Source organism: Legionella sp. W05-934-2 (genome assembly GCF_964199965.1).
Lineage (GTDB): Bacteria > Pseudomonadota > Gammaproteobacteria > Legionellales > Legionellaceae > JAFIFT01.
Window position 1 is genome coordinate 1 of record NZ_CAXMZT010000003.1, and the last position, 57,671, is coordinate 57,671.

The following is a 57,671-nucleotide window of genomic DNA, read 5'->3' on the forward strand; positions in this document are numbered from 1 at the left end:
GCAACAGCGTAAGCAACAAGAGCAACAGCGTAAGCAACAAGAAGAGCAACAGCGTAAGCAACAAGAAGAGCAACAGCGTAAGCAACAAGAGCAACAGCGTAAGCAAGAAGAGCAACAGCGTAAGCAAGAAGAGCAACAGCGTAAGCAGATTGAACAGAAACTTAACCTGGAAAAAGAAAGAATAGAAGAAATTCTCAATCAGTTTGAAAATGCGATCCGCGATGATGTTGGTAAATTTGTACCGGATGCAAAAAATGCGGCGGGTGAAGTGCTTAAGAAGTTCAGACAAAATGCTAAGACGTATTTCAATGAACATCGCAAAGAAACAGCTGAAACATTCATCAAAAATTGCCAAACCGCTGTGAACACCCATGCAAAAGAATTGCAGCGCGATGTGAGTCTTTGGACTTATACCAAAAATATTTTAAAACAATTGATTAATGCGGTAATGTGGGTTTTTGGTATGGGATCTGGATTTTTCAAACTAGAACAATCGGCTGGGGTGATCGCTTCCGAAAAAGCCGAACAAGCCATTTCAAACGAGATTAATCCGAAAAACGCCAAATTATGAACTGGTCATCATAGGCGGTGCATAAGCGTCGTCTTTGGTGTTTTGTGATTCTGGTGCGGTTTTTCCATCCAACAACATTGAGGTAGTAACTGCCAAGGTATTGTTGGCAATATGTGAAGCAATAGCCGCCGGTAGTCCAAAATAAAGGGCTAATAATCCTAAATTTAGTCCAGACAGCGTACATAGCACACCTTGCACATAAGAGCCACTGTGATTATTGCCAATATGAGCGAGCCCAAACGCGACCGATGTGATTAGAATCGAAATTAAAGCAGCAGCGCTTAATCCAGAGGCAATCAATACCGTTGCAGTTGAAGGAATCAGCATTGGAATCAAAAGCAACAATGTCGGTTGCATAAAGCCACGAAACATCAATTCTTCCAAAATCGGGGCAAATAAAGACACATCCAAAGGGTCAAAATCGAATGTTTGAGGATTCGCTTTGTTAACATGGGTGTTAATAGGGAGAGACCTTTGCAAAACTTGAGCAATCGGAATCTTGATGAAAAAACTAGCGACACCCATGAATAGACCAACATGAAAATATGGAACGGCTACTGTACTAGAGACAATTACCAACCCCATAACCATAAAATAGGACAACGGATCATGGGTTTTATCCTTATTTTTTTGCGTTTGATTTGCAATCGTTTGGCCACTAGGGATAATCGCTGTGTTCGCAAGCTGTGCCGATGGATCAAAAAAACTCAATCCGGTAATGAAGGGATATTTTTTTTTATGGAAAGGAAGCGGGTTGGTAGATACATCATTACAAATCGATCGGTTGCTGCGCTCAACGGTTGATGCCATAATCCAACTTCCTCTATTTTAAACCCATGATAGAGATAGATTATCAAAAGCAATTAGCCTAACAGGCTATTGCTTTCGACCTAATACAGGGCGATTAATTTGAAATCAATATAGTATCTGCTTGGCAACTAATTGTCAATTAATAACCCAGATAGTCAAATCCGCAAAACAATTGGCTATTTTTATCCTTTTACGGCCTCGCCTGTGTGTATTTTAAAATTCAGCACAGCGTCAGCAAGGACTGCGTCAAACCAGCTTTTTGAATGTTCACATAATTATTAGCGAACGCTTCCCCAACTTTTTATCCTGGCTTTGCCACGTAAATCCGTTGGGAGATTATCATAGGCACGCCGGGCATCTTCATAATTGGGATAGCTACCATAAACTCCCACATAGCCCTCGCCTGAACGCACCGCGGCTGTCCGGTTATTTTTGGGCGCATGCATCAGCTCTTTTGCCACTTGCGAGGCTTTGCTTCCCCGGGAAATTTCAATGGTATAGCCGCCCGACTGCTGACGATTGACCCATTGCTCGTCTCGGGATTGCGGTGATTGGGGTGAGCGGTACCTGCCGACGTGATACGAATTCGGGACACTAATTGATTGCCCCTGATTATCGCCATAATCCCTTTGATAATAACCTTGCTGACCGTCATAATAATTGCCACCATCCGAGCCGTAATAACTATCATACTCGTCATAGGTATATCCTTGGTAGGGAATATAACTGGTAGAACGGTAATAAGACGTTGTCGAACAAGAGCAAAGCAATACTAACAAAAAGGGTATGAGATATTTCATGACTATCTCCTTAATTATTATTATCTTTCCTGAAAGCTAGGTGTTGGGCCAAGGCCCAACCTACAATTTTTATGTTTCCCCAAAAACCGCTCATTCCCGTAGGTTGGGCCTTGGCCCAACAATTGATTATTTCCATTTCACCCTTATTTAATTTAAGTATAGATACCAAACCACCATTTTTGCCACTAAGATCATTTAACGCCCCTTGAGCGGCTGACCGGTTTGCAGTAAAGTGATAACTTTAGACGAGAATCATGCTATGTGGACAGCCCGACGCTCCGGCCAACTCTATCAGCGAGGTCAACATGACCATCGAACCCCTTTTGAACGGGATAGGACGCGCGTAATACATTGTCCGGCTTTTCGTCGTTTACAACGTAAAACGCAAATTTTAGGGACTGATGAAGGCGATTTTCATCGCACTCGGCTTACCCATTCGTTAGAAGTCGCGTCCATTGGCCGAAGTGTGGTGCGCCACTTAAAGCATATCCACCCTGCTGAACATAATAATTGGCTTCCCTGTGATGACATCATCAGCGTGATTTGTTTACTCCATGATATCGGTCATCCGCCCTTTGGCCATGGCGGCGAAGTCGCACTCAATTACATGATGAGTGATTTTGGTGGCTTTGAAGGCAACGGTCAAACCTTGCGGCTGTTATCAAAAATAGAAACCAGTTATGGCAAATTTGGCTTAGACCTGACACGCCGAGCATTGCTAGGCATTCTCAAATACCCTGTTCCATTAAGCCAGGTTGTGGCAAAACAATTGCCGCCCAAAATAGCTAACTTCCATAAGAGCATTCGTATCAATGACTGGCTACCGCCCAAAGGGTATTTCGATTGTGAACAAGCGGTGGTTGACTGGATTCTGGACCCTTTATCCGACGAGGAAAAAACACTGTTTCAATCACTGTCAATTGCCCCAAGCGAGCACCAACATGGTAAAGCAGCCTTTCGTAATTTTGATTGTTCGGTAATGGATATTGCCGATGATATTGCTTATGGTGTCCACGATCTAGAAGATGCTATTTATTTACGATTAATCAGTCGTGAGCAATTTGAAGACGATCCATTAATGGATGCACTCGCTGAAACAAGCTTAGCCCATCCTGATTATGCCCTTTTAGATCATTTATTTAGCCAAGAAGCCTTTGAACGCAAGCAAGCCATTGGTGAGATGGTTAACTATTTTATCACAGCCAGCCAAATAAAAATTACCGATGAAACGTTTAAACAACCCATGTTACGGCACCAAGCCAAGCTCGAACCTCAAGCAAGGGTGTTGCTGGATAACTTAATCGATTTTATTTACAAACATGTGATCGATTCCCAGGAAGCGAGAACCTTTGAATACGGTGGTCAAACCGTTATTTTACGCTTGTTTGAAGCGATTGCTTCTAACCCAACCAGCCTGCTCGATCAAAAAAACCGTGTTATCTTTAAACAAAATGCGGAAATCGATGAAGCGGCTGCCATGCGCACCGTTTGTGATTATATCGCCAATATGACAGACGAATATGCCTATCGCATGCATGAACGACTATTTGGCTTTAATACACGAACGATTTTTGAAAGATTATAAGAAATGGCGTCCCCAAGGGGATTCGAACCCCTGTTACCGCCGTGAAAGGGCGATGTCCTAGGCCTCTAGACGATGGGGACCTAGATAAAATTTTCTTGCGAATTGTCCACCCAAAATGGCGTCCCCAAGGGGATTCGAACCCCTGTTACCGCCGTGAAAGGGCGATGTCCTAGGCCTCTAGACGATGGGGACCTAGATAAACAACTCACAATAGGGTAACTCTGGTGGAGCTAGGCGGGATCGAACCGCCGACCTCTTGCATGCCATGCAAGCGCTCTCCCAGCTGAGCTATAACCCCTAAAGCGAGTGCAAGTTTACTGAGGAAGCGCACTGATGTCAAGGGATTTGAGAAAATCCATAAAGCGAATACACGAATAATACTTGGCTTTTACGTGAACGTTTGCGTGACCGTATGCGTTACCGAACAGATCCATGGCAATCAAAAATTAGTGGTTAAAAATAATAATAAAAAGTGATAGTTTGCTCCAAGTGTCCGTGCGATTTCCAACTCTATAATAGGGTCTTATTGTAGGAATAAACTAGTTCGGAAACGGAGACGGAAACGCAAACGTTCACGTATTCTCTATGAAAGGATTAAATAGATCATAACGCACTGTTTTCCCTGACCATGAACAAGTCGGAGGCAATAAAGGGGGTAGATGAACTGGCCATTTAACCACCACACGAGGACAAGGAATACTTAAAGCACACTCAATCAACTCTCTGGCATCAGCATCCGGACCAATCATCGTTTGCAAAGCCTGCAAATCTTTTTTCACCAACGCTGATTTCTGCCGTTGCGGATGCATCGGATCAATATAGATGAGGTCAATGTTTTGAGCCACATCTTTCAAAAGATCTTTCGCTTCACCCGGAATTAACTCCACTGACAAGTGTTGCTTATCTTCCGGGGACTGTCGTGAAATACCATCTAAAAGCAATGCCTGCATAACGGGATTTCGTTCAAATAAGATGACCTTTGCACCAAAACTGGCTAATAATGCCGCATCACGGCCCCAACCAGCAGTGGCGTCGATGACTGTCATCCCAGGCTTTATTTTACAGGCTTTGATGATGTCTTGGCGCTTACCTTGCGCTGTTCGTTTGCGCCAGGTTTTCCAACTAAAATCAACTTGCATGGGCTTAAATGATGCTAATTTTAGCCATAACCCCTGAGCGGTGACTTGCAGTTGATTGTTGGCTTTATTATCGATATTGAGCTTTAATTGCCGAGCGAGAGAGACGGCCTGACTTTGGTGGGATTCATCAATGCAGGCAATGGCAATCTCATCCCTCATCTTCAAAGTTTCACTTAAGGCAACAAACTAATATCAGCAACTTGCTGTAAATTAAGCTGCAACTGTCTTAATAAAGCCAAACGGTTTTGCTTAACGGCTTCTTCGTCGACCATGACCATCACCTGATCAAAAAACGTATCCACCGGTTCTTTTAAGGCAGCTAGATGAGACAAAGCCGTCTCATAATCTTTGTCACGATTGGCTTTCTGGCATTCCAATTGGGTCACTTGTAATTGTTGCCATAGCTGTTTTTCAGCCGGCTCGACGAGTTGCTTTTCATTGATATTTTCCTGATTCACGCTCGCCTGTTTGAGAATATTGCCAACCCGCTTACTAGCACTTGCCAATGATTCACAGGCCGGTGATTGAACAAAGGTAACGAGTGCGGCCATTCGTTGGCCAACGTCATAAACATCATCATTGGAAACAGCCAAGACCGCATCCACTTGATGGGGTGTTACATGCTGTGCGACCAAATGGGATTGCAATCTGTCGAGGATAAAGGGTTTGAGTTGGTCCAGCTGAGATTCTTTGCTATCGATTGTGTTTTCAAAGGATGCTTTGGCGTCGCTTATCAGTTCATTGAGCGAGAAATGAATGGGTTGTGCCAACAGCATGCGTACAATGGCTAAAGCATGGCGGCGGCATTTAAAGGGATCTTTCATCCCAGTTGGTTTTTTGCCTTGCAAAAAGATACCCACCAAGGTATCCATTCTATCCGCCAGTGATAGCAACCATCCTAAGGAAGACTGCGGTAAATCATCGGCAGCAAAGCGGGGGAAGTATTGTTCATGCAATGCTAAAGCAACCGCTTCCTCTTCACCGTCATGCTGAGCATAATAATACCCCATCAAGCCTTGCAACTCCGGAAATTCACCAACCATACCTGTCATGAGATCGCATTTGCTTAATGCGGCAACGCGCATAACCTGCTCGGCTGATAGACCCAATCGGGGTGCATAAATTGACATCACTTTTGCAATGCGCTCGGCCTTATCCTTCAAGGTGCCCATTTGTTGTTGAAAAACCACATGCCCCGTCATGGCAATATGGTCTTGCAAACAATGCTTTTTATCTTGTTCAAAAAAGAATGCCGCATCGCTTAAGCGAGCACGCATGACTTTTTCGTTGCCTTCTATCACCCGCTTTGGATCCTGGCTTTCAATATTACTAATAAAGATAAATTGATTGATAAGCTCACCGGATTCTTTTTTGAGCGCAAAACTTTTTTGATGGGATTGCATCGATGCAATTAATGCCTCGGCTGGCACCTCGAGAAAACGCTGGTCGAAATTAGCACATAAGGCAACCGGCCACTCCACAATTGAGGTCACTTCATCAAGCAATGATTGAGGCATCACTGCATTGGCATGGTGTTTCTTGGCTAACGCGTGAATTTGTTCATGAATCATGTGTTGACGTTTAGCAAAATCAACCACCACAAACGCTTGATGTAACTGGGCTTCATAGGTTTCAGGTGATTGAATTTCAATGGCTTGCGGCGCATGGAAACGATGGCCATGGCTAAACTTATCCGCGTTCACACCAAATAATTGGCAAGGAATAACGCGGCCTCCATACATCATCAGTAACCAATGAACGGGCCGAACAAACGAGTCATCCCCTGCTCCCCAGCGCATGGGCTTGGCAATCGGTAGTTGACTGAGTGCTTCCTCAAATAAAGCCGGCATCACTTCCTGGACGGGTTTGCCTTTGATCGTTTGGTTAAATACCAACCAACTACCCTTATCCGTCTCCAACGTTTCAAGGTCAGAGGGGCTAACACCGCATGATTGCGCAAACCCGATTAATGCTTTACTGGGATGGCCCGATTCATCATAAGCCGCCGCCAACGCTGGTCCGCGTCGTTGGTTGGTTTGCTCTGGTTGCTCCGCCGCAAGCTGCTTAATGTATATCGCCAGCCGTCTGGGTGATGCATAGGCTAAGACCGCTTGGTGTACTAATTGATGCTTTTGCAATAGCCCTGAAATGGCCGCTTGCAAGGCATCCGAAAGTGATTTAACCGCCGCTGAGGGCAACTCTTCGCACCCGAGTTCAAATAAAAAATCTTGCATCATTGTTCCTCTTTTGTGCGAAGTAGGGGAAATCCTAACGCCTCTCGGGACTCATAATAGGCTTGGGCCACTGCTCGGGATAACTGCCGAACGCGTAAAATAAATCGTTGCCTTTCCGTTACTGAAATCGCGTGCCGCGCATCTAATAGGTTGAATGTATGGGAGGCTTTCATCACCATTTCATAGGCAGGCAATGGCAATTTGACCTCAATCAGACGATTGACTTCCTGCTCGTAAAAATCAAACTGCTTGAACAGTTCATCAACGTTTGCGTGTTCAAAATTATATGTGGACATTTCCACTTCGTTTTGATGAAACACATCACCGTAAGTAATCACACCCTGCTCGGTTTCACACCAAGGTAAATCAAAGATATTATCCACATTCAACACATACATGGCAATCCGCTCAAGCCCATAGGTTAACTCACCCATAATCGGCTTACAGGTCAACCCCCCTGCTTGTTGAAAATAGGTGAATTGGCTAATCTCCATGCCGTTTTGCCACACTTCCCAGCCCAAGCCCCAAGCGCCCAACGTCGGCGATTCCCAGTTATCTTCGACAAAACGAATATCATCGGTTAAGGGATCGGTGCCTAAGGCTATCAAAGAATTCAAATAACGCTGTTGAATATCAATGGGAGAGGGTTTCATCACCACTTGCAATTGGTAGTAGTGTTGCAAGCGATTGGGGTTTTCACCATAGCGACCATCTGTCGGCCTGCGCGAGGGTTGCACATAAACCGAATACCAAGGCTCCGGACCAATCGCTTTCAAAAACGTCGCCGGATGAAATGTCCCGGCCCCTACTTCCATATCAAGCGGTTGGAGCACAACACAGCCTTGATCCGCCCAAAATTGTTGCAGCGTTAAAACGATATCTTGAAATGACGTGATTTTCTTTCGTGTCATGAGCCTAAGCCAGTCCGAGTAATTAAGATGGGTAGGATAGAATCTGCTCGCAAAAAAATCAATCCTTCAGCGGATAATTCCTACCTCATCACCATGAAAAAGTCTAATTATCTCTTACGTGAATGTTTGCGTTACCATAACCATTACCGAACTTAAGCAGGTCAGCTGAAACTTTGAAGTCATTTGGGCGTATTGCGGTAACGGTTACGGTAACGCAAACGTTCACGAATATTACATTTTTGGCCCTGGCATCAAGGATTATATCGGCCAATCGGTTTCATGATACGCACTTTCCCAAAAAAGCCACTCTAATTGGCTTGATTTAATAAACGCCTCAACCATTTGCTTAGCTGTTTTATCGGACGCCTCTGCTCCCAGCTCATTAGCAATATTAACCGCACATTGGACGGATTCTTCGAATGCCTCGCCCGAATATAACTGGATCCAATCCGCATAAGGGTGATTGGGGTGAAGTGCTGCTAGCATTTGCTTGCCTACTTCATGGTAGATATAAAAACAGGGCAAAAGGCCTGCGACCGCTTCCTCAATGGACGATATGCTCGCCATGCGCAGGAGGTAATTGGTATACATAAAGCACGCTGGACTGGGATTTTTCCTCGATAAAAGGTTACTATTTAGCCCCTGATAATGGTTGATATAGCCAACGTGAAGGTCGCGCTCAGCCTGGATAGCGCCCAGGGCAAATTGAATAAACTGGGTCGCATGAGGGTGATGTTGGAGCCTTGCAGCAGCCATGGAGAGCGCCCGCGAATAGTCACCTAAATAGAGCGCATCTTGGATGATATACACCATAAATGTCTGTTGCGATAATGTGCCAGCTTTTAGTTCAAGATTAAATGGATGGCAGTAAATTGCTTCTAAAATGGGCTGGGTTGCTTGAAGCATTTGGTTAATGATCATGACATCGATTTCCTAAAAAATAAAAGTGATCAATGGGGCCATTGCCTTTGCCAAGAGAATAATCTTTTCCCGATTCAATCGCTCGACTAATATAGTGTTTAGCGGTCTTAACCGCATCTATCAAAGTTAGGCCTTGTGCTAAATAAGAGGCAATGGCAGAAGACAAGCTGCATCCTGTCCCATGGGTATTTTTTGTTTCCACCCGTTTCTCTTCAAACCAATGACATTGATTGGCTTTAACGTCATAAAGCACATCGGGGGCAACGGATGCATTAAGATGGCCTCCTTTGATGAGAACATGGATGTCATAGGCTTTGCCGAGTTCAACTGCAGCAGCTTGCATTACCGCTTTATTGGTAATTTCGTATTGTAACAATTGTTCTGCTTCAAAGAGATTGGGGGTTATTAAATGCACTAAGGGGAATAAATCCTCTTTTAGCATTGTCATCGTCTCCATGTGCAATAACAACGACCCATCCTTGGCTACCATCACGGGATCAAACACCACCGGATTTGGCTTAAAACTGGCTAGCGTCTTACAAATCACCTTGATAATCCGCTGATCATGGAGCATGCCAATTTTAACCGCATTGATAGTCACATCGGTAAACACCGATTCGAGTTGTTGTTGGACAAAATCCGCGCTTACCGCTTCAATGGTTTGTACCCCTTGGGTGTTCTGAGCAACGAGTGCTGTCACCACGGCCGCCGCATAGCCTCCTGTGGCAGAAATGGCTTTGATATCGGCATGAATCCCAGCCCCGCCTGAAGGGTCTGTCCCGGCAATGCTTAAGACACAAGCTAAATTAGATTGCTTCATAATCTTCTCGCTTTGGAAATTGTGATAATGCATCAACAAAATGCATTTTAAAGGAACCAGGTCCCATGGCATGTTTCGCCGCTAATTCACCACAGACACCATAAAAATTGATAGCAGCACGAGCGGCAACATGGGGATCGCTTTCCACCCCATGAAATGCCGCGATGACTGCGGTCAATAAACACCCTGAGCCGGTGATGAAGGGCATAATCGGTACCCCGCGTTCACATCGGTTAACCTTATCGTTTGTAACAATCACATCGGTTTTGCCAGTGATAGCCACCGTTGCCTGTAATTTCGTTGACAGCCCGTGAGCTGAATCAATGACATCACTGCCGTTTAGGGTGGAATCCACCCCTTTGGTGGTTTGCATCTTCCCGCATAAGGCTAATATCTCACTGGCGTTACCGCGAATAGTGGCAAATTGATATTGTTCCAACAAACTTAAGCACGTTGTTGTTCGATATTGACTGGCTCCTGCTCCCACGGGATCAAAAATCAGGGGTTTATTCATCTCATTAGCCGCCCTACAGGCGGCTTCACATAACCGAATAAAGGGTTCATCTAACGTCCCGAGGTTTATCACCACACACTGTGCTATCCGGACCAAGTCGCGCACTTCCTCCATTGCATGCGTCATGATGGGAGATGCGCCCACACTTAGTAGGCCATTGGCTATAAAATCCATGGTGACGTAATTGGTCAGGTTTAAAACCAAAGGCCGTTGTTGTTTGATTGCTTCCACCAGGGTAGCTATTTGCTTATACATGGTCTTTTCCTTTTCGTATTTGTTGAATCAATTGGCTAGCCGCTCGCGAAGGGCTCGGATGGTCATGAAGCGCGCTGACTACAGCAATGCCGGCAGCGCCTTGTTTTATGACCTCGCAGGCATTGTCATGGGTAATACCCCCAATAGCGACCACGGGATGGTGGCTTTTTTGCACGACTTCTTTTAACCCCGCTAAACCCCAAATGGTTTGACAATCAGTTTTTGTTTGACTGGGAAAAACGGCACTGGCAGCCACATAATCAAGCGCTTCCAATTGATTGGCAACGTTTAGTTGTGCCAACGATTCAATGGAATAGCCAATTAATTTATCTGATCCAAGTAACGCGCGTGCCCGTGCTGGACTGCAATCCGATTGGCCAATATGTACCCCATCCGCATCGATTTCTGCCGCTAATGCCACATAATCATTGATGATCAAAGGAACGGAATAAGGCGAAAGGAACTGTTTGATGGCGATCGCTGTTTTGCGAATGACAGGCAATGGATTGGTCTTATCACGATACTGAACAGCGGTCACACCCCCTTCAATAACTTGGCCAAGAAAATCGAGGTAGGCCGGCAGGGAGTCGTGTTGGTAGTTAGTGACTAAGCATAGCGCTAGTGAGTCTATCATGGTCTTTCTCCTTTTGAAGAAGGAGAAAGTTTAGCAATAGGGCTTAAAGCCACATCACTAAACTCACGCTCCCTCCGCAGGCATTACCCAGTGCAGGTTCTAAGGGTTTTTCTCAGCTTCGCATGCGCAAAGCACCCCTGGTGATTTTGCCGAGATTGTAAGAGCTTCGAGATGGGATGTCAATTACACCCCCAAGAACTTCAAGGCCCAAATTATCCTTACGTAAACGTTTGCGTTACTGTAACCGTTACCGAACCTAGCCAGGTCAACCAACACTCTGAAAAATTTGAGTATTTTTCGGTAACGAAGACGGTAACGCAAACGTTCACGAGTAGATTGCTCTTTATTTCCTTATTAAAAGAACTAAAATAGGTGTGAATATAAAGTTAAATTAATAGCAACTTGATGGTATTATTGTCGACGGTCCCTCCTCTCCCGACGTGCCGCGACTCGTTCGCGGCATCCAGAAATGCATACTAGGACACCAATGGTTCTGGTAAAACGGTACATCGTCCTGGATACCGCGCATAAAGCGCGGTACGTCGGGGGTTTAAATTTCGCTTAGATTGCTGAGAAACAAGTGATGGCAAGTCGGGAGTGGGGAGAACAAATGATAATCTATACTCCTATATAATAAAATTTTTAGTGTTCTAAAACCATGACCTACCAAATCAATGTAATCGGCGCTGGTCGCTTGGGGCAGCACTGGCTGGCTGCGCTTTCTTCCCAAGACGACATCCATATTCAACAAGTTGTCAGTCGTCACCTGGCTGCATCGGAAAGCAATTGGCCGGTGGTTGATTCGATTGATAAGCTAAAATCGGCAGATATCACCTTTCTTTGCGTGGAAGATGACGAGATTGCTTCCGCCATTGAGGCCCTAGCACGCCACTCAAAAATCCCCCATCAATCCATTTTTGTTCATTGCGCGGGCAGCTTAAGCAGCGATATATTATCGCCATTAGCCAATCTTGGCGCACTGGTTGCCAGTGTTCATCCATTAAGAGCGTTTACCCGACAAATCGATGCCAACGCGTTCCACCGCTGTCCTGTGAGCCTTGAAGGGGATCCCTTAGCGATTAATCAACTCATCCCCCTTTTACAAAATTTGGGGGCACAGCCTTTTGTCATCGATAAATATCAGAAAATGCTTTATCACAGTGCATGCACCCTCGCAAGCAATGGCCTTGTTGGCTTAGCCCATGCAGCCAATAAGCTATTTCAAACCTGTCGAATCGACAATCGCTTAGCCAATCATTTAACCTTATCCTTGATGTCAGCGAGTTTAAACAACTGTCATCACAATAACCATTTGCTCGATGCATTAACGGGGCCTATTGTTCGAGGAGATAAGCACACCGTCCAATCACACCTAGAGACCCTTGCTTCTCATCCGGATATCCTAATGCTTTACCGGCAACTAAGTGAACAACTATTATCTTTAATCAATGCACAGGATTCATTAGAAAACTGGCTTGAAAAGGACGTTAACAAATCATCCTAACAGATTTAGGATTTACGCAAAAAAGCCAAGGTCGAGGCATAAAAAGTTTTTAATGAGGGAGTTTAGATACACTAAATGACCGAATTGGAAACTATTTATAACGAAGAGATTGGCGTTTTGCGTAAATCCTGGGATTTTTACTTTTCAACCCCGGGGCTGTATAATCATTGGTTTCATAACCATGAGAAACCCTGGTGTTCTCTCACAAAGGCTGTAGTGAAATGACCAAGCTCATCGATATCCCTGTTGTTATTGAAAGTGGCAGAAAATACCAAACCGAGCAGGGGTTTTCTGCGATCAAAGATGGGGTAAAAACTTCCCACCAAGCCCATGAACGCTTACCTAAACCCAAATGGCTGAGGGTGATAGGTCATACCAGTGAAAAATATAAAATGGTCAAAGCGGAAGTCGACAAACATCGATTAGCCACCGTGTGCGAGGAAGCCAAATGTCCTAACATCGGTGAATGTTGGTCGCATGGAACCGCTACAATCATGTTAATGGGGGCTGTTTGTACCCGAGCGTGCCGATTTTGCTCCGTGGATACCGGCAATCCGCGTGGATGGCTTGATAAAGATGAGCCTGAAAAAGCAGCGCATTCTGTTGAGGTGATGAATTTAGATTATGTGGTGCTAACGTCGGTGAATCGAGACGATCTTCCCGATGGCGGTGCCCAACATTATGCCGACGCCATCCGAGCGATTAAAAATCGCTGCCCCAAAACCAAGGTGGAAGCCTTAACCCCCGATTTTCAAGGGGACGAAAAAGCGGTTGCCACCCTGCTCGATAGTGGTGTGGATGTGTTTGCCCAAAACGTTGAAACCGTGGAGCGATTAACCCACCCCGTTCGCGACAACCGTGCTGGCTACTGGCAAACCATCAATGTGTTAGCCTATGCCAAACGCTATCGCCCCGATGTACTGACCAAAACCAGTTTGATGCTGGGGCTTGGTGAAACCGATGAAGAAATTGTGGCTTGCATGCACGATCTTCGCGCCAATGATATCGATATCCTAACATTAGGCCAATACCTTCAACCCACCCGCAACCACCTACCCGTTGTTCGCTATGTCACCCCCGAACAATTCAAGCAATTCCGAGAAATTGGCCTTGCTATGGGATTTTTTGAGGTAGCATCCGGCCCACTCGTGCGTTCAAGTTACCGGGCTGACAGGGTATTTAAGAAGAACAATTTGGACTTATAACGACCGCATAAAAGCCAATTCATTGTTATTCGCTGATAAATTGGGTATATTGGATCAGTTATTAACTTATTTCTTCGGGAGTAACTCTATGAATAAATTGATAGGCTTAGCCGCAGGCGCCACATTAGCATTATCCTCATCGGCTTTTGCTTTTACCCCTATGTATCTAACCACCCACAACAATACCAGTGTCGAATCAAATGCTTGGGTCAATGGTCAACCATCCCCCTACCCAACCAAACCAAATTCAACCAAACAAGTGGTTTGGGGGCTTGTTCAACTAGCTTGCGCGCCGATTATTGTCAATGGGACATGTTCAGCGGATGTTAAAATGGAAACAAACACAGCTCACCCTGTGACGCTAGGCAGGCTTACGATGGATCTTCGATCCGGTGTTATCACCCCAGCCGTTGTGGCAGCAAATGGATATCGTTTGACTGTTAATGGTCCTGGTGAAGTGACATTGACAAAGGACTAAGTCAGTCGATTGCTTAGTTCCCCGTATTACGGCTTCGCCTAATACGGGCTAAGATATTATGAGACGCAATAAATTAGACCACACAAAAATAGTAACCCGCATTAGCAAAGCGTAATGCGGGTACCAATCTTATATCATCACATAGATTGAGAGGGACTAGAATGCTGCTCATCTTCCGCTTCTTCATCACCCGACTCGTTGCTTTGAGATGATGTTTCTAATTCGGTTGGCGTAGCATCCATAGGTAGAACATCTTGTTGCTCTTCACCGGAAAATTCTGATGTTTGCATACTCTCTGGACTGTTTCCAACCGCATCATTGACCATTGATAGGTATAATGTATAAGCCACTTCAGGAGTGCAAAGATCACTTTGCATCAACATACCCATCGTGCTTTGAGAACTGACAAACGCTACTGTGACAACATGAAAGTGATCATCATGCGGATCAAAAACATGGACATGACTGCCATGATTAACTTGTGCCCCACTGGCAAAAAACGATTGTTTGCTAACTGCCGCAGGTGGCTGAGTTGGTTGTGTTGAAAACATAGAACTTAATGAACTACCCATTTGAATACTCCTTTAGTTAAAAAAACTTGGCCATTATTGGGAATATCCATCGGACTGTCAATAGCGTATATTTGCGGTACCAGTGTCTGCATAGGAAAGAAAATTTTTACTTTTACGGTAACGCAGACGGTAACGCTAACGTTCACGAATTTAGTAATCGATATGCACGTGAACTCATCAAGAACGTTGATTGGTATAGATTGCTTCGCTTTGCTCGCAAAGACGGAGCTTCTAAAAAATTGTCTGTACAAATTTGGACGCAGGTAAAAACCCACATTTAAATTGAAAAAAAAGCCGCAAAAGCGGCTTTTTTTAAACAACAGCTTGAATTACTTCTTCATGGCTGGCTTTTCATCAACGCCATCCATTTTCCAAACGATTTGGCCGCCGAGTAAGTGGGCATGGGCATCTGCTCGACCATTAACATTGAACGTACTCGTTCCAATAAACTGCGTCTTGTTGATAGGTGGCTTATTAGCTGCCCATAGGTAGGTATAACCCACGTCAACACCAATATCAGGACGTGCTTGATAATGACCGCCCACAGAAAGAGCCCAACGATCGTCATCAGGCAAGCGGACTGTTCTGAACGCATCCCTTGTTGGCGTTTGGTCATAGCCACCACCAAAGGTTACCATCAACTTCTCATTGACTTTGACGTTAGCACCCAGTGCGCCCCGCCATGCATTGCGATAGTTTTCGCTCGAGCTGGAGTTAGCGACTACATTAAACACTTGCCCTGCTGGAGCAGTTGAAACACCCGATGCGGCCACATTTTTAAGTTGGATTGTTCGTAGGACATTCCATCCGGTGAACACAACTGAGCCTAGTAAAGCAACACGCTCATTAACATCTTGATAAGCACTCAAAGTCACAACTTCTGGAAATTCAATCCGATTACTTTGCAAGTTATTGACTCTGAAAGTACCATTTGCCCAGGTTGCAGCAGCAAGAACATTCGTTGCGGTATTTGCCAAAGGACCTCTTAATTCACTATACCCATTAAATTTGTGTTTGACCTTTGATTCATAGTTTAAACCCACTCTGGTGTGATTATCATTAAAGACAAGCATACCACCCGCATGAAAGCCAACCCCTGTGGAATGGCCTTTATTATAACTCAAAGAATCTAAGCCTGTAGGGTTATTGATGCCAGTTTGTAACGTAGAAATGAAACTGGCCAACGCTGGTGAACCAAGATATTGATTAAATTTAACTTTCGCATATTGCAAATCGATCCCTGCGCCTAAAAAGAAATGCTCCGTCAGTTTACCACCAATTGAAGGTGATAGATTCACGACTAGCAACTCGCTCTTTTCCGCGGCATAGCGAACGGGAGTGGTTGAATCCCATAAGGTAGATAAACCAAAGGGGGAAACCAAGCTTAGACCAAAGGTCACTGTGTCGGTTAAAGGACGCGCATAATGGAAGGATGGAACAAAAGCATTCTCAGCGCCATCAATATTATTGAATGTCTGACGATAGGTGAGGACGGTGCCTGGAACTGCAGGATTTGGAGTCGTATAAACCGTCCTACCCGACACTTTCGACGTAGGAAACACACCCACCCCACCAAACACCGCCTGCTGATCGTGGATCAAGGCCAAACCAGCTGGGTTGAACCAAGCCGTTGAGGCGTCTCGGGCTTCTGCTGCCACACCGGCGCCGAAGTTTCCGACGGAGTAGCCATTGCTTTCGGTGTACAATGAAAATCCACCCGCTTGGGCGGTTGTGCTCGCAATTACAGCAAGGACCGCTGAACTGACTAGTGTACGAATGGGTTTATACATGTGTTTCACACTAAACTCCTGTTAAAAATTATGTCTGACGTGTTTAAGACGAACTAATCCATCATAAAATAATTTAATAGGAATTCAAATGAAAAATAATAAAAATACCTTTATTTTCTAATTACATAGGCATTTATTTTTCACTAAGATACATCCAAAGCCACCATGGATTATTTTGAGCCAGATATACCATCCCCCCCCTACCTGGCATTCTTCTATTGAGCTGGCCACAGCAAACATGGTATTTTTAACCCTTTTGAGGTTAGCGAGTCATCCATGCCTTTTATTGTTTGTAAATTTGGCGGCACCTCCGTGTCAACAGCTGAAAATTGGCACAATATTGCCACGATTTGCCGCCAACATCATGGTCAAAATCACCAAGTGATCGTTGTCTGCTCGGCATATAGCCAGGTCTCCAACTTGCTGGAAAAAGCCATTGAAGCAGCCCTTGTAAACCAATATCAGTCGATTGTTGAGGACATCAAACAAAAATATCAATCGCTACTCGCGGACTTATCCTTAGAGTCATCCCTTCTTTCCACTTGGTATGAGCAGTTGGAAAAATGGCTGCAAGGCATTGCCCTCTTAGGAGAAGCCTCACCCAAAACCCATGCCAACATTCTCGCTCTGGGTGAGCTGATGATGTCACAATTAGGACAAGCCTTTCTTAGCAAACAAGGCTTAGACTCTGACTGGTTGGATGCTCGCCAGCTATTAACCACACGTCATCAGCCTGGTGGTCATGCGATCAACTACTTGGCAGCTCGTTGCCAGGCCGAACCCAATCCAACGCTCATCAAAAAATTAACAGATGACGGCAAGCAAGTGTATGTCACCCAAGGGTTTATTGCCCATAATGAAGAAGGCGAAACGGTGCTCTTAGGGCGAGGTGGCTCCGATACTTCCGGTGGCCTAATCGCTGCAACAGTCGAAGCAAAAGCCTGTGAAATATGGACGGATGTGCCGGGGATTTATACGGCCAACCCGTATGAGTTGCCTAACGCACGTCTATTGAAGCAATTAAATTATGATGAAGCCCAAGAAATTGCCACCATGGGGGCTAAAGTGTTGCATCCTAATTGCATTCCCCCCGTGCGTGCTGCCAACATCCCGTTATCGGTGAAATATACCCGACTACCGGAGCATCCTGGAACCAAAATTGGCCTTGAAACGGATGAATATGCCCCGCCGATTAAATCGATTCAATTGAAAAACAACGTTATGCTCCTGTCCATTGATACCTTAACCATGTGGCAACAAGTTGGATTTTTAGCCGATGTATTCCAAGCCTTCAAAACCTACGGGTTTTCGGTCGATCTGCTCTCTTCGTCTGAATTTAATGTCACCGTGTCGTTGGATAACAGCGCCAAATTGCAAGACCCACGCGCATTAAAACAATTGGTGAATGCGTTAAAACAATTTGGTCATGTGCGCATCATTGAACCCTGCTCAGCGGTGAGTTTAGTAGGCCATCGCATCCGCACGGTTTTGCCCCAATTGGGGCCAACATTAGCCCTTTTTGATGCCCAACAAATTTATATGATGTCGCTCGCTTCCAATGATTTGAATTTAACCTTTGTGGTGGATGAATCACAAGCGACGAAGTTATGTCAAAAATTGCATGCGTTACTCATCGAAAACAACCCGCAAAGTTATTACTACTCGAAAAGTTGGCGAGAAGAATTTGGTGAGGTGGAATCCTTGCCAACGCCCTGGTGGGAGGAAAAAAAAGCTGCTTTGTTAAAACTGGCGAAAACCCAATCCCCGGCATATGTGTATGATTTAGAAACAATCGCTCAACAAGCGAGCAAACTAAAACAACTGACTGCCATTGATACGCTATATTATGCCATCAAAGCCAATCCCAATCCGGCAATCTTGAAGCAATTAGCCAGCCAAGGGGTCCGCTTTGAGTGTGTATCAAAAGCTGAGATTGACCATGTGCGTAAGACATTGCCCAAATTAGCCGCTGACCACATCCTTTTTACCCCCAATTTTGCAGCAAAGCAAGAATATGACTATGCCTTAAATTTGGGGTGCCATGTCACCATTGATAATGCCTACCCCCTCCTCCAATGGCCGGATCTATTTAGCCAGAAAGCCATCCTCCTTCGCATCGACCCAGGCAGTGGGGCTGGCCACCATAAATATGTTTGTACCGGTGGCAATGAATCGAAATTTGGCATTGTCCAAGACCAATTGACCCAACTCAAAGACCATTGCCAACAACACCACATCACCATTAAAGGCTTACACGTTCATTCTGGCAGTGGCATATTAACCCCCGAACTCTGGCAAAAAACTGCTTTGATGCTAGCAGAAATCGCTCAGCAATTGCCCGATGTCAGCGTGATTAATTGCGGTGGCGGTTTAGGAATTGTGGAAAAACCCGGGCAAACACCGCTTGATTTAGTTGCCTTAAATGAGGCGTTATTAGCCATCAAAGCCCAGTACCCTCACTTGCAGTTTTGGCTAGAACCCGGTCGCTACTTTGTCGCGGAAAGTGGAGTGATTCTTGCCAAAGTGACCCAACTCAAACAAAAAGGCGATGTTCGCTTTATCGGCATTGAAACTGGGATGAATTCGCTGATACGTCCTGCTTTGTATGGGGCGTATCACCCGATTTTCAATTTAACGAAGTTAGATAAACCGATTGCCTTGATGGCAAATATCGTTGGCCCGATTTGTGAATCGGGCGATACGTTAGGGTATGATCGGGGAATGCCCACCACCGAAGAAGGCGATGTTATCCTCATTGCCAACACTGGCGCTTATGGATATTGCATGGGTTCACACTACAATTTGCGCCCACCAGCTCATGAGTTAACGTTATGACCATCCTGGATGCCAAGCAACGGCAAGACGCCACCGATCCGACCCGATCCTTTTTGGTGCAAGCGCCTGCAGGCTCCGGCAAAACAGAAATGCTCTCCCAACGGTTTTTGCGCCTATTATCAACGGTCAACGCCCCTGAGCAAATCATTGCCCTCACCTTTACCCGAAAAGCCGCCAGTGAGATGCGCGAACGGATTATCCTTGCCCTCAAACGGGTTGCTGCTGGACAAGAGCCGCAATCGTCTCACCAACAACAAACCCATGATTTTGCAAAAGCAGTCCTTGCCCAAGATGCGCGTTGTCAATGGCAAATACTCAATCAACCCGCTCGCTTAAAAATCATGACCTTGGATGCCTTATGCCAATCCATTTGCCAAGCCATGCCCATCCAAGAAAAAGCCATACCGTTTGCTAACATCACCGAAAATGCCGACTGGTATTGCCGACAGGCCGCCCGGCAATGCATTGAATATGCGTTGAAGGAGTCACACTGGCAAACACCCATGTCGGGGTTATTATTGCATCTGGATAACCGCGTGGATAAGCTCATTGACTTATTTGCTGATATGCTCATGCAGCGTGAACAATGGATGCATTTGGTTTTAAGCGCTCAATCCGCGCCCAAAGAAGCCTTTGAGGAAGCGTTAGCCTTAATTGAACGGCACACCATTGATCGCTTTATCGATGTGACACCTGTCGAAATCCGAAGCCGACTACAACAATTAGCCCAACAAGCGGCATGCGTGGATGATAAAATCAATTCGCCCCGCGAGCCGTTAAGATTCTGGTCTGAGTTTAGCCATTTAGACAAGACCATATTACATGGCCTCGCTTCCTTATTGCTTACCGGAAAAGACGAACTTCGCAAGCAATTTGACCACCATGTGGGGGTGAGCAAAACAAGTTGCCATAATGAAAGTCTGTACCAACAAATCAAAGAAGACTCGATGAGTTTGCTAGAAACATTGGCTGAAAACCCCGATTTTGTTGATGCATTGATTCGAGTGAAAAATTTACCACCCAGTCAATACGATGATAATCAATGGACCATTTTAGCGTATTTATTGCAACTGTTACCGCTTTTAGCCGCCCACTTGCAAGTGTTGTTTGAAGAAGATGAAGTCCTTGATTTTACGGCAGTCTCCCAACAAGCCATTAGCGCCTTAGGCGATGAGCAAACACCAACCGATCTCGCCCTTTATTGGGACAATTCCATTCATCACTTACTCATTGACGAATTCCAAGATACCTCAATCCAACAATATCAGTTAATCGAAAAACTGGTGGCTGGATGGCAGCAGAACGATGGCAAGACATTATTTTGTGTGGGCGATCCCATGCAATCGATTTATCGCTTTCGCCAAGCCGAAGTCGGTTTATTTTTAAGAGCTCGCTATCATGGCATAGGTCCGGTGAAATTGGACTATTTACAATTAAAAATGAATTTTCGCTCCTGCGAACAAATTGTCAGCTGGTTTAACCAAGCATTTACCCCCATTTTTCCTGCCCAAGAAGACATTGAATTAGGCGCGATTAGTTTTTCCAATTCAGAGCCCGCCTTGCCTGCCATAGAAGATAGCTTCATTCAAGCCGCTTCCTATGATGACAAAGTGCAGGAGGCCGAAGCAATCGTTGAAAATATCGAGCTGTTACTTAAGACCTATCCCCAAGATACCATTGCCTTATTGGCACGTTCACGCAACCATCTTCGCCCCATATTGGCGTTATTAAGAGAGCAACGCATCCCTTTTCAAGGCGTCGATATGGACTTATTGACCACCCTACCCCACATCCAAGATGTTTGGAGCCTAACGACCGCTTTGCTCAATCCCGCGAATCGGCTCAGTTGGTTTGCATTGATGCGCGGACCGTTTTGTGGGATTAAACTCGATGATTTATTACAAATCGGCAAAGCATCGCGGCATCGCCCTATTTATGAGGTGCTTGCCAATTTAGAGGATTTAAACGAAATCTTGACCGAAGACGGGGTTAAGCGCGCTCGTTATTTTTTCCAAATCATGAGCCAAGCACTCCGGCAGCGTTATCATAAACCCTTATCCTTATGGATCTGGGAAACTTTTCACGCATTTCAAGGACCGTCGCTTTTCCAAGCCAACGAAATTGCAGATTTGGAACAATATTGGCAATTGTTAACCAAGCACGATAAAGCCGGTACCATTGATGATGTCAATTATTTTCGCAAGCAACTGGATGCCCTATATGCCCAACAAAGCCAAGCCTGCCCATTGCAAGTGATGACTATCCATAAGTCCAAAGGATTAGAGTTTGATACGGTTATTTTACCGCAACTCAGTGCCACCAATGCCAACCATGACCGTCCATTACTAAGATGGCTGAAATTGCCGCGTGAACAGCAAGCCCCTTTATTTTTATTGGCCCCAATCAAAGCCTCCGATCAGGAGCGCTGCCCACTGTATGATTTTCTTTCCAACCTGGATCAAGAGAAAGAACACTTTGAAAAGCAGCGATTATTGTACGTGGCTATAACCCGTTCGAAAAAGCGTTTATGTTTATCCGGCATTAAAAAGGTGGCAAACTCAAGTTTTCAGTCCTTGCTGAAACATATCGATTTTGAGCCATGCGAAAACCAAGAAAATAGACAACACCAAACACCGCCGTTAACGCTTTATCGAATTGACGATACATTAGTCGAGAACTACCGTCCAAAGACCGTGATTTTCCAGTCGTCTTTTCAAGCCAAGGATCGGTTGGATAATTATGCGTCTGTCGTTGGCTCCGTCGTGCACTTGCTTTTGCAACAAGCAGTCGATAATCACTGTCAACATTTAGAGCAATTAAATTGGGGGCCAGCGCATCATGCCATTCAACAACAAGTCGTCCATCTGCCTTTGCAGCAATCCATTGAGAAGCAATGCCTGTCACTGATTACTCAGTTTTATGCCTGCCCAACGGCGCAATGGCTGATTAAACCCCGACAAAAAGCCTATGCCGAATATCCCCTCCTCGTTCAATCTGACGAAAAACCCAAACAGCAAATTATCGACTTGTTTTTTTATGACGAGGATCAAGGTTGGTGGGTGATTGATTATAAAACGTCAAGCTTTGAAGACAACAAACACACCGATTATGTTAACCAGGTCAATGGCTATGCACATGCGTTAAAACAGTTATTATCCCTTGAACAAATCCGCTGCGGGGTTTATTATCTTGGCGACAACAAATGGATGCATTGGGTAAATTAGATACATTTGAGCGAGTCAACTGGGTACTGCGGACTAGTCCTGCGTGAGGGACAGCTTTTTAAACAAATGTTATTAGTATTATAGTTATGACCTTAATGTGTAATCCGACGTCCCGCGGCTTGTCCCTGAGGGATAGACACTTTTTAAAACAGAGTATTCGCATAATATATTGGCATAATGTTTAACCCGACGTCCCGCGGCTTGTCCGCGGGATCCAGGGATTTCGACCGATATGTTGTTATTTAGTACAGACAGAGATCTCTGGATACCGCAGACAAGCCGCGGTACGTCGGCGTTTGAGGATAAGTCTAAGATTCAACAAAAGTATCCATCCCTCAGGGACAAGCCGCGGGACGTCGGCAGTTGAGGATAAGTCTAAGCTTATAAAAAGTGTCTACCCCCTGGAGCAAGCTGCGGCTGGTCGGGGAAGAGCGATTATCATCAATGCCACCATCAAGTTGTTTTATTTATGATTAACAAAAATCCAAAATGATATTTTTTAAGCGAACATATTATGAATGACACCATAAATCACACGATTGAATCATTAGTCATACCCAGCCAACAGCAGACTTTGAAAGAACTGGGTGTAACCTGCCAAGTAAATTTGCAAAACGACATCATTAAGATTGAGCTAAATGCTGGGTTTCCGTTATCGTTGATTGAGACCGAAATTGATGCAGCAATTGGTGGCATTGCTCGAGAATTAGGGCAGCATGGGCAAATCAAATTAATGTACACCAGCCAGATTCGCCCCCATTTATGCCAATTACCAGGCCAAATGTTAAAAGGCGTGAAAAACACCATCGCTGTAGCCTCAGGCAAAGGCGGTGTCGGTAAATCAACGGTCAGTGTCAATCTTGCTTGTGCATTAGCCAAACGTGGTGCTCGTGTGGGGATTTTAGATGCGGATATTTATGGGCCAAGCTTACCCACGATGCTCGGAGGACGTCAACCGGTCACATTGGATGGTGACTTCTATCAGCCCATTGTGGCTCATGGGGTGCAAGCCATGTCGATGGGTTATTTAAGCCATGATGAACAAGCGTTGATATGGCGTGGACCGATGCTAGCCAAGGCCTTGGTTCAGATGCTAAATATCACCCAGTGGGATAACCTCGATTATCTTATCATTGATTTACCTCCCGGAACGGGCGATATTCAATTAAGTCTTGTTCAAAAAATCCCCTTAGCAGGGGCTATCGTGGTGAGCACACCACAGAACGTCGCTCTTGCCGATGCGCAAAAGGCCTTGAATATGTTTACAAAAACTAATATCCCGCTCTTAGGGGTTGTGGAAAATATGAGTATCCATACTTGCTCAGCATGCGGTCACCAAGAGGCCATTTTTGGTGAGCAGGGATTGGGTGAATTAAGCCAACAATACCAAGTGCCCATTTTAGCAAAGCTGCCTTTAGACAAATCCATTCAATCCGATTGTGACAAGGGTCATCCCACTGCTTTAAAGGAAAACCCTTTAGCCGACCAATTTTTGGCGTTGGCCACCAACGTTTGCCTGCAATTAAGCCGACGTCCCTTAGGCTACCAAGATAGAATGCCGCCTGTGGTTCAAGGTTAACTTCTTGGAATTGACATTTAGAAAATTAAGCATCGAAGTAGATTCTAAGATCGTACTGGATTGCTTCGCCGCCGCTACGCGCCGGCTCGCAACGACGACGAAGTTTGCTCGGGACGTTTTTCAAGGTCCGTATAAAAGCTCACAACGACGGGAATAAATATCGCCTTCGAAATAAGGATTTACCTGCTTCCTAAAGGATTTAACCTTGCTGGTTGCGTTGGCGCTCTCGCTTGTCATATTTTTGTTGACGACGCTTATCAATCACTGACTGCACTTCCGAGCCAATGTGAGGCTCGCCGCGCTGTTGTGCCAATTCACTTTGCCGTTGACGCTCAGCAAACCGCTTCTTTTGCTCATCGGTCAAGGCGTCAAAGCAGTATGGGCAAGACACGCCCGCTTCATAGAATTCGCTTTGCTTTTGTTCTTCAGTGATAGGTCGCCGACAAGCGTGGCATTGATCATAGTGCCCTTTTTGCAAGTGATGATTCACCGCCACGCGGTCATCAAAGACAAAACATTCCCCTTCCCATAGGGACTCTTCAGGAGGCACTTCCTCGAGGTATTTTAAAATACCGCCTTCGAGGTGGTACACTTCATCAAAACCTAACTGTTTTAAATAGGCGGTGGATTTTTCACATCGAATTCCCCCCGTGCAAAACATCGCCACTTTTTTTTGCTTTTCCGGGTTCAATTGTTGTTTTGCATAGTCTGGGAACTCACGAAAGGAATTAGTATTCGGGTTGATAGCATGCTTAAACGTCCCTATTTGAACTTCATAATCATTCCGTGTATCAATCACAGTGACATCCGGAGACGATATCAGTGCGTTCCACTCAGTGGGTTTGACATAAGTACCCACACTATGATTTGGATCGATATTCTCAACCCCCATGGTGACAATTTCTTTTTTCAACTTCACCTTGGAGCGTAAAAAGGGCATTTTTTCATTAAAGGATTCTTTACTCTGAATTTGTTTAAATTCAGGATACTGTTTTAGCCACGCATACAGTGCGTCAATGGCATCTCGTGTTCCCGCAACCGTTCCATTGATGCCTTCACGTGCAAGTAATAAAGTCCCCTTAATTTGCTGTTGTTGCATAACCTTTAATAACGGTTTTTGTAAGGTACGGAAGTGATCTAGGCGAACAAATTGATACATCGCGGCGATTACATAGTGTGTCATGCCAAACCCCTGTTATTAAAAATAGTCCATATTTTGCGTCAGACCGGGCATTTTTTCAATAGAATTCCACATTATGGTTAAAATAATTACTTAAAAAGCAAAATATATCAAATTGACTATTAACAAATCAAAAAAAGTGCGATACAATCCTTAAGGTTCCGTTAATAAATGGTTACCATAAATGCAGTCTTTACATTTATTGATTTTTTTGGTAACATTGATATCACAATAGAGTTGGAGATATAAAATGAGTGCAACAATGCATATTGAAGAAAACGCAGAAGCACTGCACCAGCACATCACTTCTGCAGTTAAGCGCTATTTAGGTTCATCCAGCAACAAGAGTAAAAAAGATATGTTAAATTTATATCAGCTTATTCTTGAAGAAGTTGAAGCGCCTTTATTTCGCACTGTGATGGAGCAGACTCGGTATAACCAATCGAAAGCTGCCCGTGTATTAGGTGTGAGCCGCGGTACTTTGCGTACAAAGCTAAAGCGTTATTTTGATGACGAGTTCATCGGTACGCGTGATTAAAAAAATCAACGGGCCGTCGTGTGGCCCAAGTTGATTGTTCATTATCACGGAAGATTGACGCAAAACCCCAGGGACAAAGCAAAAAGAAATTTTGATGCGAACGTTTAGACAACCTAAATGACCGAATCAAAATTTCTTTTTTGCGTTGGAGATTGGGGGCTTTGTATCAGGCATTTTCTAAAAAGCACTGTCGTTACGAGCGAAGTGAAGCAATCCAGAACAGATTTTTGTTCAGAGATCGTGCTAGATTGCTTCGCAAAGCTCTTAACTAACTTCACAATTTGTTTCTTATTTGAGCTCATCGACCCTCTGGGCTGCTTTGCAAAGCTCGCAGTGACGATGAAGTTAGTTCGGGACGTTTTTCAAGGTCTGTATAAAGGCTCACAACCACGGCTAATTTAAAAAGTGTCCAGCGTATAGGATTGGAGGGTTAGCCTAAATCCTGTCGCTTTCAACCGAGGTTCTGTTCCTCAACGGTAAAGCTCTCCCCACAACCGCATTGACCTGTCTGGTTGGGGTTATCAAATACTAGCTTAAAATTCAAACCTTCCCTGACATAATCGATTTTGCACCCCTGCAGCATTGGATAGCTTTTTTTGTCAACGAACAATTGATAAGGCTCCGATAATGCAAAGACGAAATCATCGGGGTCTGCTTCATTGACATAATCAAATTGATACGATAAGCCTGAGCATCCTGACTTTTTCAGGTATAAACGCACACCAACCGCCGCTTGTTGCTGCTGCAAATACGATAAAAAATGCTTGATTGCTGCAGGGCTTAGTTGTACGCCTTTTAATTTGCTTGCTTTTACGTGTTGAACTTCTGTGCTCATTTTACTCTCTCAAGGTCATCATCGGTTTTCTATCAACTTATAAAACACATTTGCCGCTTGGCTCAAAATAACTGCTGTATGCTTTTGCAATTTTGGAATGGCAAATAAGTCAGCCCAATATTGGGGTGTCATATTCATTAATATGGCACCATTTTCATTTTTTTCAACTGCTTGAGCCATCCACTCGGCCGCGGCAATCAGATAAGGATTGCCTTGTACTTTGTAGCGAATGGTGCGAAGGGTACCGGTTGGACCATAATCCACATAAAAATCAATCCGTTGGTGGCCCGTCGCATCAACAAATTGAGCCATCTTATCCATCGCAGGTTGATTATCAACCCACGCATGGACTGGATTAAAAAATAAGCTGAGCACCAAATCGTTATAGGTCATGAAGGAGCCATCGCCTGAAGCTTTTGAATTTGTTGGCAAATAATTTGGCAGATTCTATCCGCATCAGACTGGGTGGTAAAACGGCCAATGGATAACCGGATAGAAGAATAAGCCGCTTCATCATCTAAGCCAATGGCTTTTAATACATACGATGGCTGTTGGCTAGACGAAGAGCACGCTGAGGTTGTCGAAACAGCCAATTCTCGTAATGCTAAGGTAAGGCTTGCATTATCAATACCAGCAAACAAAATATTTAAATTCGAGGGAATCCGTTGCTGCAAATCGCCATTGATTGACACACGAGGCAATGTTTGAATCGCTTGCCAAATCTGATCACGCATCAATGTTAAGCGTTGATGCTCTGACTCTCGCATGGATTCCGCCAATTTAAGCGCCTCCGCCATGCCGACGATCTGATGCGTTGCCAACGTTCCTGAACGCATGCCACCTTCATGACCACCGCCAAATGACATGGCTTGTAGTCGAATTCTCGGATGATGCTGAACATACAGTGCACCGATTCCCTTGGGGCCATAGAATTTATGGGCGCATAAAGACATCAAACCCACTTTCATTTTGTTGACATCAATCGCTAATTTTCCAGCGCTTTGCGCAGCATCCACATGAAATACAATACCCCGATCCGCGAGTATTTCCCCTATCGCCCCAATATTTTGGATGGTGCCTATTTCATTGTTGACATGCATTATCGACACTAAAATGGTGTCATCGCGCAGTGCTTTTTCCAATTGGGTTAAATCCAAAAGGCCGCTAGCTTCAGGGGTTAACCAGGTGACGTCAAATCCTTCCTTTTCCAATTGCTTAAAACTATCAATGACTGCTTTATGCTCGGTTACCATGGTAATCACGTGTTTGCCTTTATTTTGGTAAAAACGCGCTGCACCTAAAATTGCCAAATTATCCGCTTCGGTTGCACCCGAGGTAAACACGATATCTTCCGCACTCGCACCGATCACATGAGCGATGTCTTCACGTGCCTTTGCCACCGCCATAGCTGCCATTTTGCCATAAACATGCGTCGAAGAAGCCGGGTTGCCATAACAACTAGTTGGCCCCATGTATTGCAGCATAGCATCCACCACTTTCGGGTCAATTGGGGTTGTTGCCATGTAATCGAGATAAATTGGCATGGTCATTGTTCGATAAACTCCTTTACTAGAATTTTTTGTATCAGTTTTTAGGGGTGTTCTCTAGATTTTTATTCGTTTCTGTTAAAAATCCACGTAATAAATTCACTTCTCGCCGTTCTAAGCTAAATCGATTGAGTAATCGACGAATGCGCTGAGGTAGCTTTCCAGGACTATTCGGGTGTAAAAATTGCACCCGGATCATGGTCTCCAATAAATGTTCATATAACCCTTCAACTTCTTCCGCGCTAGCTTTCTCTTCCACTTGTGTGTGAGTAATCGCACTCGGGGATAAGATTGCCTGTCGCATTTCATAGCAGATGATTTGCACTGCCATGGCTAAATTCAAGGAAGCATACGCTGGATTGGCTGGAATTTGAATATGAAAGTGCGCATGTAACAACTCTTCATTGGTCAAACCAGCGTGTTCTCGACCAAAAACTACCGCTATTTGGCAACTATCGTCTTGTTCGGCACTAAATTGCCCGGCCTGAGCGGGTAATAACCCTGGCAAATCCAAATCTCTTGGTCTCGCACTGGTAGCTAATACCCAGTGACAGCCAGACAACGCCTCAGACAACGACTCAACAACCGTGGCTTGTTGCAAAATATCGTCTGCCCCTGAAGCCAACTCATTGGCTTGGCTATGGGGGAAATGCTTTGGCGAAACAAGATATAACTGTGATAAACCCATCGTTTTCATCGCACGCGCAGTGGAGCCTATATTTCCCGGATGCGTGGTCGCTACCAAAACGATGCGTATTTGACTGAGTTTCATGGTTAATGGTCACTGTCTAAAGGAGGACTATTATAACTGAGAAACCGTCGTTCATGAAGGTTTGGTCTTAACCGACAATGCCATCCTTAAACTACGTGCCCGTGCCCAGCGAAGCGGTGCCCGTGCCCGTGCCCGATTTTTTGCATGTAAAACTCTTAGAAGTGCAGATAATCTATGTTTTGGGTATTTGTTAAAAAAATAGTACTCCCCTCCATACTAAATCTCTCGGGCACGGGCACCGCTTCGCTGGGCACGGGCACGGGCACGTATAAGATCAATGCAAGTTATTGTTCTGTACTATGCATTAATCGCTTAAAAACTAGCAATTTAAAGCAACTTGCGTATATAATTGCACCTTTTATCGATAGGTGAGCTTACCCCATGCATCCTTTGATCAACATTGCCACCACCGCAGCGCGTGCTGCTGGCGATATCATCGTCAGAAACATGGATTCCATTGACCGAATCAAAATCAGCACGAAAGACCAACAGGAATATTTTACGGAAGTGGATATTAAAGCCGAACAGATTATCATTCAGCATATTCATAAAGCCTATCCTAATCACGGTATCATCGCGGAAGAAAGTGGGGTTCACAATGAAGAGGCTGAAACGGTTTGGATAATCGACCCTTTAGATGGAACCACCAATTATTTGCATGGGTTTCCCTTCTTTTGTGTTTCGATTGCTGTCCGTGTTAAACATCGCATTGAGCATGGTTTAATTTATGACCCACTTCGTGGCGAATGCTTTTTTGCCTCGCGCGGTCAAGGGGCACAGATGAATTCTAAACGCATTCGTGTCAACCAAAAAAAGGAAATGAACCAATCACTCTTTGGCGGTGGTTTTCCTGTCAAATACCCGGCATTAAGCGAACGATTCTTAGCAACAGCCGCCGCACTATTTGGTGATGCCGCTGGCATTCGTCGCACGGGCTCTGCCGCGTTGGATTTAGCTTATGTGGCTTGTGGGCGACTTGATGGCTATTTTGAGTTTGGCCTGCGTCCCTGGGATATGGCCGCAGGTGCTATAATCATCAAAGAAGCCGGTGGTTTAGTGGGCGATTTTGCCGGCGGTGAAGATTACTTAAAATCAGGGAATGTGGTGGCTGCCAATCCCAAATTATTTAAAGCGATGATGCAAAAATTATCAGCGAAATTAGTGGGTTGACGAAGGACATCTAACGCCGACATACCGCGGCTTGTCCATGAATATCCCCCTGTTTTTTTAAATCAGGGCAAAGTTGCCGTCGTTATGACCTTTTATATGGGGCCTGAAAAACGTCCCGAACTAACTTCGCCGTCGCTGCGAGCAACGCGAAGCAGTCCAGAAGATCGATTCGCTCAAATAAGAAACAAATTGTGACGTTATTTAAGAGCGAATCGAAGAACCGATCTTTAATTTGAGATCGTTCTGGATTGCTTCGCATACGCTCGTAACGACTAAATATCGATAACCTTCCAAAAACTAACACTCTGATTAAATGCACCAATCGGTTCAATATTTTATTCACCTTTGCTCCACCTGGTCATTTTTTAACCATTTTTGTTTCATTTATTGGCGACTTGATAAATATTGAGCTAATATTATATTAATTAATACATGAAGTGCAATTATGAAGAAGCAACAGGGATTTAGTTTGCTCGAGGTGCTAATTTCTGTGGTCGTTTTATCAGTAGGCATGCTAGGGATTGCTGCACTTCAAGCAAATGCGATCAAATACAATCAATCAGCACAGCTTCGTGCTGTCGCCATTACACAAGTTGGTAATATGGCGGATCGAATGCTTGCAAATAGCGCTGGCATACAAGCTGGCGCCTACGATAATATCACAGGCATCCCCTCTAATCCCTCCTGCACTGTTTGCACAAGCGCTGAAGTAGCCCAACGCGATGCCTATGAATGGAATACCATTAATGGCCAACTATTACCAAATGGCCAAGGAACTGTGACCCGTAACGGCACGCTACTGCTCATTACCATGCGATGGGATAATAGTCGCACAGGCGCTACTGGCCTAAATTGTGGTGGAGACCCTACTGTCGATCTGACCTGCCTATCCGTGGAGGTGCAATTATGATGAAGCTTAAGGGGTTTACCATTGTCGAGATGATGATTGCAATTTCCTTAGGCGCCTTATTAATTGCGAGTGTCAGTGCCATTTATGTCAGCAATAAAACCACCTATATTGTCCAGCAAGCGTTAGCAAGACTTCAAGAAAATGGTCGATTTGCCGCGTTCTCCATCGCTCGCGAACTGCGGATGGCAGGCTACAGTGGCTGCGCCAATCTCAATAATATCGTGGTGACCAATTTAACCGGCAATGCGATTGTGTATAATTTCGATAGGCCCATTGAAGGGTTTGAAGGATCGGGGGGAACCTTTGACCCGGTGTTGCCCGCCAACTTAACCGGGTTACCAATTGATAATTCCGATGTTTTAGTCATACGCAGTGGTTCAAGCACAGGCGTTCAACTGAGCGCGCCGATGGCTCAGCCCGATGAAGCCATTACCGTTTATGACCGACTCACCATTAATGCTGATACCGCCATGCTGATAACCGACTGTTCCATTGGCGATGTGTTTATTGCCAGTGCGGGGTCAAACAACACAAACATTACACATTCAACCACTACCAACTCCTCCGATAATCTCAGTATTGCCTATGGCACCAATGCCAATGTGATGATTTTTAATTATTTTGCCTATTTTGTGGCGGATACCGGTCGACTCAACGAGGCCAACCAACCAATTACCGCATTAATTCGGGTAGATAAAGATGGAAATCAATTAGAAATTGCCGAAGGCGTTGAACAAATGCAAATCATTTATGGCATCGACACCGACGGGGATAACACCACCGACTCGTTCATGACCGCATCCCAAGTGGAAGCGTCTAACAATTGGAGCAATGTGCTCAGTGCCCAAATCCGCCTTCTGATGGCCACCTCTGAAGAAATCAATGATAAACCGGTCAGTTATACGTTTAATAACACCACGATCACACCAACGGACCATAAGCTTAGGAAAGAATGGGATTTGTTTGTCACCTTTAGAAACAGGGGGATGCCAACATGATTAAGCAATCTGGGGCGACGCTACCCATTGCCCTTATTTTATTATTTGTCACCACCCTGTTGGCTGTCAGCACCATCCAAACGACGCAAATGCAAGAGAAGATGTCTGCTAATCTTCAGGATAAAGAAATTTCATTTATGGCTGCCGAATCGGCACTAGCCGCAGGTGAAGCTTGGCTAATAGGCTTAGCGACCCTGCCCACACCCGCCCCATCTTGCCAAAGCTTTCCTTGTGTGATGGACCGAATTGATAACAGTGATTTTGCTAATGCGTCTGATACCTGGTGGCAAGCAAATTCAGCGGCCTATTCAACCTCTTTAAGCAACGTATACACAGCACCACGCTATCTCATCGAATTTATCCAATTTGTCCCAGACTCGCCAGTGATCGGTCAGTCATCTGGGCAAATTCCCGGGGTTTATTACTATCAAGTGACGGCCAAAGGAACGGGCAGCACCAATGAAGCGGAAACGGTCTTACAAACGACCGTTGCCAGGAGGTTTTAAGGATGAAAAGATGGTTCGCTTTATTATTGTTTAGTTTGAGTATCAGCGTACAAGCGGCGCCCATTAGTATTTCTCAACAGCCTTTATTCATTACCCAAAATGTTCCGCCATTAACCATGCTCATTATCGAGCGAGACCACAAGCTTTATTTTGAGGCCTACAACGATGCCAGCGACATCGATGGGGATGGGCAAATTGATTTCCGTTATAAACCCAATTTTGATTACTTAGGTTATTTTGATAGCTATAAATGCTATCAATACAGCGACAGTGATCAATATTTTTACCCAGTGAGTGTCACTGCCAACAAGACCTGTAGCGGTGCTTGGAGTGGTAATTTCTTAAACTACATCACCACCGCGCGCATCGATGCCATTCGTAAAATTTTATATGGCGGCTATCGAGCTATCGATAACACCAACTTTACTGTGTTGCAACGCTCCTATATTCCCCAGGAAGGGCACAGTTGGGGGAAGGAATATAGTAGCTCCGGCGTGGATGGGTATAATATTAGTGACTATACCCCCTTTAGTGCCCCTTCAGCCAATACCTATCACTTATTTGCCAATACCACCTTGAGAAATTCTGGTTCAGGAGAGCCGTTAATGCGGGTTGCCTTAAGCCAACCTTATCGTATTTGGCAATGGGTGAGTATTGAAAGACCGGTGGCAGGCAGCCAAGTTGTTAATGACAGCAATACCCGCGTAAACTTAACCATTTACAAAGATTATGTCGTTCGCGTGGTCGTTTGCGATAATAGTGTCGGCTTAGAACCAAACTGCCAACCCTACCCTAACGGTGAACATAAGCCCGTTGGTCTTCTGCAAGAGTTTGGTGAAAATGATGCCATGATGTTTGGTTTAATCACCGGCAGCTATGAAAATAATTTGAATGGTGGTGTGGTGCGCAAAAACATCAGCTCGATAACCGATGAAATCGATGCCAATACCGGGCAATTTACCACCGTGGTTGGCATTATCGCTACCTTAAATAAATTCACCACGCCCACTAGTCTATTTCAGACAGATTACAGCTACACCTGTGGTTGGATAACAACCCGGGATATTGGTAACGGTGAGTGTGAAATGTGGGGCGCCCCCTTAGCAGAAATGATGTATGAAGCAGTGCGCTATTTTGCCGGAAAAGGGGGACCAACCAGTGGGTTTAGTTATAGTGGTGGTGTGGATGGTGCCCTAGGCTTACCGCAACCAGGCTGGGTGGATCCTTATAGCCAATATGAATATTGCGCCAAAGCCAATATGCTCGTTATCAATGATTTGTATCCAAATTATGACGGAGCCAGTGTTCCCGGGAGTGCCTTTGGCAGCTTTTCAGGCGATTTATCCAACTTAAATGTGTCGACCTTATCCAACACCATTTTTACGGGCGAAGGGTATAGCTCTGTCTTAGCGTTTATTGGTCAATCAGGTGGTGTAAACGATGGTTCGCCAACTCCTAAAACGGTGACGGGGTTTAGCAATATCCGCGGATTAGCGCCTCATGAAACCAATTCGTTAGGTACCTACTATAGTGCTGCCATTGCTTATTATGCCTGGATTACTGATGTTAATGCAGTGGAAGAAATGCAAAATATCAAATCGTTTATGGTGGGCCTGCCTTCGCCGTTACCAGAGTTTCGCTTCCAGGTTGGCAATCAAACGATAACCGTGGTTCCTTTTGGTCGCTCCGTGGGTCCTGAGCCAACGACCAATCCACCAGCTCAATTCACTGTTTATAAAGCACCTGATAAGTATCAACCGGTGAATAACATTGTCGATTTCTATATCACAGAATATACGTCAACGCGTGCGGTATTCCGCATCAATTTTGAAGACGTGCAACAAGGGGCAGACTTTGATATGGATGCGATTGTTATTTACACCATTGAGGTCATTAACAACAGTCAGCTTCAAGTCACGGTCACCTCGGAGTATGCTGCCGGGGGTATTATCCAGCATATGGGTTTTGTAATTTCAGGAAGCACCGAGGATGGCTTATACTTGGTTGTTCGTGATGTTGATACCAGTGCAGCAAACGATGTCGCTTATTACTTAGATTATACTCCTGCTCCTCTCCCTACAAATAGCCCCCCTTTTACAAAAACATTCACCCCTTCCGCAAACCCCAGTGCCATATTTTTTAACTCCCCCTTATGGTATGCAGCCAAATGGGGCGGATTTACCGACAGTAATGGCGATGACACGCCCGATGTACAAAAAGAGTGGGATGTGAATAATGACGGGGTTCCTGATAATTTCTTCCAAGTCATAAGCCCCACCCAATTACAAGAACAATTATTAAAAGCGTTTAACCTCATTTTAGACCGAACTGGTTCGTTTTCATCGGCCGCATTAAGCAGTGGATTTTTATCAACCAACAGTTATGTCTATCAAGCATTTTTTGAAACCAAACAATGGAGCGGCTTTTTATTAGCCTTTAAAATTGACCCAAGCACAGGCGATATTTTAACCAATGGCTCTTCCACCAATGGTGCCGAATGGGATGCATCCAAAACCCTTGATCAACAAAACTTTAATACCGGCCGTCGCATTGTGACCATTAAACCAAGCTCCGGTGTGGGCATCCCCTTTCGCTGGCCCACCGATCCAAGCAATCCTTCCAGCAGTGAATTGGATATCAGCCAAATTACCCTGCTCAATTTAAGCCCCACAACTGCCCTTGATGATAATCAGGGCAGTAATCGACTAAATTACTTACGCGGTGATCGCAGTAACGAAGAAGACAATGGCGGACTTTTCCGCAATCGCAAGTCCGTTTTGGGGGATATCATTGATTCAGCACCCGTCCCCGTTGGCCCCCCTAATGCCCCCTACCCCGATGTGTGGCCTAATGGCGCGGCTGAAAATGGGGTGACCTATTCAAGCTTCAAACAAACCTATGCAAATCGAATTTCCATGATTTATCTGGGGGCCAATGATGGCATTATGCATGGCTTTGATGCCACCAATGGTCAAGAAATGTTAGGATATGTCCCCGAATCGGTCTATCAGAATCTCAACCAACTCACCGATCCGGATTATGCGCACAAGTTTTACGTGGACGGCACCGTGACTGTCGTCGATGCCTTTGTTAATAGTCAATGGCGAACCATCTTGGTCGGTACGTTAAACGGCGGTGGTCAAGGCGTGTTTGCTTTGGATGTTACCGACCCGAGTCAATTTGCTGAAAGCAATGCAACCGGTATTGTCAAATGGGAATTCACCGATGCCGATGATGCCGATATGGGCTTATCCTACAGCCAGGCATCGATTGTCCGCCTTGCCAATGGCCAATGGGCAGCTATTTTTGGCAATGGCTACAATAATACTTTAAACGATGGCAATGCCAGCACCACCGGAAATGCCGTGCTGTATATCGTGGATCTTCATACCGGCAATTTAATCAAAAAACTGGATACGGGTGTTGGCGCGAGTGACGATCCGCTCGCTCAAGGTCGACCAAATGGTTTGTCCACACCTGCGGTGGTCGATGTGAATAACGACTTGATTGCAGATATTGTTTATGTGGGTGATATTTTTGGTAACCTTTGGAAAATTGATATATCTTCTTCCAACCCCAACGAATGGGATTTCAGTTTCAAACAAGGTACCGACAATGCGCCTTTATATGTCGCTATCAATGCTCAAAATGAACATCAACCTATCACCATACGCCCGACTGTTTCTCGTGTGAGTTTTTCATCATCGACTTTGCAAATTTATATTGGCACAGGCCAATATTTAACCTTCGCCGATAGAACCGATACCACCGTACAAACCGTTTACGCCTTAAGGGATGATAATTCCACACCCATCAGTGGTCGGGGCGATTTAGTTCAACAAACCATCTTCTTACAAGCAAACAACACCCGCAGTGTTTCCAATAATTTATTAGCCAACAACAGTCGAGGCTGGTATCTGGATTTGATCGTCAATGGGGTCGCTGAAGGTGAACGAATCATCTCGGAGATGATCTATATTAACCAGAAATTGATTTTTACAACGACCATACCGTCTGAAGATCCTTGCGAATTTGGTGGATCCGGTTGGCTGATGGAAGTGGATGCCTTAACAGGTGCCCGCCTGAATTATAATGTGTTTGATATCAATGGCGATGGCGTCGTAAACGGCAGCGATGCTACTAGCTATACCGATGGCGGTGGAGACAGTGTGACTGTCCCTGTGAGTGGTATTCAATCCGAAGTAGGACTCATTTCTACCCCTGCGATTTTGAATGCAGGCAAGATTGAATACAAATACTTACCTGGCACCAGTGGCGGCATCCAAAAAGTCACCGAAAGCCCCGGTAGTCAAGCCTTCGGACGACAATCTTGGCGACAATTGCAATAGTTATTATTGAAAGCGTTGCTGAAGACCTAATGCTTGTGGCACTTGATCTATCATGGCCGATCCCATATTCTTGGCAAATCGCTCCAAAACAGTATCTTTTTCGGTGTAATCAACAATACGTTTGATTTGAATCACCTCTCTTGCCAATTGTCCCGTACTCGCAAAGCCATCGATAAGACCCAAGTTTTTTGCATCGATACCTGTCCAGAATAAGCCAGTAAAAAGGTTGGGATCATTGACAAGACGATTCCCACGGCCTTCTTTGACTTTCTCAATAAAGGTTTGATGAATCTGATCAAGCATATGTTGAAGAATCTGTTTGTCGTTTTCTGATTCGGGTGAGAAAGGATCGAGCAACCCTTTATTAACACCTGCTGTTTGCAACCGTCGCGTCATGCCTAATTTAGACAGGGTGTCGACAAAACCAAAGCCATTATATAAAACACCAATCGAACCCACCATGCTTGAGGGATTGGCATAAATCTCATCGGCACCTGCGGCGACATAATAGGCCGCAGAGGCACATAAATCAACGCAAACCGCATAGACTTTGATATTAGGATGATTATCCTTATAAAACTTCAAGGTATTAAACATGTAATCGGCTTGAACCGGCGAACCACCCGGACTATTAATTCGCAGGACTAATGCTTTCATCTGCTCGTTTTCATAAGCGCTCTTTAGGCTCTTCGCGAAATTATCAGCACTCGCAGCTTGCTTATCAAAAATTGTCCCCTCAATATCAATTAATCCCACATGGGGTTTTGTTTGACCTTCAATTTTTGATTTGGTGATTTCATAGGATTGGTAAAATAAAAACGCAATAATACTCACAACTATCAGGGCTTTCACCATCCGCCAACGACGCTTGCGCTTTTGCTCTTTGATGTATTCCAAGACGATCTGGTTAATAGCACCTTGCATATCCTGGGTTGTTGCACTCTGCTCATCTGTCATTGTCTTAACCACTTGAAAAATTAAAATATAACCCTATTTTATACCCAAGCGACTTTAAAATGCTAGGGAACATCCATAAAGTTTTGCAAAGCGCAAAAGTTGATGTCATTAGGAATGTTCCCTATCCTCATTGAAGATTTATAAAATGCGATTAACCAAGGAATACTACCATGCGAATGGATAAATTAACGTCAAAATTCCAAATGGCCCTTGCTGACGCACAGTCCCTAGCTGTCGGTCGAGATAATAGTTTTATGGAACCCGAGCATGTGATGAAAGCCCTGCTTGATCAACAAGGAGGCAGTATTCGTCCTCTATTAGCCAAAGCGGGGGTGAACATTGCTAAAATTCGAACCGATGTTGATAAATCCCTGGATGGCATGGCAAAAGTGTCGGGAACGGAAGGTGAGGTTCATCCTTCCAACGCCTTGATAAAACTATTAAATATTTGCGACAAATTATCCCAACAACGAAAAGATGCTTATATTTCGAGTGAGTTATTTGTTTTAGCCGCGATGAGCGATGAGTCAAGCAATCTCAATCGCTTATTAAAACAAGCAGGCGCTAATAAAGAGGCCATCGAAAAGGCGATTGAGGAAGTGCGTGGTGGCGAACAAGTCAATGATCCCAATGCCGAAGAAAAGCGACAAGCCTTGGAAAAATTTACCATTGATTTAACAGAACGAGCAGAACAAGGCAAATTAGACCCTGTTATCGGACGCGATGATGAAATCCGTCGAACCATCCAAGTGTTGCAACGACGAACAAAAAATAATCCCGTACTAATTGGTGAGCCAGGAGTGGGTAAAACCGCCATCGTGGAAGGATTGGCCCAACGGATTATTAATGGTGAGGTGCCAGAAGGCTTAAAAAGCAAACGATTATTGTCGCTTGATATGGGCGCCTTAATCGCCGGCGCCAAATACCGAGGTGAATTTGAAGAACGATTGAAAGGCGTGTTAAACGATCTGGCAAAGCAAGAAGGCCAGATTATCCTGTTTATTGATGAGCTCCACACCATGGTTGGAGCAGGTAAAGCGGAAGGGGCAATGGATGCGGGTAACATGCTAAAGCCTGCGCTGGCTCGCGGCGAATTACATTGCATTGGCGCAACCACCCTCGATGAGTATCGACAATACATTGAAAAAGATGCCGCCTTAGAAAGACGTTTCCAAAAGGTGCTCGTTGATGAACCCAGCGTTGAGGATACTATCGCCATTTTAAGGGGTCTAAATGAGCGCTATGAGGTACACCATGGCGTTGATATCACTGACCCAGCGCTGGTTGCAGCGGCTACCTTGTCTCATCGTTACATCACAGACCGTCAACTACCCGACAAAGCCATTGATTTAGTCGACGAAGCAGCAAGCCACATTCGCATGGAAATTGACTCCAAGCCCGAAAGCATGGATAAACTGGAACGTCGCTTGATTCAATTAAAAATTGAGCGCGAGGCGTTAAAGAAAGAAACCGATGAGGCTTCAAAAAAGCGATTAGCGGATCTTGAAAACCATATCAAAGACCATGAAAAGGAATATGCGGACCTAGAAGAAATATGGAAAGCTGAAAAAGCGACGATGCAAGGCGCCACCCATATTAAAGAAGCCCTTGAACAAGCCCGTTTAGAACTTGAAACAGCCAGACGAGCAGGTGATTTAGCCCGCATGTCTGAACTACAATATGGACGCATTCCCGAATTGGAAAAACGACTGGCGAACGTGAATGCCGAAGAAAAGCAAGAGACAAAATTGGTGCGCAACAAAGTTACCGAAGAAGAAATAGCCGATGTGGTTTCAAAATGGACGGGGATTCCTGTTTCTAAGATGCTGGAAGGCGAGCGAGAAAAACTGTTAAAAATGGAAGACGCTTTGCATCACCGCGTCATTGGGCAGGACGAAGCCGTCAGCGCTGTTGCCAATGCCATACGTCGAGCCCGGGCAGGACTTTCAGATCCCAAGCGCCCTGTGGGTTCCTTTTTATTTTTGGGTCCAACGGGGGTTGGTAAAACGGAATTATGCAAAGCGCTCGCCGCCTTCTTGTTCGACACTGAAGATGCCATGGTGCGCATTGATATGTCTGAATTTATGGAAAAACACTCCGTAGCCCGCTTAATTGGTGCTCCACCAGGCTATGTCGGTTATGAAGAAGGGGGTTATTTAACCGAAGCCATTCGTCGACGACCTTACTCTGTCATTCTGATGGATGAGGTTGAAAAAGCCCATCCCGATGTCTTTAACATCTTGTTACAAGTGCTCGATGATGGCCGCCTAACCGATGGACAAGGGCGCACCGTTGATTTTCGCAATGCCGTGATCGTCATGACCTCCAACCTTGGTTCAAATTTAATTCAAGACATGCGTGGCAAAGTCGATTATGAACAGATAAAAACCGCGGTGATGGAAGTCGTTGGTCAAAATTTCCGACCTGAATTCATCAACCGAATAGACGAAAGCGTTGTTTTCCATCCACTGGATGAAAAAGAGATTGAACAAATCGCCGTGATTCAAATTGATCTGCTGCGCAAACGGTTAAGCGAACAAAACATGAAGCTTGAAGTAAGCGACAAAGCACTCACCCATTTGGCCAAGGCGGGATTTGATCCCGTTTATGGCGCAAGACCTCTGAAAAGAACCATCCAACACCAACTTGAAAACCCACTGGCTCAAGCCATCTTAACCGGCAAGTTTCAACCAGGCACAACCGTGCATGTCAATGCCGATGATAAAGGCCTAACGTTTTCCAGTTAGACGTTTGACTCGCTTGTTTAACCGGGCTTTAAAAGCCCGGTTAAATGACCGAATTAAAAACATTTTTTAACGAAGAGATTGGGGTTTTTCGTAAGTCCTGGCTATACTAAAAACAAGTCCATTACCTTCATTCGCTCATGGAGCAACCCACCGATCAACTAAACGCTGTTTGGAATGCCTGTCGGCAAGCCATTCGTTATGTCTTTTTTTTCAGCTTGGTCGTTAACCTACTAATGCTAACCGTTCCGATGTTTATGCTGTTAGTGTTTGATTATGTTCTCACCAGCTTCAGCGGATATACCTTGCTATATTTATGTTTGCTGGCTTTTGCGTCCTTAGTGATCATGGGGGCAATCGACGTTGTCAGAGGCTATGTGATGCGTCGAGTTGCCTTTTGGATAGACCAAACGCTTAGTCCCGTTGCCTTGAAACTGTCTGCCGATGCCTTATTGAGGGGCAATGCTTATGGCACCCAAAGCCTAGCAGACATTAACGCAATCCGCAGTTTTCTGGCAAGTCCATCTGTCTTTTCCTTATTCGATGTCCCATGGATGCCGGTGTATATCGTGATCATCTTTCTTTTACATCCTTTTCTCGGTCTCGTCTCTGTCTTTGGCGCCGTGATTCTCTTTATCCTTGGTTATATCAATGAATTCCTATCCAAAAAGCTCTTGCTTGAAGCCAATACCAAGGCAATTGAAAACCAAAAATCCATTGATCTGGCCATGCGCAACGTCGAATCCATTCAAGCCATGGGTATGATGGATAATATCGTCCATCGTTGGCGGAGCAAAAATACCCCTGTCAACCAATTGATGCAACATGCAAGCGACAGAACAGGCAGTATCACAGCCATCTCCAAAACGACTCGCCTTTTTTTACAACTCAGCGTATTAACGATTGGGGCCTACCTGGTTATCATGCAGCGATTGACGCCCGGTGGCATGATTGCCGCCTCAATTTTATTGTCCAGAGCGCTTGCACCTGCTGAACAATCCATCGCCGTGTGGAAGCAGTTAACAAGCGTCAGGCAAGCTTATGCACGATTGAAAGCCCATTTTTCTAACCCTGTCATACGAGACACAGGCATCCAATTGCCGACGCCTGATGGTCATTTAATCGCTGATCATGTTGTCTATCAAATTGAAGGTATGAACCAACCGATTATCAAAGATATATCCTTTCAATTACCCAAAGGCGAAATCTTGGCGCTGATAGGGCCATCCGGCGCCGGTAAAACCACGCTTGCCCGCTTAATCTGTGGCATTTTTAAACCCAACAAAGGCTGTATCCGTCTCGATGGGGCGGATGTCAGTGAATGGCCCCGGGAAGACATCGGTCAACACATTGGTTATGTCCCCCAGGATATCGAGCTATTTCCGGGCACGATTAAAGATAACATTGCTCGACTAGGCGAAGCGGATGATGAAAAGGTATTAGCGGCAGCCAAATTAGCAGGTGCCCATGAATTTATTTTGAAGCAACCGCATGCTTATGATACTGAAATTACCATAACCACAAACCCATTTTCAGGTGGTCAAAGACAACGAATTGCCCTTGCTCGAGCATTTTATGGTTCCCCGCAATTACTCATTCTCGATGAGCCCAATGCAAGCCTGGATACCGACGGTGAAAAGCAATTATTTACAGCACTTGCTAACCTTAGACAGCAAGGAAAAACCATCATCATTATTACGCATCACATCCCCGCACTGGTTATGGTGGATAAAATCGCCTTAATTGCCGAAGGCCATTTATTAAAAATTGGCCCACGGGATGACATTCTCAGGAGTGCTCATGAAGCAAAGCAAGTCAACACCCACCGGCAGCTATAGCAAGTTAAAAAAACGAGGCTGTCAGTTAATTAGTGCCTTTTATCAGAAATTGAAACAGCTATTTTCTTGGCATCAACCAAGCAAAATTGATACTTTGGTCCCGCCTTACCAAAAATATGCCCATGCCGGCCTTGGTATCATTATCGTATTTTTGGGAGGGTTTATCTTTTGGGCATGCTTTTCAACGCTCGAATCAGCGGCCGTTGCCACCGGTCAGATTGTTGCCGAAACAAAAAACAAGTCCATTCAGCATCTCGAGGGGGGGATAATTGAGTCGATTCTTGTCAACGACGGAGAAACCGTCAAAAAAGGGCAAGTGCTTATCACCTTGGATGTCACCAAAGCGCAAGCCTCTTTAGACGTGCTTGAAACGCAATATTATTCGCTCACGGCTGAAAAAGCTCGATTAATTGCTGAGCGGGATAAAACAAAATCCATCCAATGGCCTGATGAACTTTCCCATCATGAGCGCTTAAAAGAGACACAAACAAATCTATTACTTTCTAACCGCTTGACCATTGATGGTCAGCTGAAAATACTCAATCAACAAATAAACCAACTGGATCAAGAAATCGAAAGTTACAAGGCACAACTTGAATCTGAAACCAAGCAATTAGCCCTGATTCAAGAAGAAATTAAGGCCGTTGATTATTTATATAAACGCAAATTAATTGAATTACCAAAGGTATTAGAATTGAAACGAAAATCAGCAGAGCTTACCGGGAACCGGGGGCAATATTTGGGCTTAATTTCAAAAGCACAACAAAAAATTGGTGAAACCAAGCAACGCATCATCACAATAAAAGACAATTATTTGAAAGAAGTGCTCGATCAACTGAAAGAGGTTCAAGACAAGCTTGCTGAAGTGTCTCCCAAATTAAATGCAACGCGTGACACGCTAAAACGCACCAAAATAACCGCACCGACCGATGGCATTGTTGTTGGCTTGAATAAATTTACTGTTGGAGGCGTGATTACTCCAAGCGAAACAGTAATGCAGATACTGCCATTGAATGATAAACTCATTGCCGAAGCGCAAGTCAATCCCAACGATATTGAGTTAATCCATATTGGCCAGAAGGCCAGAGTCTATCTCAGCGCATTAAAACAACGAAATAGCCCCGCCCTAATTGGCTCGGTGATCTTGGTATCCGCCGATAGCTTCCATGATGATAAGACAAACCAATCGTATTACAAAGTCAAAGTCGCTATCCCACCCGACGAATTAGTCAAGCTAAACAAAATTGTCCTCTATCCTGGTATGCAAGTGCGAGTGATGATCATCACCCAAAGTCGAACACCGTTTGATTATTTCATTACCCCCATCCAAGATAGCTTCCGCTATGCCTTTCGCGAGTATTAATAAACCATTGTCCTGAAAAAAAGCTTATCACACCAAGATGGGCGACTTATTGGACAAACTATCGACGTTGGTAATCACATCTTTTACAACCGATTCTAAAGACAGCTCACCCCATAAGGCTTTATGTACCTCCGGATCAGCGACTAGTTTTGCTAAACTACTATAGGCATTTAAACCACTTTTAATGATTTCAATATCCTCCGGGTCAGCGAAATTTAGCGTGTTTGTCTTGGTGTTACCTATCGCGTCATCCAGTATGCTTTTAAGTGCCGCATTTTCTTCGGAAGATTGCGTTGCAAAACTCGCACGAAAGAGGATTTGTGCACCAAAAATGGCATTCTTAGCGATATAGGTTGTCATTTTTGATAATTGGTCATTAAAATCTTCCACATTCAGAGATTTTCGATTTTTCATTAAGCCAACGGACCAATCTAATAAGGTTTTGACCGACGCATGACATGTTAGTCCCGACACGGCATTTTCTAAATCATTTAACGATTTAAACGGTTTTTTTCCTAATTTTTCAATTTCAGTACTCGCAAGCTTAAATACATTATTAAGGCTAGCGACCACTTTCTCTTGCTGTTCTAACTTATCTTGATGGCGAATTAATGCCCTATAGGCCGGGTCTTGAGTAAATTTTTTCAAATACTCCTCCAATTGCCCTTCTCGGTAGCCTTTTTCAGTCAAATATTTTGGTTTGGGATCCATGTTTGAGAGAAAGTCGTTAATCCCTGAAAGGGCATTTACCATGGCAAAATGGTTAACACCATGCGACATTGTTTTTACGTCATATAAAGGCTTGTAAAGGGGATTCTGTTTTGGACAAAGGATATCCCCTAATTTTTCATACAAGGTGGAACTGTTGGGGTCACTTGAAGCAGCAGAAAAAAAACCCCATGGGTTCGTTATACCGGGTTCATATTCCATCGAAATCTTGTAACGAATAAAAATAATGGCCCCTGTTAACACCCAAGATTTTAATTTTTCCTCTTCTTCGGCTTTTTGTAGACTTTCTTTCGAATCGGTTCCCCAAAATTTTCGCCAAAGTGAACCAAACGTTTCATCTTTTTTATCATCACTGTTTTTAATAGCCTTGGTAATTAACATCAAAAAATCCAACATCTGCTTTCGCTTTCCTGATGCTTCTTTGATTTCTTTACTCTTTAGGTACTCACTCTCTAACAATTCAATTTGATTAATGAGTACACTGGATGGTTGAGGGGTATAAAGGAAATGTTTTTGATAAGAGGCTCTTAAACTGAGGCCATTTTCGGTCAGATCTTGCATCCCAATCAATTTAAATGACATTGGCCTCTCCTTATATTAACTAAATGGACTCAATTTCCACAGCGCTGATACAACCCCAGGATTTTTTTCCTCTTCGAGCTGCTGTTTGATATTATTTTCTATGTCTGTCAGTGATTCTGAGAATAGATAGATTAAGGTATCATCACGACGCATAGATATGTCAGATTGATTCGTTTTGATAAAGGAAAAAAATTGTTTCAGCGCCTCTTCGCGTATCGTTTCAATCCCTTGAACATAGGGTGCAATGGTATTGGCAAACCCTGATCCAGATGCCATCGTTTGCCATCCCCCTTTTTGGTAATGAAAGTAGCATAATGCACCAGTCATGATGGTATATTTATCTGTTGGGTCTGTTGCTTTCTCATCAACCAAGGCAAGAAATGCTTTCAGATTGTTCAGTAATAAGTGATCGAGAATATTACTCTGAGGGATACAAAAAATAGAGCGAACAGCTGAAGGACTAACCAATTTTAAGTCAGATAGCTTTTCCTTTAGATACCGCCAGTTGTCTTCGGGAGTTGATGGGTACATCGCGTATCCTTACATCCAAAAAAAATCCAGTTCATATCTTTATACCAAGGTGGTTAAGAAAATGCAACTATGCGTGATGAGGATCAAATGCGTCTCGAATCGCATCAGCAAAAATGTTGCCTGCGAGCACTAACATAAACATAAAAACAAACGCAGCGAGCATTGGCCACCATACAATTGGTTCACGCGCCAATTCTAAACGAGCCCCATTAATCATATTTCCCCAACTAATAGTTAAGGGTGATACACCCACGCCCACATAGGATAAAACCGCTTCGGCAAGCACGAGAAAACTAAAATCCAATGCAAGGGTTATGACAACGATATGCATGACATTGGGTAAGAGATGCCTGACGATAACCGTCCAAGCCGATGACCCCAAGGCGTGCGCCGCTTGCACAAAGTCAATTTCACGCAATTTTAAAACTTCCGCACGCAGTAATCGACATAAACTGGTCCAGCTGGTCACCCCTAAAATAAAACAAAGGGCTAGTAAACGGGCATCTGCGCGCTGGCCTAAGGTTGGAAACATGTCCGGATGGTTGGCAATATACGTTTGTATGGACAAAACCGATGCGGTAATCAGCAATACCCCGGGAATGGAACTTAACGTGGTGTAAGTATACTGGATTGCATCATCGACCCACCCACCAAAATACCCAGCCGCAATGCCGCCAAGTAATGCTAAAGGAAGCATGAATAAAGTGGTTAAAATACCAATCACTAAGCCGGTTCGGATGCTTTTAATCGCATAATATAAAATATCCTGCCCTATTTTACCGGTGCCAAGCACATGCAATCCTCGAGATAGCGAATACAAACTTATGCACAAAAATATAAGAACATAGGTCGTAAAAAACATCATTCGCACTGTGCGTCTAAAACGCCAAGACTTAGCTTTGCCAAAATCACTCAAAAAGAAGTAGATGCCCCATACGATGAGCAGTAATCCCGAGGCAACAATCAACGACTGCACCAACACACTCATGACAAAGGTATTTTTTTCACTGTGCGTTTGGATAAAGGGTGCAATATGGTGCAAACGCGGATAAATCTGCTCCATTTGGCCATTGACTAGTTTGGTTTCACTGGTATACAGGTCCAACGCTAGCGGCGCTGAATAGGATTTTTCGAATGTTTGTCCAAGCGGTGATAATATTTCATCGAGGAGGGTATATTGATGATGATACCCTGGCAATTGAATGGAATCGAGGATGCCAATTGTTAAAAAAATGACGATGACAATCCCGGCACTCATCGCCATGGGTCGATAAAACAAGCGCTGGTAGGCTCGACGGATGGGTGGGTGACGAAAACTCAATAACACTGCAATGATGCCAAGCACGATGATGCTTAAAAAGCAGATGTCAGTCCACAAAAATTTCATCCCAGCCTCACTCTTGGATCAAACAACGTATAGGAAATATCTGTCAATATTAGGCCAACGATATAGAGTACCGAGCCCAAGAAAACCATTGAACGAACAATGGCAAAATCTTGCTGTGAAATGGCATCGATGATATAGCTACCAAGTCCTGGTATGCCAAAAAATGACTCTAATACCAGGCTTCCCATGAATAAAGACGGGATAATCACCACCACACCCGTTAAGATAGGTAACATGGCATTTTTAAGGACATGAACAAAGAGCACGCGTCGTTCAGAAACGCCTTTCGAGCGGGCTGTTCGAACATACGCACGATTTAGCTCCTCTAAAAATAAGGTTCGGTACCATCGAGCCCCCGAGCCGATACCACTGATGACTGCCACTAACACGGGTAAAACAATAAATTTAATACTCTCCAACCCGCCGTCATAACCAGAAATAGGTACCCACCGCAGCAATTTTCCAAACAAATATTGGCCACCGATGATGTAAAATAGACTGGAAATCGACATCAACATAATACACACAACAACTGCGATTGTATCCACACTGCTGGAGCGGAAAAATGCCATGCACATGGCGATAAAAATATTGATGAAAATGCCAATCAATAGAACAGGGATAGCAATGGCGAGACTAGGCCACATTCGGTTGGAGATATCATAGCTGATATCCCGTCCGCTATCAGATACGCCAAAATCAAATAACAATAATTTCAATGATTTTTGCGTGAATAACGTTTGGCTAAACTGCTCAATACCGGCTTTTTGATCGTTATAAAATAATGGTAAATCATACCCATGCGTTTTTTTCCAATGTTCGATGACACTGGGTTTAACATGTTTCTCACCCAATTGCATACGTGCCATATCATCCGGCGAATTCACCATAAAAAATAAGGCAAAGGTTATAATATTAATTCCAATGAGGATTGGAACCGCATAGAGCATACGTTTTAAGATATATCGAATCATTGTGATGGCACCCGTTTCACGGTTTGATGTTCCCTGCGCCGGTAGCTGACCCACACCGGGAAGATTAAGCTAAGCAATAACAGACCCACAAACAGCATTGGCCACAAAATCGGCTGATTCCATGTTTGTCGTTGCTTGTTGCGCAAGGCAATATCAATGTCCATGTATTGTAGCGTATTGATTCCCAATGTACTTGGCTTTGAAGCAGATAACCATTGTTGGGAAATCGTTAACATTTGAGCATAAATGCCAAAAGCCACGGGTGATTCATAGCGCAATATTTCCATCATCTCATCAATTAGCTGAAGCCTTTCTGGACTGTTTGGCATATTTTTCATTTTTTCAAACAATCGATCAAACCTTCGATTGCGATAATTGGTGGCATTTTCTCCCCCATGTTTGACCTTGCCATTGGCTCCATACATCAGAAACAAAAAGTTCTCTGGATCAGGGTAGTCAGCTCGCCATCCCCAAGTAAACATTTGCGCATTGCCTGAGCGCAGTTTTTCTTGGAATCGATTATATTGCGTTGCCCTGATATGTAACGCAATGCCTAATTTGCTAAACTGCTTTCGCATCCAATCCAGCTGGGATTTATCATCCGGCCCCGTCGTACTCATCACATCGTAATTCAACACCAAGGGCCGCCCTGTTTTGGGATCAATGCCGTTGGGGTAACCTGCTTTTCTTAATAGGTGTTTTGCCTCAGCAATGGAACGTCTTGTCACTTGGTTATTTGCCCATTTATACACATAGGGATTGAGCCCTTCTCTACCGTGTCGATGGCCAAAAATTCCCGGCGGTATAATGCCTTGCGCAGCAGCCCCCCTTCCATTTAGGAAAATGGCAATGTTTTCTTCATAATTAATGGCAATTGATATGGCCTGACGTAACAAGCGCGCTCTTCTTGAATGCCCTCCGACAACGGGATCAAGCATGTTGAAACCCAAATAATAGATGGAAGGATCATCCAATACTTCTAAGCGCATTTTCTTCTGCTTTAAACCATCGGATAGGGATATCGCACCGGATGGATTAACATGGATTGCTTGATCGTAGCTATCGGATGTAATCCCCGATAGATCATAATAGCCCTGCAAAAACTTATTCCATCTTGGCATTGATTCTTTTTCTAAGGTAAATATCGCCTCATCAATTAAAGGCAAGCGCTTGCCAGCATGTCGCGTATATCCCTTATCGATATCTTCTTGGTCAGTCGATTTTGGAAAATAGACTTCACGATAATTGGGGTTTTTAGTGAGCACCATTTGCCGGTTAGGATTATTCTCAGTCATCATGAAAGGACCCGTCCCAATTGGATACCAACTCAATTTGATGTTGCGATCATCCATGCCCTCCTGAGAATAAAATTTATCCGCTTCCCAAGGAATTGGCGCAAAAAATACCATCTCTAGCCAATAGATAAATTGCTGATATTGTCCCTTCAAGGTGATTTGGTATTGATATCGGCTAATTTTTTTTACGCCTTCTAATGGATATTTGCGTAAATCCAGCCATTCATTAGTCTGTGGCGACGCTGAAAACTGTTCATAAAACTTATCAAAACCGAGAATATGTTCGCTCATCAAACCATAAATAGGTGAGCTAATCTGGGGTGTCGCTAACCTTTTTATTTGATAAATGTAATCGTCTGCCACTAATTCTCGAGTTCCGGTATGGGGAAATTCGGATAATTCATAAATATCCTTGTCTTCTAGATAATCGGCGGGCAAATTGAGGTAGCGGTAGTTCCCTTGTGCATCTTTTGCCAAAGCGGGATGCGGTTGATAGTAGATGCCTGGTTTAATGGTAATGGTATAAACGGTTTTTGCAATCTTGTCGCTATGTCTAATAGAAATTTCATTGCCTTGTGCATCAAAATACGCCACCTTCGGCATTTCTGTCACTGTTCTTGGTATCAGTTGATAGGGCCTTTTATAATAGTCGTACCGAAGTGGGGGCTCATATATCTGGCCAGTAAACACAGCCTCATTCATCGAGTAAGATGTTGCTGGATCGAGTGTTTTAGGTTGTTCAGTAAAGGATGTATAGTAAATTTTTTTCGATTGTTGTGACGCTGGATAAGGATTATTCCACACATCCGCACTAACCCCCTGTGTGAGAGTCAGTGAGATGACAAAACAAAGCATCCTTTCAAAGGTCATAGTTCGAAATTTGTAGTATCAAGTAACTCCATGTTACTCCAAAATGTCATAGGTATGCTATTGAATTTTCAACTAATGGAATGAGGACACGCCCTAGCGACATACCCTAAAGATACTTTAAAAAGTCTTCTTCACTTAAAATAGCCACGCCTAGCTTTTCTGCTTTCTCTAATTTTGAGCCAGCTTCCGCCCCGGCAATCAAATAATCTGTTTTAGCCGACACACTGCCCGTCACTTTAGCGCCAAGTTCTTGTAGCTTCTCTTTGGCAATGTCTCGACTCATTGTGGCCAAAGTTCCGGTCAGTACAACGGTTTTCCCAGACAAAGGATGGTTAGTTAACACGGGCTTGGATGCTTGCTTTGGCCAATGAATGCCTGCTGCTAACAGCTTTTCGATGACAGCTTGGTTATGGGGTTGGGCTAAAAAATGAACCACGTTGTTAGCAGCAACTGGCCCTATATCGCTCAGCTGTTCTAACGCCTCTTCATTGGCCTGATAAAGTTGCGTGAAATCAGGATAAGCCTTTGCCAATACTTGTGCACCAACTTCCCCAATTTCTCGAATGCCTAGTGCATATAAAAATCGAGCAAAGGTGGTTTTTTTGCTCTTGTCGATGGCATCGATGAGATTTTGAGCTGACTTTTGCCCCATCCGCTCTAAACTTGCCAGTTGCTGCAAATTTAAATGATAAACATCCGCCACATCGTTGAGAATGCCTTCATCCACCAGTTGTTCGATAATCACAGAACCTAACCCATCAATTGACATGGCTTTTCTGGAAGCAAAATGCCAAATAGCTCTTTTTAACTGAGCCGGACAGAATAACCCACCCGTGCATCTGGCCACCGCTTCTCCCGGAGTGCGGATAACTTCGGACTGGCACACCGGGCAAGCCTTGGGAAGCTCAATCATTTGGGCAGATTGAGGACGCTTTTCCATCACGACCGATACGACTTCTGGAATAACATCTCCCGCCCGCCTGATGATCACCGAGTCACCAATACGAACATCTTTCCGCTCAATTTCATCCATATTATGTAAGGTGGCGTTACTCACGGTGACACCGGCTACGGAAACCGGTTTTAACCTTGCCACAGGGGTGAGTGCGCCTGTTCGGCCTACTTGAAAATCAACTGCCTTTAAAACAGTCATCTCTTCGACCGCCGGAAATTTGTGGGCGACAGCAAACCGAGGCGCTCTGGCCACAAACCCCAGTTTTTGTTGCATGGCAATATCATCAATTTTATACACGCACCCGTCAATTTCGAAGGGTAAGTTGCTTCGCGTTTGCAACAACCGGTTATGATAGGCCAAACAACCTTGAAGGCCGGTCACCTGTTCAACTAAATCCGAAATTGGAAAGCCCTGATTTTTCAGCCATTGAAGTTGCTGATAGTGACTGTTGGGCAACGGATAATCTTCATCTATCGCCCCGATACCATAGCAATAGATAGACAGCGGTCGCGATTGAGTAACTTTCGGATCCAACTGCCTCAAACTACCTGCCGCGGCATTGCGCGGGTTAGCAAAGGTCTTTTCTCCCTTGGCTCTGGCATGTTGATTAAACTGCTCAAACCCCACAATGGGCATAAACACTTCACCGCGCACTTCCACAAAAGCGGGAATATCTGTGCCGCGCAAACGCAAAGGAACCGCACGAATGGTTTTGATATTGCCGGTGATTACCTCCCCCATTTGACCATCCCCTCGCGTCGCTGCAGAGACTAACTCCCCATTTTCATAAGTGATATTCACGGCCAAACCATCGAGTTTTGGTTCGGCGGTGAACCCCAATGACTCGGGAGAGACGGATAGTTTGTCAGATACCCGCTTTATAAAGGCTTTCAGCTCACTTTCTTCAAATACATTGGATAAGGACAATAATGGTTGGCGATGAGCAATGGGCTCAAGGGCTGAATCAAGCTTAGCACCCACTCTTTGGGTGGGGGAGTCTGCTGAAATATAGTGAGGATTTTCATGCTCCAACTGTTGAAGTTGACGAAACACGCGATCATACTCCGCATCAGGGACTTTGGGGTTATCGAGCACATAATAGGCATAATCGTACTGACGAATGGTGTCTCGCAGTGCTTCAATTTGTTCTTGGATGGTGAGGTGCTCTTGGTCAGTCGTCGGTGATATCATGCTCTAACTCTTCGGAAGGCTTATCAAATTCCACGGATTCAATCTTGACAAAGCGGGAGGTAATTTTTTTCGCAGAGATATGTACTTCGGATACATCTTTATGCGCTTGCTCGATATGGCGGCTTAAATTATCCATCCGTTTTTCAAATCGTTGGAAATCCACAGCAAGATGTTGTAAATGCTCTTGAATAATATGCACTTGCTTCTTCGTCGCATCATCTTTCAACACGGCCCGAGCGGTGGTTAACACCGCCATCAGCGTTGATGGCGATACCATCCATACTTTTCGTTGATGGGCTTTACTGACCAAATCCGGATAATTGGCATGAATTTCAGCAAAAATCGCTTCCGCAGGAATAAACATGACAGCCCCATCGGAGGTTTCTTCTGGAATAATATATTTATCAGCAATATCGTTGATATGCTTTAAAATATCCTGCCGGAATTGTTGCTGCAGTGTTTTCCTGATAGGCGCATCTGCCCCAGCCTGATTGATTTTTTGAAACGTTTCCAAAGGAAATTTGGCATCAATGACAATATTGCCAGTTGGATTAGGCAAAAATAAAATACAATCCGCTCGTTTCCCATTACTTAAGGTATGTTGCATTTTAAAATGATTGGCTGGGATCATATTTTCGATTAACCCCGCCAGTTGCACTTCACCAAACGCCCCTCGGGATCGTTTATCGGTCAACACATCCTGCAAACTGACCACATGCGTGGATAATTCGGTGATTTTCTGCTGGGCTTGATCAATAATCGTCAATCGTTTCAAAACATCTTGGAATGTTGCCGAGGTTTTTTCCAACCCTTCACTTAATTGCTCGTTCACCTGCTTGGTCATTCGGTGCAAATGATTACGTATTTCTTCAGTCAATGAGCGAAGATGAGATGTCAATGAATTGGCATGTTGGCTAAAACTATGATTAATTTGCTCTCGAACGTCCTTCATGTGACCTTGAATGCTATCAGCAATTAATTTATTAACCGCTAATTGTCCTGCATTGATTCGCTCAGAGACAACCTCCCGCTCCTCATTGGATAAACGTTGCATATCCAACTGCATCGTTTGCCAATGGGATTGTTGTTCCTCTAATATTAAACAAAGATGAGCATGCCACCGCCTTTGCCGCCAAAACATCACCATCACCCCAACCCAAGTTGTGGCCAAACCGACCACAATGACGAGGGAGAGAAAAGCAGGTGATGACGTTAAATTTAGCCAATTCATTCAGCATCCAATTGAGTCAGTGGGATTTTTTCATTATAACGATACACCGGTTTTAATTGTGCATCATCGACTAATTCAAGTTGCCCCAAATAATACGGTTCATGCAGGTTTGAAGGCAAGGGCTTATCGAATTTTAATACCATTTCTTTGGTACCAGGATCTAACCAAGCACTGGTTTGGGCAAGGGCAACCGAATGGACATCCCCATCGTCGCCAGTCGCATAAATTACCCCTTGTAGTTGATAACGGCTAGCTTGCAACGTTTCAACCTTGGCATTTAATACAAGTGGCTGGTCCAAGGAAGGCCGGTAAATTGATCGTATTTTTGCCGAAGGAACGACATAGGAAAAGACGGCACTGGCGGTACGAATGGTATGACTACCATTGATGGTCAAATCCGCCATGACCTGAAAATACCAATTCTCACCCTGCGCGACTTGTTTGGATTGAACGGGGATTTCCCCATGGTACTGGAGTCCACCATCACTATTGAGCTCAACGGGGATTCCATCTCCCGTGGGACCAAATATCCGCGCCTCAATCCAGTTCACCGTTGGCATATTGAAATCATCTTTGACATTAATCACTGCTTTGACCGTTTCGCCCACCTGGTAGCGGGTTTTATCAAGTGCCACGGACATATACAGATTAGCCATTTTGTCATAAACACTTAATTGCCATTGACTCGTATTATCCAGATTTTCATCCTCATAAACTAAATAAGGACGTTGGTTGGATAAGCCTTGTTTAAGTTGAAAAATCAACGCAGGGCCAACGTCAAATTGCTTTTTGAATTCTTGCTCATCGGACAAAGATTGCACCATATCCACTAAGGGCTTTTTTTGTTTTCCGGTCTGAATCGCCCATTTTTGTTGCCAATTTTTGCTCACTTGTTTGGGCGTGACCGGGGTGACACGAATAATGGCGCCTTCTGCCAAAACACCTAGTTCGATCCCTTGTTTAAGCTCCTGCCCCGTCACTTTACGATAATATCGTTTGCTAATGACTGGTTTCACATCAGCGGGGACCATTGCCTTATCCTCGATTAACCAACTCGTGGATAATGTACTTTTGCTAAGATTCACACAACTTGGACATTGATAATGGTAGAGGGATTGATCAGGAAGCTTCAGCGCCTGAGATTGATTAACTAAAGCTAATAATAGGGTAAAAGGGATTAATCGTCTCATGATTTAACTCCTGTCAATAATGCGGGAATGACAATTTTATCTAATCCAAAACAATTATGGCGACTTTGATTATGACTTAACGTGGTAGCATTTTCAGTTTTTTGATAATCATAAAACCATAGTTGCCCCGCCGCGAGTTGTGATTCACAGTTTAAAAAACCATCGGCACAATAATCCAGATAAATTTTAGTGACTTTCAAGGCACTGTTTAGGAAATAGCCATTACAGTAACTGGCCGAATTCATGGGGGATGCCGTGACATCGGTCCCTACTATCACATAAAAAGGCTTAATCAAGCTCGGTCTATTTTCTGTCCCTAACAGGACTTCTTCATTAAAAATAGCCATATCACCGACTTGTTGTTGCTTTACGGAGTCGCTGCGATAACCCAATAACCATCCAAGACCCGCTTCCAAGATGCCACCATTCATGACTTCATCGGCTAAGGGGGTTCCGCCACTCGAGGGGGCAATGGCTATCACTTGATCAATATAGTTAGCAACTTCAAAGAACCGCTCGTCATAAGTAGGATTGGACAATATCCAGCGGACCACGTTGGCGCCATCTGAATGGGAGTAAACACTGACTTGTTTTAAATGCTTTTCTTTCACAAACCATTGGATTTGCTCTGCCACACATCCTGCAGCGTCTTCATGCCACATATACTGCAAAAAGTCACAGTGAACAACATAAAGATTATCGGGATTCGGTAGTTGATTTCTGACTTGATCTAAAAAATCCTCTTTCCAATATCCCCCTTCCGCATCGACTCGATGATCCCGCGTGCCATGAACAAAAACAACGCCTTTATCGACATCAATGGCATATGCTTCATTGATAAAAACGCCTAGAAAAACAATGATTGATGCAACTATCCTAGCTATCGTCATACCACCAACTCCCTGACTATAAAAACCCGTTTTCATTAAACCTCTTTTTTGTAAAATACGCAATAGATTATACTTGTTGGGCTTTGAGCAGGACGAAAAATCATTACACTTTGCAAGCACGGGCACGGGCACGAAAAGCATACTGATTGTTGTCCTATGTACTACTTGCAGGGATCTACCTGCCTTCTAAATCAGTTCTACGATTTGACGAAAACTTTCCATGTCGGGTTGGATGGTTTGGTAGGTGGCAGGCTTTTCAAGCATGGCTTGTAATGAAGAGGGAGTTTCGATTGGTACATTCACCAACGGTTCCACAATCGCGTTAAATTTAGCAGGGTGGGCAGTCGCAACGATGACAGGTGGTTGCTTTGTTTCAAGGGATAAAGAACGATAATACGCGGTTGCTGTATGAGGGCATAAAATATAGCCCTCATCGTGATAGGCTTGTTTTATCGCTTGTTCAATTTGGGGATCGGATACCGATTGGGCATTGACAGCTTCTTTGAACGTCGTAAAGTCACCCAATAAATGCACCAAGCGTTCCAAATTACTGGGATTTCCCACATCCATGGCATTGGCTAATGTCATCTTGGTCGGCTGAGGATGATACTCACCGGTGTTTAAGTATTTAGAAAGGACATCGTTGGCATTATTGGCAATGTAAATGTCCCCCACTGGAAAACCTGTTTGTTTTGCCCAATAACAGGCGACGACATTGCCCAAGTTGCCCGACGGCACCACAAAATCAATGGGGGCATGATATTGCTTGTGCAATTGGGTGCTGGTATAGGCGTAAAATAATTGCTGAGGCAATAAGCGCGCAATATTGATGCTATTTGCCGTTGTCAACTGAATCCTTTCCGCACCACTAGCCATCATCCCCTTAACCATTTTTTGGCAATCATCAAAATTGCCTTTGACGGCAATAGCGTGAATATTGTCTAGCCAGCAGGTGATTTGCTGTTGCTGGCGAGCGCTGATTTTTCCTTCAGGAAATAAAATATACCCCGTGACATTATTTTTATGATAGAGCGCTGCTGCCACTGCACTGCCTGTATCGCCAGACGTGGCAACGATAACTTTAACAGGCCTTTTAATCGCTAGCTGCTCTAAACAATGGGCAAAAAAACGGGCGCCAAAGTCCTTAAATGATAAAGTGGGGCCATGAAATAACTCAAGGACAAGTCGCCCCGAAGGGAGCTTCACCGTTGGCATGGAAAAATTAAAGATTTGCTGGCAATCAGCCAGGGTCAGTGAGATCGATGTTTCGATAAAATAAGGATGCAGTAAATGATAGGCAAACTCCGCCAAATGATTGCATTGGCGGAGGGTATCTTGATCATAACAAGGAAATTGCTTAGGAACATATAATCCTCCATCGCTTGCCAAGCCATTTAAAATTGCTTGTTCGATGGTCGTTTCCCGCCCTTCCCTGGTTGAGATCATCATGCTATATACTCCTTGCTCCGCATTCGGCGATGGTCGATAGGATACTATCATAAGGTATTGAATGGTACTCATACACTTCACCCATTGCTTGACCTATGTAGGCTGCTTGCTCTTTCGAGCCACTTAACGCAAATAAAGTGGGACCAGCGCCAGAAATTGAACAAGCAAGCGCTCCTGCTTTGAACGCTGCTTGCTGAACTGTTTTAAAATGGGGGATTAACGATTGACGATGTGGCTCAATCAGCTCATCTTTACAAACTTCCGATAACAAGAGCCGATCCTGCGAATATAACGCGGCAATAAATGCCG

45 protein-coding genes, 3 tRNA genes and 1 riboswitch (1 of these 49 running past the window's edge) are annotated in these 57,671 nt (G+C 44.4%); of the genes, 17 read left to right on the plus strand and 31 right to left on the minus strand.

Features of this window, described 5'->3' with window-relative positions:
* The coding region (locus AB3348_RS03630) for a hypothetical protein (protein ID WP_367606200.1) at positions 1 to 571 on the plus strand (571 nt) is incomplete at its 5' end.
* Here the strand turns inward: AB3348_RS03630 and AB3348_RS03635 are convergent.
* Entirely contained in the window at positions 566 to 1,381 is an 816-nt protein-coding gene (locus AB3348_RS03635; RefSeq protein WP_367606201.1) for a CPBP family intramembrane glutamic endopeptidase, read from the minus strand. The genes AB3348_RS03630 and AB3348_RS03635 overlap by 6 nt on opposite strands.
* A 278-nt stretch (positions 1,382 to 1,659) precedes the next feature.
* Positions 1,660 to 2,181: an SPOR domain-containing protein gene (locus tag AB3348_RS03640; RefSeq protein WP_367606202.1), complete on the minus strand. Its 522-nt coding sequence runs from the start codon at positions 2,179 to 2,181 to the stop codon at positions 1,660 to 1,662.
* Positions 2,182 to 2,440: 259 nt separating this feature from the next.
* Between AB3348_RS03640 and AB3348_RS03645 the strand changes: the two genes are divergently transcribed.
* On the plus strand, positions 2,441 to 3,766 hold the full coding sequence (locus AB3348_RS03645) for an anti-phage deoxyguanosine triphosphatase (protein WP_367606203.1): 1,326 nt from the start codon (positions 2,441 to 2,443) through the stop codon (positions 3,764 to 3,766).
* 4 nt (positions 3,767 to 3,770) lie between these two features.
* Here AB3348_RS03645 and AB3348_RS03650 read toward each other — a convergent pair.
* The 10 genes from AB3348_RS03650 to thiE form a co-directional block, all read right to left on the minus strand.
* A tRNA-Glu gene (locus tag AB3348_RS03650) sits at positions 3,771 to 3,846 on the minus strand.
* Between the two features lie 36 nt (positions 3,847 to 3,882).
* Positions 3,883 to 3,958: transfer RNA gene (locus tag AB3348_RS03655), tRNA-Glu, on the minus strand.
* A gap of 30 nt (positions 3,959 to 3,988) precedes the next feature.
* A tRNA-Ala gene (locus AB3348_RS03660) sits at positions 3,989 to 4,064 on the minus strand.
* Positions 4,065 to 4,338: 274 nt separating this feature from the next.
* On the minus strand, positions 4,339 to 5,064 hold the full coding sequence (locus tag AB3348_RS03665) for a class I SAM-dependent methyltransferase (RefSeq protein ID WP_367606204.1): 726 nt from the start codon (positions 5,062 to 5,064) through the stop codon (positions 4,339 to 4,341).
* A gap of 14 nt (positions 5,065 to 5,078) precedes the next feature.
* Complete coding sequence (gene glyS / locus AB3348_RS03670; protein WP_367606205.1) at positions 5,079 to 7,142, minus strand: glycine--tRNA ligase subunit beta; 2,064 nt, start codon at positions 7,140 to 7,142, stop codon at positions 5,079 to 5,081.
* Positions 7,139 to 8,050 (minus strand): glycine--tRNA ligase subunit alpha, encoded by a 912-nt coding sequence (gene glyQ / locus AB3348_RS03675; RefSeq protein WP_367606206.1) that lies wholly within the window; start codon positions 8,048 to 8,050, stop codon positions 7,139 to 7,141. The genes glyS and glyQ overlap by 4 nt, the downstream gene beginning before the upstream one ends.
* A gap of 258 nt (positions 8,051 to 8,308) precedes the next feature.
* On the minus strand, positions 8,309 to 8,971 hold the full coding sequence (tenA, locus tag AB3348_RS03680) for a thiaminase II (protein ID WP_367606207.1): 663 nt from the start codon (positions 8,969 to 8,971) through the stop codon (positions 8,309 to 8,311).
* Positions 8,961 to 9,791, minus strand: a complete 831-nt coding sequence (thiD, locus tag AB3348_RS03685; RefSeq protein WP_367606208.1) for a bifunctional hydroxymethylpyrimidine kinase/phosphomethylpyrimidine kinase — start codon at positions 9,789 to 9,791, stop codon at positions 8,961 to 8,963. The genes tenA and thiD overlap by 11 nt, the downstream gene beginning before the upstream one ends.
* A complete protein-coding gene (gene thiM, locus AB3348_RS03690) occupies positions 9,778 to 10,560 on the minus strand; it encodes a hydroxyethylthiazole kinase (protein WP_367606209.1) in 783 nt (260 codons plus the stop codon). The genes thiD and thiM overlap by 14 nt, the downstream gene beginning before the upstream one ends.
* Positions 10,553 to 11,194, minus strand: a complete 642-nt coding sequence (gene thiE / locus AB3348_RS03695) for a thiamine phosphate synthase (RefSeq protein WP_367606210.1) — start codon at positions 11,192 to 11,194, stop codon at positions 10,553 to 10,555. Before thiE ends, thiM begins: the two co-directional genes overlap by 8 nt.
* Before the next feature lie 51 nt (positions 11,195 to 11,245).
* A riboswitch (TPP riboswitch) is annotated at positions 11,246 to 11,343 on the minus strand.
* 509 nt (positions 11,344 to 11,852) lie between these two features.
* On the opposite strand from thiE, the gene AB3348_RS03700 reads away from it, so the two are divergent.
* The 3 genes from AB3348_RS03700 (at position 11,853) to AB3348_RS03710 (ending at position 14,381) form a co-directional block, all read left to right on the plus strand.
* On the plus strand, positions 11,853 to 12,698 hold the full coding sequence (locus AB3348_RS03700; RefSeq protein WP_367606211.1) for a Rossmann-like and DUF2520 domain-containing protein: 846 nt from the start codon (positions 11,853 to 11,855) through the stop codon (positions 12,696 to 12,698).
* A 221-nt stretch (positions 12,699 to 12,919) separates the two neighbouring features.
* Positions 12,920 to 13,903: a lipoyl synthase gene (gene lipA / locus AB3348_RS03705; RefSeq protein WP_367606212.1), complete on the plus strand. Its 984-nt coding sequence runs from the start codon at positions 12,920 to 12,922 to the stop codon at positions 13,901 to 13,903.
* Between the two features lie 88 nt (positions 13,904 to 13,991).
* Positions 13,992 to 14,381: a hypothetical protein gene (locus tag AB3348_RS03710; protein ID WP_367606213.1), complete on the plus strand. Its 390-nt coding sequence runs from the start codon at positions 13,992 to 13,994 to the stop codon at positions 14,379 to 14,381.
* A 137-nt stretch (positions 14,382 to 14,518) separates the two neighbouring features.
* On the opposite strand, the gene AB3348_RS03715 is transcribed toward AB3348_RS03710, so the two are convergent.
* Together AB3348_RS03715 and AB3348_RS03720 are read right to left on the minus strand one after the other, a co-directional pair.
* Positions 14,519 to 14,953, minus strand: a complete 435-nt coding sequence (locus AB3348_RS03715; RefSeq protein ID WP_367606214.1) for a hypothetical protein — start codon at positions 14,951 to 14,953, stop codon at positions 14,519 to 14,521.
* A gap of 329 nt (positions 14,954 to 15,282) precedes the next feature.
* Positions 15,283 to 16,752, minus strand: coding sequence for an OmpP1/FadL family transporter (locus AB3348_RS03720; protein WP_367606215.1), 1,470 nt, complete (start codon positions 16,750 to 16,752; stop codon positions 15,283 to 15,285).
* Positions 16,753 to 17,019: 267 nt separating this feature from the next.
* On the opposite strand from AB3348_RS03720, the gene AB3348_RS03725 reads away from it, so the two are divergent.
* The 3 genes from AB3348_RS03725 (at position 17,020) to apbC (ending at position 24,381) form a co-directional block, all read left to right on the plus strand.
* Entirely contained in the window at positions 17,020 to 19,578 is a 2,559-nt protein-coding gene (locus tag AB3348_RS03725) for a bifunctional aspartate kinase/diaminopimelate decarboxylase (protein ID WP_367606216.1), read from the plus strand.
* A complete protein-coding gene (locus AB3348_RS03730; protein ID WP_367606217.1) occupies positions 19,575 to 22,802 on the plus strand; it encodes a UvrD-helicase domain-containing protein in 3,228 nt (1,075 codons plus the stop codon). Before AB3348_RS03725 ends, AB3348_RS03730 begins: the two co-directional genes overlap by 4 nt.
* Before the next feature lie 514 nt (positions 22,803 to 23,316).
* Positions 23,317 to 24,381, plus strand: coding sequence for an iron-sulfur cluster carrier protein ApbC (gene apbC / locus AB3348_RS03735; protein ID WP_367606218.1), 1,065 nt, complete (start codon positions 23,317 to 23,319; stop codon positions 24,379 to 24,381).
* Positions 24,382 to 24,580: 199 nt separating this feature from the next.
* Here the strand turns inward: apbC and AB3348_RS03740 are convergent, their stop codons facing one another.
* Positions 24,581 to 25,564: a rhodanese-related sulfurtransferase gene (locus AB3348_RS03740; RefSeq protein WP_367606219.1), complete on the minus strand. Its 984-nt coding sequence runs from the start codon at positions 25,562 to 25,564 to the stop codon at positions 24,581 to 24,583.
* A 247-nt stretch (positions 25,565 to 25,811) separates the two neighbouring features.
* Here AB3348_RS03740 and AB3348_RS03745 point away from each other — a divergent pair, with 247 nt between their 5' ends.
* A complete protein-coding gene (locus AB3348_RS03745) occupies positions 25,812 to 26,099 on the plus strand; it encodes a helix-turn-helix domain-containing protein (protein WP_367606220.1) in 288 nt (95 codons plus the stop codon).
* 451 nt (positions 26,100 to 26,550) lie between these two features.
* Here the strand turns inward: AB3348_RS03745 and AB3348_RS03750 are convergent, their stop codons facing one another.
* From AB3348_RS03750 to AB3348_RS03765, 4 genes are read right to left on the minus strand one after another with little or no spacing between them, the layout of a single operon-like run.
* A complete protein-coding gene (locus AB3348_RS03750) occupies positions 26,551 to 26,934 on the minus strand; it encodes a HesB/IscA family protein (RefSeq protein ID WP_367606221.1) in 384 nt (127 codons plus the stop codon).
* 18 nt (positions 26,935 to 26,952) lie between these two features.
* The gene (locus tag AB3348_RS03755; RefSeq protein ID WP_367606222.1) at positions 26,953 to 27,327 is read right to left on the minus strand and encodes a hypothetical protein; all 375 of its coding nucleotides are present in this window, start codon (positions 27,325 to 27,327) and stop codon (positions 26,953 to 26,955) included.
* Positions 27,324 to 28,484 carry an IscS subfamily cysteine desulfurase gene (locus tag AB3348_RS03760; protein WP_367606223.1) on the minus strand — a complete coding sequence of 387 codons (1,161 nt, stop codon included), beginning with the start codon at positions 28,482 to 28,484 and terminating at the stop codon, positions 27,324 to 27,326. Before AB3348_RS03760 ends, AB3348_RS03755 begins: the two co-directional genes overlap by 4 nt.
* 34 nt (positions 28,485 to 28,518) lie before the next feature.
* Positions 28,519 to 29,253 (minus strand): RNA methyltransferase, encoded by a 735-nt coding sequence (locus AB3348_RS03765; RefSeq protein ID WP_367606224.1) that lies wholly within the window; start codon positions 29,251 to 29,253, stop codon positions 28,519 to 28,521.
* A 381-nt stretch (positions 29,254 to 29,634) separates the two neighbouring features.
* On the opposite strand from AB3348_RS03765, the gene AB3348_RS03770 reads away from it, so the two are divergent.
* The 5 genes from AB3348_RS03770 (at position 29,635) to AB3348_RS03790 (ending at position 37,186) form a co-directional block, all read left to right on the plus strand.
* A complete protein-coding gene (locus AB3348_RS03770) occupies positions 29,635 to 30,423 on the plus strand; it encodes an inositol monophosphatase family protein (protein ID WP_367606225.1) in 789 nt (262 codons plus the stop codon).
* 445 nt (positions 30,424 to 30,868) lie between these two features.
* Entirely contained in the window at positions 30,869 to 31,333 is a 465-nt protein-coding gene (gene pilV, locus AB3348_RS03775) for a type IV pilus modification protein PilV (RefSeq protein ID WP_367606226.1), read from the plus strand.
* Positions 31,330 to 32,331, plus strand: coding sequence for a PilW family protein (locus AB3348_RS03780; RefSeq protein WP_367606227.1), 1,002 nt, complete (start codon positions 31,330 to 31,332; stop codon positions 32,329 to 32,331). Before pilV ends, AB3348_RS03780 begins: the two co-directional genes overlap by 4 nt.
* Positions 32,328 to 32,837 (plus strand): PilX N-terminal domain-containing pilus assembly protein, encoded by a 510-nt coding sequence (locus AB3348_RS03785; RefSeq protein ID WP_367606228.1) that lies wholly within the window; start codon positions 32,328 to 32,330, stop codon positions 32,835 to 32,837. Before AB3348_RS03780 ends, AB3348_RS03785 begins: the two co-directional genes overlap by 4 nt.
* Before the next feature lie 2 nt (positions 32,838 to 32,839).
* Complete coding sequence (locus AB3348_RS03790) at positions 32,840 to 37,186, plus strand: pilus assembly protein (RefSeq protein ID WP_367606229.1); 4,347 nt, start codon at positions 32,840 to 32,842, stop codon at positions 37,184 to 37,186.
* Positions 37,187 to 37,189: 3 nt separating this feature from the next.
* On the opposite strand, the gene AB3348_RS03795 is transcribed toward AB3348_RS03790, so the two are convergent.
* Positions 37,190 to 38,143, minus strand: coding sequence for a S49 family peptidase (locus AB3348_RS03795; RefSeq protein ID WP_367606230.1), 954 nt, complete (start codon positions 38,141 to 38,143; stop codon positions 37,190 to 37,192).
* 170 nt (positions 38,144 to 38,313) lie between these two features.
* Here AB3348_RS03795 and clpB point away from each other — a divergent pair, with 170 nt between their 5' ends.
* From clpB to AB3348_RS03810, 3 genes are all read left to right on the plus strand, one after another.
* Complete coding sequence (gene clpB, locus AB3348_RS03800; protein WP_367606231.1) at positions 38,314 to 40,890, plus strand: ATP-dependent chaperone ClpB; 2,577 nt, start codon at positions 38,314 to 38,316, stop codon at positions 40,888 to 40,890.
* A 137-nt stretch (positions 40,891 to 41,027) separates the two neighbouring features.
* A complete protein-coding gene (locus tag AB3348_RS03805; RefSeq protein WP_367606232.1) occupies positions 41,028 to 42,725 on the plus strand; it encodes a type I secretion system permease/ATPase in 1,698 nt (565 codons plus the stop codon).
* Positions 42,688 to 44,088, plus strand: coding sequence for an HlyD family type I secretion periplasmic adaptor subunit (locus tag AB3348_RS03810; protein ID WP_367606233.1), 1,401 nt, complete (start codon positions 42,688 to 42,690; stop codon positions 44,086 to 44,088). Before AB3348_RS03805 ends, AB3348_RS03810 begins: the two co-directional genes overlap by 38 nt.
* 27 nt (positions 44,089 to 44,115) lie before the next feature.
* On the opposite strand, the gene AB3348_RS03815 is transcribed toward AB3348_RS03810, so the two are convergent.
* The 11 genes from AB3348_RS03815 to AB3348_RS03865 all read right to left on the minus strand — a co-directional run.
* Complete coding sequence (locus AB3348_RS03815) at positions 44,116 to 45,399, minus strand: hypothetical protein (RefSeq protein ID WP_367606234.1); 1,284 nt, start codon at positions 45,397 to 45,399, stop codon at positions 44,116 to 44,118.
* Positions 45,400 to 45,414: 15 nt separating this feature from the next.
* Positions 45,415 to 45,930: a hypothetical protein gene (locus AB3348_RS03820; protein ID WP_367606236.1), complete on the minus strand. Its 516-nt coding sequence runs from the start codon at positions 45,928 to 45,930 to the stop codon at positions 45,415 to 45,417.
* Between the two features lie 67 nt (positions 45,931 to 45,997).
* The gene (locus AB3348_RS03825) at positions 45,998 to 47,317 is read right to left on the minus strand and encodes an ABC transporter permease (RefSeq protein WP_367606237.1); all 1,320 of its coding nucleotides are present in this window, start codon (positions 47,315 to 47,317) and stop codon (positions 45,998 to 46,000) included.
* Positions 47,314 to 48,291, minus strand: coding sequence for an ABC transporter permease (locus AB3348_RS03830; RefSeq protein ID WP_367606238.1), 978 nt, complete (start codon positions 48,289 to 48,291; stop codon positions 47,314 to 47,316). Before AB3348_RS03830 ends, AB3348_RS03825 begins: the two co-directional genes overlap by 4 nt.
* A complete protein-coding gene (locus tag AB3348_RS03835; protein ID WP_367606239.1) occupies positions 48,288 to 50,456 on the minus strand; it encodes an ABC transporter substrate-binding protein in 2,169 nt (722 codons plus the stop codon). Before AB3348_RS03835 ends, AB3348_RS03830 begins: the two co-directional genes overlap by 4 nt.
* A 106-nt stretch (positions 50,457 to 50,562) precedes the next feature.
* A complete protein-coding gene (gene ligA, locus AB3348_RS03840) occupies positions 50,563 to 52,602 on the minus strand; it encodes an NAD-dependent DNA ligase LigA (RefSeq protein ID WP_367606240.1) in 2,040 nt (679 codons plus the stop codon).
* Positions 52,583 to 53,833: a DNA recombination protein RmuC gene (locus tag AB3348_RS03845; RefSeq protein WP_367606241.1), complete on the minus strand. Its 1,251-nt coding sequence runs from the start codon at positions 53,831 to 53,833 to the stop codon at positions 52,583 to 52,585. The genes ligA and AB3348_RS03845 overlap by 20 nt, the downstream gene beginning before the upstream one ends.
* Complete coding sequence (locus AB3348_RS03850; protein WP_367606242.1) at positions 53,830 to 55,023, minus strand: DUF4785 domain-containing protein; 1,194 nt, start codon at positions 55,021 to 55,023, stop codon at positions 53,830 to 53,832. Before AB3348_RS03850 ends, AB3348_RS03845 begins: the two co-directional genes overlap by 4 nt.
* A complete protein-coding gene (locus tag AB3348_RS03855) occupies positions 55,020 to 55,913 on the minus strand; it encodes a hypothetical protein (RefSeq protein ID WP_367606527.1) in 894 nt (297 codons plus the stop codon). The genes AB3348_RS03850 and AB3348_RS03855 overlap by 4 nt, the downstream gene beginning before the upstream one ends.
* Before the next feature lie 186 nt (positions 55,914 to 56,099).
* The gene (thrC, locus tag AB3348_RS03860) at positions 56,100 to 57,362 is read right to left on the minus strand and encodes a threonine synthase (RefSeq protein WP_367606243.1); all 1,263 of its coding nucleotides are present in this window, start codon (positions 57,360 to 57,362) and stop codon (positions 56,100 to 56,102) included.
* A 1-nt stretch (position 57,363) separates the two neighbouring features.
* On the minus strand, positions 57,364 to 57,671 hold the 3' end of the coding sequence (locus tag AB3348_RS03865) for a homoserine kinase (protein ID WP_367606244.1). It continues 625 nt past the right edge of the window; the window shows 308 of its 933 coding nt (coding positions 626-933); its start codon lies off the right edge, out of view; its stop codon occupies positions 57,364 to 57,366.

What these genes read in the sequence shown, in the direction of transcription:
- AB3348_RS03635 (WP_367606201.1), bottom strand. Translation starts at nt 1,381, where the DNA reads ATGGCATCAACCGTTGAGCGCAGCAACCGATCGATTTGTAATGATGTA.
- AB3348_RS03715 (WP_367606214.1), bottom strand. Translation starts at nt 14,953, where the DNA reads ATGGGTAGTTCATTAAGTTCTATGTTTTCAACACAACCAACTCAGCCA.
- AB3348_RS03825 (WP_367606237.1), bottom strand. Translation starts at nt 47,317, where the DNA reads ATGAAATTTTTGTGGACTGACATCTGCTTTTTAAGCATCATCGTGCTT.
- AB3348_RS03810 (WP_367606233.1), top strand. Translation starts at nt 42,688, where the DNA reads ATGAAGCAAAGCAAGTCAACACCCACCGGCAGCTATAGCAAGTTAAAA.
- apbC (WP_367606218.1), top strand. Translation starts at nt 23,317, where the DNA reads ATGAATGACACCATAAATCACACGATTGAATCATTAGTCATACCCAGC.
- AB3348_RS03725 (WP_367606216.1), top strand. Translation starts at nt 17,020, where the DNA reads ATGCCTTTTATTGTTTGTAAATTTGGCGGCACCTCCGTGTCAACAGCT.
- AB3348_RS03645 (WP_367606203.1), top strand. Translation starts at nt 2,441, where the DNA reads ATGTGGACAGCCCGACGCTCCGGCCAACTCTATCAGCGAGGTCAACAT.
- AB3348_RS03745 (WP_367606220.1), top strand. Translation starts at nt 25,812, where the DNA reads ATGAGTGCAACAATGCATATTGAAGAAAACGCAGAAGCACTGCACCAG.
- AB3348_RS03640 (WP_367606202.1), bottom strand. Translation starts at nt 2,181, where the DNA reads ATGAAATATCTCATACCCTTTTTGTTAGTATTGCTTTGCTCTTGTTCG.
- lipA (WP_367606212.1), top strand. Translation starts at nt 12,920, where the DNA reads ATGACCAAGCTCATCGATATCCCTGTTGTTATTGAAAGTGGCAGAAAA.
- ligA (WP_367606240.1), bottom strand. Translation starts at nt 52,602, where the DNA reads ATGATATCACCGACGACTGACCAAGAGCACCTCACCATCCAAGAACAA.
- tenA (WP_367606207.1), bottom strand. Translation starts at nt 8,971, where the DNA reads ATGATCATTAACCAAATGCTTCAAGCAACCCAGCCCATTTTAGAAGCA.
- AB3348_RS03830 (WP_367606238.1), bottom strand. Translation starts at nt 48,291, where the DNA reads ATGATTCGATATATCTTAAAACGTATGCTCTATGCGGTTCCAATCCTC.
- AB3348_RS03750 (WP_367606221.1), bottom strand. Translation starts at nt 26,934, where the DNA reads ATGAGCACAGAAGTTCAACACGTAAAAGCAAGCAAATTAAAAGGCGTA.
- clpB (WP_367606231.1), top strand. Translation starts at nt 38,314, where the DNA reads ATGCGAATGGATAAATTAACGTCAAAATTCCAAATGGCCCTTGCTGAC.
- AB3348_RS03765 (WP_367606224.1), bottom strand. Translation starts at nt 29,253, where the DNA reads ATGAAACTCAGTCAAATACGCATCGTTTTGGTAGCGACCACGCATCCG.
- AB3348_RS03755 (WP_367606222.1), bottom strand. Translation starts at nt 27,327, where the DNA reads ATGACCTATAACGATTTGGTGCTCAGCTTATTTTTTAATCCAGTCCAT.
- AB3348_RS03740 (WP_367606219.1), bottom strand. Translation starts at nt 25,564, where the DNA reads ATGACACACTATGTAATCGCCGCGATGTATCAATTTGTTCGCCTAGAT.
- AB3348_RS03790 (WP_367606229.1), top strand. Translation starts at nt 32,840, where the DNA reads ATGAAAAGATGGTTCGCTTTATTATTGTTTAGTTTGAGTATCAGCGTA.
- AB3348_RS03770 (WP_367606225.1), top strand. Translation starts at nt 29,635, where the DNA reads ATGCATCCTTTGATCAACATTGCCACCACCGCAGCGCGTGCTGCTGGC.
- glyS (WP_367606205.1), bottom strand. Translation starts at nt 7,142, where the DNA reads ATGATGCAAGATTTTTTATTTGAACTCGGGTGCGAAGAGTTGCCCTCA.
- AB3348_RS03850 (WP_367606242.1), bottom strand. Translation starts at nt 55,023, where the DNA reads ATGAGACGATTAATCCCTTTTACCCTATTATTAGCTTTAGTTAATCAA.
- thiM (WP_367606209.1), bottom strand. Translation starts at nt 10,560, where the DNA reads ATGTATAAGCAAATAGCTACCCTGGTGGAAGCAATCAAACAACAACGG.
- AB3348_RS03820 (WP_367606236.1), bottom strand. Translation starts at nt 45,930, where the DNA reads ATGTACCCATCAACTCCCGAAGACAACTGGCGGTATCTAAAGGAAAAG.
- AB3348_RS03835 (WP_367606239.1), bottom strand. Translation starts at nt 50,456, where the DNA reads ATGACCTTTGAAAGGATGCTTTGTTTTGTCATCTCACTGACTCTCACA.
- AB3348_RS03730 (WP_367606217.1), top strand. Translation starts at nt 19,575, where the DNA reads ATGACCATCCTGGATGCCAAGCAACGGCAAGACGCCACCGATCCGACC.
- AB3348_RS03700 (WP_367606211.1), top strand. Translation starts at nt 11,853, where the DNA reads ATGACCTACCAAATCAATGTAATCGGCGCTGGTCGCTTGGGGCAGCAC.
- AB3348_RS03815 (WP_367606234.1), bottom strand. Translation starts at nt 45,399, where the DNA reads ATGTCATTTAAATTGATTGGGATGCAAGATCTGACCGAAAATGGCCTC.
- AB3348_RS03845 (WP_367606241.1), bottom strand. Translation starts at nt 53,833, where the DNA reads ATGAATTGGCTAAATTTAACGTCATCACCTGCTTTTCTCTCCCTCGTC.
- thiD (WP_367606208.1), bottom strand. Translation starts at nt 9,791, where the DNA reads ATGAAGCAATCTAATTTAGCTTGTGTCTTAAGCATTGCCGGGACAGAC.
- pilV (WP_367606226.1), top strand. Translation starts at nt 30,869, where the DNA reads ATGAAGAAGCAACAGGGATTTAGTTTGCTCGAGGTGCTAATTTCTGTG.
- thiE (WP_367606210.1), bottom strand. Translation starts at nt 11,194, where the DNA reads ATGATAGACTCACTAGCGCTATGCTTAGTCACTAACTACCAACACGAC.
- AB3348_RS03855 (WP_367606527.1), bottom strand. Translation starts at nt 55,913, where the DNA reads ATGACGATAGCTAGGATAGTTGCATCAATCATTGTTTTTCTAGGCGTT.
- glyQ (WP_367606206.1), bottom strand. Translation starts at nt 8,050, where the DNA reads ATGACACGAAAGAAAATCACGTCATTTCAAGATATCGTTTTAACGCTG.
- AB3348_RS03805 (WP_367606232.1), top strand. Translation starts at nt 41,028, where the DNA reads ATGGAGCAACCCACCGATCAACTAAACGCTGTTTGGAATGCCTGTCGG.
- thrC (WP_367606243.1), bottom strand. Translation starts at nt 57,362, where the DNA reads ATGATGATCTCAACCAGGGAAGGGCGGGAAACGACCATCGAACAAGCA.
- AB3348_RS03795 (WP_367606230.1), bottom strand. Translation starts at nt 38,143, where the DNA reads ATGACAGATGAGCAGAGTGCAACAACCCAGGATATGCAAGGTGCTATT.
- AB3348_RS03785 (WP_367606228.1), top strand. Translation starts at nt 32,328, where the DNA reads ATGATTAAGCAATCTGGGGCGACGCTACCCATTGCCCTTATTTTATTA.
- AB3348_RS03780 (WP_367606227.1), top strand. Translation starts at nt 31,330, where the DNA reads ATGATGAAGCTTAAGGGGTTTACCATTGTCGAGATGATGATTGCAATT.
- AB3348_RS03760 (WP_367606223.1), bottom strand. Translation starts at nt 28,484, where the DNA reads ATGACCATGCCAATTTATCTCGATTACATGGCAACAACCCCAATTGAC.
- AB3348_RS03665 (WP_367606204.1), bottom strand. Translation starts at nt 5,064, where the DNA reads ATGAGGGATGAGATTGCCATTGCCTGCATTGATGAATCCCACCAAAGT.
- AB3348_RS03710 (WP_367606213.1), top strand. Translation starts at nt 13,992, where the DNA reads ATGAATAAATTGATAGGCTTAGCCGCAGGCGCCACATTAGCATTATCC.